Annotated in this window: 59 protein-coding genes (2 of these 59 cut by a window edge); 21 read left to right on the top strand and 38 right to left on the bottom strand. The window is 45.8% G+C overall.

The window, feature by feature from the left end; all coding sequences use genetic code 11:
* The 3 genes in view from neuC to PK654_RS00520 are tightly spaced (at most 15 nt apart) and all read right to left on the bottom strand, a layout consistent with a single transcriptional unit that may run on beyond the window.
* Window positions 1–466, bottom strand: the start of a protein-coding gene (gene neuC, locus PK654_RS00530; RefSeq protein WP_443088716.1) for a UDP-N-acetylglucosamine 2-epimerase. It extends 689 nt beyond the left edge of the window; the window shows 466 of its 1155 coding nt (coding positions 1–466); its start codon is at window positions 464–466; its stop codon lies off the left edge, out of view.
* A 14-nt stretch (window positions 467–480) separates the two neighbouring features.
* Window positions 481–1632 carry a LegC family aminotransferase gene (locus PK654_RS00525; RefSeq protein ID WP_271696999.1) on the bottom strand — a complete coding sequence of 384 codons (1152 nt, stop codon included), beginning with the start codon at window positions 1630–1632 and terminating at the stop codon, window positions 481–483.
* Between the two features lie 15 nt (window positions 1633–1647).
* Window positions 1648–2838, bottom strand: a complete 1191-nt coding sequence (locus PK654_RS00520) for a UDP-N-acetylglucosamine 4,6-dehydratase (protein ID WP_271696996.1) — start codon at window positions 2836–2838, stop codon at window positions 1648–1650.
* Window positions 2839–3155: 317 nt separating this feature from the next.
* Between PK654_RS00520 and PK654_RS00515 the strand changes: the two genes are divergently transcribed.
* The gene (locus PK654_RS00515) at window positions 3156–4259 is read left to right on the top strand and encodes a glycosyltransferase (RefSeq protein ID WP_333909651.1); all 1104 of its coding nucleotides are present in this window, start codon (window positions 3156–3158) and stop codon (window positions 4257–4259) included.
* 59 nt (window positions 4260–4318) lie between these two features.
* Here the strand turns inward: PK654_RS00515 and PK654_RS00510 are convergent, their stop codons facing one another.
* The 3 genes from PK654_RS00510 to PK654_RS00500 are packed head-to-tail and all read right to left on the bottom strand — an operon-like array spanning window position 4319 to window position 7332.
* The gene (locus tag PK654_RS00510) at window positions 4319–6172 is read right to left on the bottom strand and encodes a DUF3413 domain-containing protein (protein ID WP_271696993.1); all 1854 of its coding nucleotides are present in this window, start codon (window positions 6170–6172) and stop codon (window positions 4319–4321) included.
* Window positions 6173–6226: 54 nt separating this feature from the next.
* Window positions 6227–6928 carry a 3-deoxy-D-manno-octulosonic acid kinase gene (locus PK654_RS00505; RefSeq protein ID WP_271696991.1) on the bottom strand — a complete coding sequence of 234 codons (702 nt, stop codon included), beginning with the start codon at window positions 6926–6928 and terminating at the stop codon, window positions 6227–6229.
* A 14-nt stretch (window positions 6929–6942) separates the two neighbouring features.
* Window positions 6943–7332: a diacylglycerol kinase gene (locus PK654_RS00500; RefSeq protein WP_271696990.1), complete on the bottom strand. Its 390-nt coding sequence runs from the start codon at window positions 7330–7332 to the stop codon at window positions 6943–6945.
* A gap of 169 nt (window positions 7333–7501) precedes the next feature.
* Between PK654_RS00500 and PK654_RS00495 the strand changes: the two genes are divergently transcribed.
* Entirely contained in the window at window positions 7502–8566 is a 1065-nt protein-coding gene (locus PK654_RS00495; protein ID WP_271696989.1) for a glycosyltransferase family 9 protein, read from the top strand.
* Complete coding sequence (locus tag PK654_RS00490; protein WP_271696988.1) at window positions 8550–9344, top strand: glycosyltransferase family 2 protein; 795 nt, start codon at window positions 8550–8552, stop codon at window positions 9342–9344. Before PK654_RS00495 ends, PK654_RS00490 begins: the two co-directional genes overlap by 17 nt.
* On the opposite strand, the gene PK654_RS00485 is transcribed toward PK654_RS00490, so the two are convergent.
* A complete protein-coding gene (locus tag PK654_RS00485; RefSeq protein ID WP_271698738.1) occupies window positions 9313–10347 on the bottom strand; it encodes a glycosyltransferase family 9 protein in 1035 nt (344 codons plus the stop codon). The genes PK654_RS00490 and PK654_RS00485 overlap by 32 nt on opposite strands.
* Before the next feature lie 123 nt (window positions 10348–10470).
* Here PK654_RS00485 and coaD point away from each other — a divergent pair, with 123 nt between their 5' ends.
* Entirely contained in the window at window positions 10471–10971 is a 501-nt protein-coding gene (coaD, locus tag PK654_RS00480) for a pantetheine-phosphate adenylyltransferase (RefSeq protein ID WP_271696986.1), read from the top strand.
* Between the two features lie 66 nt (window positions 10972–11037).
* Here coaD and PK654_RS00475 read toward each other — a convergent pair whose 3' ends face one another.
* The 6 genes from PK654_RS00475 to radC form a co-directional block, all read right to left on the bottom strand.
* Window positions 11038–13014, bottom strand: a complete 1977-nt coding sequence (locus PK654_RS00475; RefSeq protein WP_271696985.1) for an LTA synthase family protein — start codon at window positions 13012–13014, stop codon at window positions 11038–11040.
* Window positions 13011–13844 carry a bifunctional DNA-formamidopyrimidine glycosylase/DNA-(apurinic or apyrimidinic site) lyase gene (gene mutM / locus PK654_RS00470; RefSeq protein ID WP_271696984.1) on the bottom strand — a complete coding sequence of 278 codons (834 nt, stop codon included), beginning with the start codon at window positions 13842–13844 and terminating at the stop codon, window positions 13011–13013. Before mutM ends, PK654_RS00475 begins: the two co-directional genes overlap by 4 nt.
* Before the next feature lie 42 nt (window positions 13845–13886).
* A complete protein-coding gene (locus PK654_RS00465; protein ID WP_271696983.1) occupies window positions 13887–14363 on the bottom strand; it encodes a hypothetical protein in 477 nt (158 codons plus the stop codon).
* 157 nt (window positions 14364–14520) lie between these two features.
* Complete coding sequence (rpmG, locus tag PK654_RS00460; RefSeq protein ID WP_084884015.1) at window positions 14521–14688, bottom strand: 50S ribosomal protein L33; 168 nt, start codon at window positions 14686–14688, stop codon at window positions 14521–14523.
* A gap of 13 nt (window positions 14689–14701) precedes the next feature.
* On the bottom strand, window positions 14702–14938 hold the full coding sequence (gene rpmB, locus PK654_RS00455; protein ID WP_021704597.1) for a 50S ribosomal protein L28: 237 nt from the start codon (window positions 14936–14938) through the stop codon (window positions 14702–14704).
* Window positions 14939–15216: 278 nt separating this feature from the next.
* Window positions 15217–15891 (bottom strand): RadC family protein, encoded by a 675-nt coding sequence (gene radC, locus PK654_RS00450; protein WP_271696982.1) that lies wholly within the window; start codon window positions 15889–15891, stop codon window positions 15217–15219.
* 362 nt (window positions 15892–16253) lie between these two features.
* Between radC and coaBC the strand changes: the two genes are divergently transcribed.
* The 3 genes from coaBC (at window position 16254) to lpxL (ending at window position 19185) form a co-directional block, all read left to right on the top strand.
* Window positions 16254–17453, top strand: coding sequence for a bifunctional phosphopantothenoylcysteine decarboxylase/phosphopantothenate--cysteine ligase CoaBC (gene coaBC / locus PK654_RS00445; protein ID WP_271696981.1), 1200 nt, complete (start codon window positions 16254–16256; stop codon window positions 17451–17453).
* A gap of 185 nt (window positions 17454–17638) precedes the next feature.
* On the top strand, window positions 17639–18229 hold the full coding sequence (gene slmA / locus PK654_RS00440; protein WP_271696980.1) for a nucleoid occlusion factor SlmA: 591 nt from the start codon (window positions 17639–17641) through the stop codon (window positions 18227–18229).
* Window positions 18230–18240: 11 nt separating this feature from the next.
* Window positions 18241–19185, top strand: coding sequence for an LpxL/LpxP family Kdo(2)-lipid IV(A) lauroyl/palmitoleoyl acyltransferase (lpxL, locus tag PK654_RS00435; protein WP_271696979.1), 945 nt, complete (start codon window positions 18241–18243; stop codon window positions 19183–19185).
* Window positions 19186–19241: 56 nt separating this feature from the next.
* Here lpxL and pyrE read toward each other — a convergent pair whose 3' ends face one another.
* Both pyrE and rph read right to left on the bottom strand, forming a co-directional pair.
* A complete protein-coding gene (pyrE, locus tag PK654_RS00430) occupies window positions 19242–19883 on the bottom strand; it encodes an orotate phosphoribosyltransferase (RefSeq protein ID WP_271696978.1) in 642 nt (213 codons plus the stop codon).
* Window positions 19884–19970: 87 nt separating this feature from the next.
* Window positions 19971–20687, bottom strand: a complete 717-nt coding sequence (gene rph, locus PK654_RS00425; protein ID WP_271696977.1) for a ribonuclease PH — start codon at window positions 20685–20687, stop codon at window positions 19971–19973.
* A gap of 171 nt (window positions 20688–20858) precedes the next feature.
* On the opposite strand from rph, the gene PK654_RS00420 reads away from it, so the two are divergent.
* The 6 genes from PK654_RS00420 (at window position 20859) to PK654_RS00395 (ending at window position 27544) form a co-directional block, all read left to right on the top strand.
* The gene (locus PK654_RS00420) at window positions 20859–21725 is read left to right on the top strand and encodes a YicC/YloC family endoribonuclease (protein ID WP_271696976.1); all 867 of its coding nucleotides are present in this window, start codon (window positions 20859–20861) and stop codon (window positions 21723–21725) included.
* A gap of 234 nt (window positions 21726–21959) precedes the next feature.
* The gene (gene gmk / locus PK654_RS00415; RefSeq protein WP_271696975.1) at window positions 21960–22583 is read left to right on the top strand and encodes a guanylate kinase; all 624 of its coding nucleotides are present in this window, start codon (window positions 21960–21962) and stop codon (window positions 22581–22583) included.
* Window positions 22584–22642: 59 nt separating this feature from the next.
* Window positions 22643–22915 carry a DNA-directed RNA polymerase subunit omega gene (gene rpoZ, locus PK654_RS00410; protein ID WP_171753509.1) on the top strand — a complete coding sequence of 91 codons (273 nt, stop codon included), beginning with the start codon at window positions 22643–22645 and terminating at the stop codon, window positions 22913–22915.
* A 36-nt stretch (window positions 22916–22951) separates the two neighbouring features.
* A complete protein-coding gene (spoT, locus tag PK654_RS00405) occupies window positions 22952–25072 on the top strand; it encodes a bifunctional GTP diphosphokinase/guanosine-3',5'-bis pyrophosphate 3'-pyrophosphohydrolase (RefSeq protein ID WP_271696973.1) in 2121 nt (706 codons plus the stop codon).
* 99 nt (window positions 25073–25171) lie between these two features.
* Complete coding sequence (trmH, locus tag PK654_RS00400; RefSeq protein WP_271696972.1) at window positions 25172–25858, top strand: tRNA (guanosine(18)-2'-O)-methyltransferase TrmH; 687 nt, start codon at window positions 25172–25174, stop codon at window positions 25856–25858.
* 279 nt (window positions 25859–26137) lie between these two features.
* Window positions 26138–27544: a uracil-xanthine permease family protein gene (locus PK654_RS00395; protein ID WP_271696971.1), complete on the top strand. Its 1407-nt coding sequence runs from the start codon at window positions 26138–26140 to the stop codon at window positions 27542–27544.
* Window positions 27545–27600: 56 nt separating this feature from the next.
* On the opposite strand, the gene PK654_RS00390 is transcribed toward PK654_RS00395, so the two are convergent.
* From PK654_RS00390 to PK654_RS00380, 3 genes are all read right to left on the bottom strand, one after another.
* Window positions 27601–27831, bottom strand: coding sequence for a thioredoxin family protein (locus PK654_RS00390; protein WP_271696970.1), 231 nt, complete (start codon window positions 27829–27831; stop codon window positions 27601–27603).
* Between the two features lie 19 nt (window positions 27832–27850).
* Entirely contained in the window at window positions 27851–28846 is a 996-nt protein-coding gene (locus PK654_RS00385) for a permease (protein WP_333909660.1), read from the bottom strand.
* Window positions 28847–28942: 96 nt separating this feature from the next.
* Window positions 28943–29515 carry a sigma-70 family RNA polymerase sigma factor gene (locus PK654_RS00380; RefSeq protein ID WP_271696968.1) on the bottom strand — a complete coding sequence of 191 codons (573 nt, stop codon included), beginning with the start codon at window positions 29513–29515 and terminating at the stop codon, window positions 28943–28945.
* A gap of 243 nt (window positions 29516–29758) precedes the next feature.
* On the opposite strand from PK654_RS00380, the gene PK654_RS00375 reads away from it, so the two are divergent.
* Window positions 29759–32068, top strand: coding sequence for a Tex family protein (locus tag PK654_RS00375; protein ID WP_271696967.1), 2310 nt, complete (start codon window positions 29759–29761; stop codon window positions 32066–32068).
* Between the two features lie 300 nt (window positions 32069–32368).
* On the opposite strand, the gene PK654_RS00370 is transcribed toward PK654_RS00375, so the two are convergent.
* Both PK654_RS00370 and bioH read right to left on the bottom strand, forming a co-directional pair.
* Complete coding sequence (locus tag PK654_RS00370; protein ID WP_271696966.1) at window positions 32369–32839, bottom strand: ATP-dependent Lon protease; 471 nt, start codon at window positions 32837–32839, stop codon at window positions 32369–32371.
* 72 nt (window positions 32840–32911) lie between these two features.
* Window positions 32912–33685 carry a pimeloyl-ACP methyl ester esterase BioH gene (gene bioH, locus PK654_RS00365; RefSeq protein ID WP_271696965.1) on the bottom strand — a complete coding sequence of 258 codons (774 nt, stop codon included), beginning with the start codon at window positions 33683–33685 and terminating at the stop codon, window positions 32912–32914.
* A gap of 85 nt (window positions 33686–33770) precedes the next feature.
* On the opposite strand from bioH, the gene PK654_RS00360 reads away from it, so the two are divergent.
* Window positions 33771–34484 carry a ComF family protein gene (locus tag PK654_RS00360; RefSeq protein WP_271696964.1) on the top strand — a complete coding sequence of 238 codons (714 nt, stop codon included), beginning with the start codon at window positions 33771–33773 and terminating at the stop codon, window positions 34482–34484.
* A 100-nt stretch (window positions 34485–34584) separates the two neighbouring features.
* The gene (nfuA, locus tag PK654_RS00355) at window positions 34585–35172 is read left to right on the top strand and encodes a Fe-S biogenesis protein NfuA (protein WP_271696963.1); all 588 of its coding nucleotides are present in this window, start codon (window positions 34585–34587) and stop codon (window positions 35170–35172) included.
* Window positions 35173–35233: 61 nt separating this feature from the next.
* On the opposite strand, the gene cysQ is transcribed toward nfuA, so the two are convergent.
* From cysQ to gspC, 14 genes are all read right to left on the bottom strand, one after another.
* Window positions 35234–36064, bottom strand: coding sequence for a 3'(2'),5'-bisphosphate nucleotidase CysQ (gene cysQ / locus PK654_RS00350; RefSeq protein ID WP_271696962.1), 831 nt, complete (start codon window positions 36062–36064; stop codon window positions 35234–35236).
* A 3-nt stretch (window positions 36065–36067) separates the two neighbouring features.
* Window positions 36068–36631 carry an ADP compounds hydrolase NudE gene (gene nudE, locus PK654_RS00345; protein ID WP_271696961.1) on the bottom strand — a complete coding sequence of 188 codons (564 nt, stop codon included), beginning with the start codon at window positions 36629–36631 and terminating at the stop codon, window positions 36068–36070.
* A 182-nt stretch (window positions 36632–36813) separates the two neighbouring features.
* A complete protein-coding gene (locus PK654_RS00340) occupies window positions 36814–37578 on the bottom strand; it encodes a type II secretion system protein N (protein ID WP_271696960.1) in 765 nt (254 codons plus the stop codon).
* A 1-nt stretch (window position 37579) separates the two neighbouring features.
* Entirely contained in the window at window positions 37580–38074 is a 495-nt protein-coding gene (locus tag PK654_RS00335; protein ID WP_271696959.1) for a type II secretion system protein M, read from the bottom strand.
* On the bottom strand, window positions 38071–39288 hold the full coding sequence (gspL, locus tag PK654_RS00330) for a type II secretion system protein GspL (RefSeq protein WP_271696958.1): 1218 nt from the start codon (window positions 39286–39288) through the stop codon (window positions 38071–38073). The genes PK654_RS00335 and gspL overlap by 4 nt, the downstream gene beginning before the upstream one ends.
* Window positions 39281–40282, bottom strand: a complete 1002-nt coding sequence (gene gspK, locus PK654_RS00325; protein WP_271696957.1) for a type II secretion system minor pseudopilin GspK — start codon at window positions 40280–40282, stop codon at window positions 39281–39283. Before gspK ends, gspL begins: the two co-directional genes overlap by 8 nt.
* The gene (gspJ, locus tag PK654_RS00320; protein WP_271696956.1) at window positions 40269–40943 is read right to left on the bottom strand and encodes a type II secretion system minor pseudopilin GspJ; all 675 of its coding nucleotides are present in this window, start codon (window positions 40941–40943) and stop codon (window positions 40269–40271) included. Before gspJ ends, gspK begins: the two co-directional genes overlap by 14 nt.
* Window positions 40930–41289 carry a type II secretion system minor pseudopilin GspI gene (gene gspI, locus PK654_RS00315; RefSeq protein ID WP_271696955.1) on the bottom strand — a complete coding sequence of 120 codons (360 nt, stop codon included), beginning with the start codon at window positions 41287–41289 and terminating at the stop codon, window positions 40930–40932. Before gspI ends, gspJ begins: the two co-directional genes overlap by 14 nt.
* Window positions 41286–41870, bottom strand: a complete 585-nt coding sequence (gene gspH / locus PK654_RS00310; protein ID WP_271696953.1) for a type II secretion system minor pseudopilin GspH — start codon at window positions 41868–41870, stop codon at window positions 41286–41288. Before gspH ends, gspI begins: the two co-directional genes overlap by 4 nt.
* Window positions 41871–41895: 25 nt before the next feature.
* Window positions 41896–42333 carry a type II secretion system major pseudopilin GspG gene (gspG, locus tag PK654_RS00305; protein WP_271696952.1) on the bottom strand — a complete coding sequence of 146 codons (438 nt, stop codon included), beginning with the start codon at window positions 42331–42333 and terminating at the stop codon, window positions 41896–41898.
* 52 nt (window positions 42334–42385) lie between these two features.
* Complete coding sequence (gene gspF / locus PK654_RS00300) at window positions 42386–43606, bottom strand: type II secretion system inner membrane protein GspF (RefSeq protein WP_271696951.1); 1221 nt, start codon at window positions 43604–43606, stop codon at window positions 42386–42388.
* Window positions 43606–45099 carry a type II secretion system ATPase GspE gene (gspE, locus tag PK654_RS00295; RefSeq protein WP_271696950.1) on the bottom strand — a complete coding sequence of 498 codons (1494 nt, stop codon included), beginning with the start codon at window positions 45097–45099 and terminating at the stop codon, window positions 43606–43608. The genes gspF and gspE overlap by 1 nt, the downstream gene beginning before the upstream one ends.
* Complete coding sequence (gene gspD / locus PK654_RS00290; protein WP_271696949.1) at window positions 45099–47120, bottom strand: type II secretion system secretin GspD; 2022 nt, start codon at window positions 47118–47120, stop codon at window positions 45099–45101. The genes gspE and gspD overlap by 1 nt, the downstream gene beginning before the upstream one ends.
* A 39-nt stretch (window positions 47121–47159) precedes the next feature.
* Window positions 47160–48089: a type II secretion system protein GspC gene (gene gspC, locus PK654_RS00285; protein ID WP_271696948.1), complete on the bottom strand. Its 930-nt coding sequence runs from the start codon at window positions 48087–48089 to the stop codon at window positions 47160–47162.
* Window positions 48090–48315: 226 nt separating this feature from the next.
* On the opposite strand from gspC, the gene hslR reads away from it, so the two are divergent.
* From hslR to PK654_RS00265, 4 genes are all read left to right on the top strand, one after another.
* Window positions 48316–48705, top strand: coding sequence for a ribosome-associated heat shock protein Hsp15 (hslR, locus tag PK654_RS00280; protein ID WP_271696947.1), 390 nt, complete (start codon window positions 48316–48318; stop codon window positions 48703–48705).
* 16 nt (window positions 48706–48721) lie between these two features.
* The gene (gene hslO / locus PK654_RS00275; protein WP_271696946.1) at window positions 48722–49597 is read left to right on the top strand and encodes an Hsp33 family molecular chaperone HslO; all 876 of its coding nucleotides are present in this window, start codon (window positions 48722–48724) and stop codon (window positions 49595–49597) included.
* Between the two features lie 335 nt (window positions 49598–49932).
* The gene (gene pckA, locus PK654_RS00270) at window positions 49933–51561 is read left to right on the top strand and encodes a phosphoenolpyruvate carboxykinase (ATP) (RefSeq protein WP_271696945.1); all 1629 of its coding nucleotides are present in this window, start codon (window positions 49933–49935) and stop codon (window positions 51559–51561) included.
* A gap of 108 nt (window positions 51562–51669) precedes the next feature.
* The gene (locus tag PK654_RS00265; RefSeq protein ID WP_271696944.1) at window positions 51670–53556 is read left to right on the top strand and encodes an AsmA family protein; all 1887 of its coding nucleotides are present in this window, start codon (window positions 51670–51672) and stop codon (window positions 53554–53556) included.
* A gap of 32 nt (window positions 53557–53588) precedes the next feature.
* On the opposite strand, the gene PK654_RS00260 is transcribed toward PK654_RS00265, so the two are convergent.
* Genes PK654_RS00260 through PK654_RS00250 form a run of 3 tightly spaced genes read right to left on the bottom strand, consistent with a single transcriptional unit; the run spans window position 53589 to window position 55875 of the window.
* Window positions 53589–54494, bottom strand: coding sequence for a bifunctional GNAT family N-acetyltransferase/hotdog fold thioesterase (locus PK654_RS00260; protein ID WP_271696943.1), 906 nt, complete (start codon window positions 54492–54494; stop codon window positions 53589–53591).
* Window positions 54495–54551: 57 nt separating this feature from the next.
* Window positions 54552–54986 (bottom strand): D-aminoacyl-tRNA deacylase, encoded by a 435-nt coding sequence (gene dtd / locus PK654_RS00255; protein WP_271696942.1) that lies wholly within the window; start codon window positions 54984–54986, stop codon window positions 54552–54554.
* A complete protein-coding gene (locus tag PK654_RS00250; RefSeq protein WP_271696941.1) occupies window positions 54958–55875 on the bottom strand; it encodes a virulence factor BrkB family protein in 918 nt (305 codons plus the stop codon). Before PK654_RS00250 ends, dtd begins: the two co-directional genes overlap by 29 nt.
* A gap of 142 nt (window positions 55876–56017) precedes the next feature.
* On the opposite strand from PK654_RS00250, the gene PK654_RS00245 reads away from it, so the two are divergent.
* On the top strand, window positions 56018–56587 hold the full coding sequence (locus tag PK654_RS00245) for a DUF2959 domain-containing protein (RefSeq protein ID WP_443088732.1): 570 nt from the start codon (window positions 56018–56020) through the stop codon (window positions 56585–56587).
* Between the two features lie 84 nt (window positions 56588–56671).
* Here PK654_RS00245 and typA read toward each other — a convergent pair whose 3' ends face one another.
* Window positions 56672–57671 carry the 3' portion of a translational GTPase TypA gene (typA, locus tag PK654_RS00240; protein WP_271696939.1) on the bottom strand. It continues 830 nt past the right edge of the window, so only the last 1000 of its 1830 coding nucleotides appear in the window; the start codon falls outside the window, past its right edge; its stop codon occupies window positions 56672–56674.

The raw sequence follows: 57671 nt of genomic DNA, 5'->3' as shown, positions 1-57671 counted from the left end.
CTTCTGTCGATGTTCCATGCCAGTAACTCAGTTTTGTAATGGCGTGCCGTATAGCATCATCATACGCACCCTCGGTTATCTCACCGCCATGAAGATGAAATATCGGAATACGCATAATCATTGCGGTTTGAGCTACAGCCAGTGCTTCAAATCTATCACCTAAAATAATAAGCAAGTCAGATTGCAAGCGAGCTAAGGCATCAGCAAAACCAATAACCCCTAACCCCATACTTTTTGCTGTGCCTGTTGAGCTATCAGAAGAAAGTAATATTTCTACCTTCTCATCAATGACAAAACCGTCCTGCTCTATCTGCTTATAAGTTTCACCAAACTCCGGTGAGAGGTGGGTTCCGGACACCAGTAACTGCAAATCAAGTTCAGGATCATCCTGAATATCTTTGATCAACCAATAGAGCAGACCATACTCTGCTCTGGTACCGGTAAAAACAGTAACTTTCTTTCCCATAAACAGACCTTTGCTTACTCTGTAATTTGCACTGGTGAACTTGGAATATTGACCAGCCGGGACTCAATAATCTCTGATTGGGCTAAGTCTCCTCTCAGACACTCTTTAAACATTGGTAAACGATGCATCAATTTCCAGATTGGGCGTGTCATAACTCCTGCATCATTAGTTTGTTCTAGCAAGGCATCCCTACTTTGGCTGTCAGGACATATCACAGCATTCAACCAATAGTTTGATTTGGCATATTCCGGTTCAGTTACAAAATGGAACTCGGAATCAGCGAAGAAAATCTGGTAGCGTAACGCCAGCACTCTTTTTTGCTGCAGATACAAATCTAGTGTTTCCATCTGGGCACAACCTAAAGCGGCATTCAGGTTAGGCATACGATAGTTGAAACCCGCTTCATCATGATAAAACTCAAACGGATGAGGAACCTTGGCCGTTGTGGTGATATGTTTCGCTCTTTTACCCAGCTCTGCGTCACGGCAAAGAACCATACCGCCACCACCGGTGGTAATAATTTTATTGCCATTAAAACTAATAGCGGAAAAATCACCCAGCGTGCCAGTATGTTTTCCCTTATAGAAAGAACCAAGGCTCTCAGCTGCATCTTCTACCAGAGTTATCTGCCACTTTCGACAAACTGCAACTAACTCATCCAACTCAACAGGGTGGCCAAAGGTATGCATTGGCACAACTGCTTTTATTCGCTGCTTAGTCACTTTATGAATACAGCCGTCATTCGTTAACTGAGCATTCTCCTCCAGATAACCATCAACCGCTTTGGGGCAAAGGCCCAGACTCACCGGAGAGATATCAATAAATAACGGTTCAGCCCCCATATGATAAAGGGCATTACAGGTGGCAACAAAAGTAAGAGCTTGTGTAATAACCAGATCTCCCGGCTTAACACCAGCCAGATAGAGTGCAGCATGAAGAGCCGCCGTTCCATTCACTGTTGCAACGGCTTTTTTACTACCGGTAAAGGCTTCTATTCTGTGCTCAAACTCATCAACAAATTTACCTACACTTGAAACAAAAGTACTGTCTATAGTTTCCGTTACATAGGCTTTTTCATTACCGTCAAACTTAGGAGCATGCAGAGGAATAAAGTCCTTCGTTTTATAGATATCACGAACGAACTCATTTAAATGATTAGGGTTCACTAATTACAGCTCCAGTTACATCTTGCTATCAAGATATTTACCCGTCTCTTTGTGTCCAAAGTCCGGTATCATGGTAAAGAATAGCTTAACGATCTGCTCTTTACTCCACTCTCTGTTGTGCTTCATCTCAGAAATAGTCTGCTCAAAAAGTATTAACAGCTCCTGCTGATATAGGGGCTCATTCTTGATAATGCCCAGATTCTCAAACCGGTTCATATCCAGAGTTTCACTTTCAGTAAAAAATTCTTCAAAATCTTTTTCACCGGTTGTATCGCTGGAGGTAAACAGACAAGGCCACTTACCCTGCTCCGGCAATGTATGAGCTAACTGACGAGCCTCATCTTCTGTCTGGCAAAGATAAGGTTCATAACCGCGTTGCTTAAGATATTTCACGGCAATATCAGCAAATGAAATCAGGTGAAGAGCTTCACTCAGTTTAGGAAAGAAGATATCTCTGTTTTCACCAAAGATACAAGACATCAGGCACAGTTCTCCCGATTCCTGAGGGGTTACAAAATAACGCTTAATATCATTCGGAGCGACTATTGGCTGATTTTTTTGCAGACGTTGATTGAATCCGTGCAGCAAAGAACCGTCTGAGAAAGCAACATTTGCAAAACGAGCGGTCGAGATGCTGATCTGTTCACTCTTGCGCATTAAGAACATCTCCATAATACGCTTTGATGCCCCCATCATATTTACAGGGTTTGCAGCCTTATCTGTGGAAACACAGAAGTATTTTTTCACTCCGGCATCAATAGATTGCTGAATGGTTTTATCCGTATTAAACACATTGACATCAATCATACGCATTAAAGTATACGGATCTTTCTCACTACGAACGTGCTTCAGTGCAGATAAGTTCAGCACATAGTCAAACTGACCATCCGCTTTAATAAATGCATCATATTCAACCGAACCAATATCAAGGGCAAAAGTCTGAAAATCACCATCAATATAACCAAATGAGCTACGGATATCTCTCACCAGCTCAACCATGTTGTTTTCACTAATATCAACAACATGAAGCTTTTTAGGGTTTCTTTTGAAGATCTCTTTGGTCACAGCCTGACCGATTGAGCCAGCACCTCCCAGAACAAGGAAGCGGGACTGTGAAACAACATCAGAAAGCTCCTGACGATGACTTGAAATATCTTTATCAAACAAAGCCTGAGTTCGTCCGATTAACGGTAAGTATGCATTCATAATGATATGTTTAATTAAGTGTTTGTTAGATTTTAAACTAAGGTACTCAGAGGTAAAAGCATAACCCAATAAATCTTCTCATTATACGAGCAAATAACTTCCCAGAATTAATTCCCAGATCGCATCTTCTTAACCCAGAGCTTTGACTAGTAATCAACTAAAATTACATTCATAATCAAAATATTGTTAATATAGATGATAGCCCAACTATGCACTTTCTTTTCCATACTCTCTCTCTTACTTCATCAGGAGGAAGTAGAGTCGTTACAAATCTATGTAATTATCTGGTTGAAAAGGGACACGAAGTAACAATCGTAATGGATCGACATAGGATTGCATTTCCATTACATCCATCGGTAAATGTTTTTCATCTAACTTCACTCTCAATTGTAAATGTTACACCTCTTAACTCGGATACATCGCTCTTTCAACAACACGTAAAAAAGAAGCAAACAAAAAAGAAAAAACAGAAACTGAGGGAAAAGTTTAAGTTCATAGAAAGCATCAATGAGTGGAAGAAATACCTACTTAAACTACTTAGCTTTCCTACAAAGTACTTTTTGATGCAAAAATTTTTGCGCAACAATAACGTAGATGTCGTCGTATGCGGAAACATTTACTATTTTCTTGAACACTACTTTTTCTATTCTAAGCAAAATATTCATATCACTGTTCATAATTCACCAAAAGAAGTCTTTGTCAATCGAACCGTCAAGCGTTTGTTGCCTCTTTCATATTACTTTAAAGATAAGAAATGCCTTACAGTATCAAACTCAGCGCTAGACGAGATGAAAGGATTGCTACCTTATATATCTGAAAAATCCCATACCATCTATAACCCATTTGACTTTAAAGAGATTAGAAATAGAGCTCAACAAGGGATTCCTGAACACATTGGTAGTACACCATATATCCTATCAGTTTCTTCTCTAGCTCCGGGCAAGAGAGTTGACCGAACCCTCCAGGCTTTTTCGCAGCTAGAAGATAAATCCGTTCACTTAGTTATTCTGGGTATTGGCCCTGCCAAAGAGCAATTAGTACAACTCGCTACAGAGTTAAATATTATCGACAGAGTTCAATTTGTAGGCTTTATCACAAACCCCATGCCTTATATGGCGAATGCTGAAATGCTGGTGCTTGCATCAGACTCAGAAGGACTACCTACAGTATTAATCGAATCACTTATTTGCGGTACTCCGGTTATCAGTACCAATTGCAAAACCGGACCAAGTGAAATACTAACTGGTGATCTAAAAGAGTTTTTAGTTGAGATTGAAGGTCGATCGGAAGAGCAAATTTATCAGGATATCAGCAATAAAATGGAATACATTTTAAACAACAACGTTGAGATTCCAGATGAAGCCATAGAAAAGTTCCATAAGGATACTATCGTAAAACAGTGGGAAAGCTTAGCGGATTAAAGCTCGATACTTATCAGTGGGTTAAGATTAATATAACCCACTGATAGTATAATGTATGATTACTTATTAAACCGACTCACCTGCTCAAGAGCACCGTTCAGGTGTTTATAATTTATCTCTTCACCTTTTAGCTCACGATTGGTTTTATCCACCAGTTGATATGTTCCGCTCATCTTCACTTCTAATATGGAACGATCAGTCACAACGGCATAACCGCCATAATTTGAGGAGATAATCCAGTCTCGGTTAACCGGTTCCGATAGTAAGTCTTCACCAACTGAGTAGTCATTGATAGGACTGCTGACACCAAGATAATTTTTCATAAATGTCGGAACAATATCCTGATGGCTGGTAATAGTATCCGTTGACCAGCGCATACTTTCCGTATCAATGCCCGGGCCAAAGATAGCGAAAGGAACCTTAATTTGGGCATTGGTGTAATTACTGTTATGTCCCCAGAAGTTAAGCTTATTGTCATTCAGTTCCTGAGCATGATCGCCGGTAATAATCACGACCGTATTCTCCAGATCTCCAGATTGTTTCAGCTTATCCAGCACCCTCTTCATCTGGCTATCCACAAAGTTGGCACTGTTCTTATAACGGTTAAAGAATAACGTTGGATCTGTCTCATTATCCAGTTCCAGATAATTTACCTCTTTCAGGTAAGGTGTATATTTGGCCGGATAGTCATCCGGGAAATCATAACCATGAGGAGCATCGTAGAACAAAAATGAAAATGCCGGCTTAGAGCGATCACGTTTGTCATACCAGTTTAACCAGTCATTGGTCAGGTTAATATCCAGTCCGGAAGGGCGGGCATTACTTGAACCATCCGCCCTTAAATCTGGAACGTTGGCAAATACTGTTTTATCAAACTCAGGAGAACGTAACTGAGCCGCAGTAAATATACCCAGGTCATAGTCTAATTCCTGAAGCCTGTCGATAAACACTGGTGACTTCTGGTTAGCTAAGAATGCATGCCAGTAAGTTCCCGGTATCGCATAAAACAGGCCGAAGATGCCGGTACGGGTCGCATTACCGGTGGACATATGATTATTGAACACAACACCATTCTGTTGCTGAACAACCTGCCATGCATTGGGTGTAATTTCCTCACTAAAGGTATCTGCACGCCATGAATCGACCACCAGCCACATAATATTTAGCGGTTTTTCAACAGGCTCGACTTTTAAAGGAGCAAGTGGATAATTCAGATCACTTTTTCTGTTCACCTTCATTGCCTGCTGGCGCTGAAGTGCTTCTTCATCGATCCAGCCATACTTGCGCATTAACTTGTTTGATGTTGCCGGCTGAAACAGTGGAAGGTAACGCTTAACAACGGTAACCGGCTGATAGGCATGAGCAGATGCCCAAATATGTATTCCATTGGTCACCAGCAGAGCAATAAAGGTCAGGAAAGCAAACTTACGTCCTAACTTAAGCTGAGTAATAGTCGGCTCTTTTTCCAGCCAGCGTACAATTAGCCACTGACCACCTAATAGTACGGCAACTCCGGCAATCACCATCAGCCAGGTTATCAACGGGAAACTGACAATCTGACCGGACATGATCATATTGACCACAACAAAGTTGATATGGAAGCGATACTGGGCAAAAACGATAGTATCAATAAACAAAAGAGCAATACCTAAAGAGGCAATAACACTCTGAGCAATACGGCGCGCTCTGGTCGGTAACAGAAGAAATGGGATAGTAATAAGGCCAACAACCGCCGCAAGCAGAACCATTTGGCTAAATGTGCCGGCAACAATAAAGGCAATCGCTTTAATCTCTGAAGGAAATTCTGGCAAAAATGCGAAGTAGCGGCTGGAAACTGCAATAGCAATCAGGGCATTAATCAGGATAAGCCATCCATGAGCATGCAACTTCTGTTTAAAAGAGAGGGTGTTCAATGTCTACTCCACAAAATTCTTAAAAAGTATAAATACTCTTTTCTGCAATAGTGTTTACAAACGGTAACCGTCAAGAAGCGCTTCAAAATCACTCTCTTGCCAGAATATATTCCGCTTAGATTTTTCTTTATTGAAAGACCGTTTTAATCGGTTAAGGTTCGACTGCTTCCAAAAATTTCCCTGTTGGAAAGAGCATTTATCGAAATCTATCAACCAAACCTTCTGATTGTTATCAATCAGGATGTTATGGATATTCAAGTCAGTGTGATTTACCTGCACATCATGCATTTTTCTAACTTCAGTTCCGATTGCATGATAAAGCTGCTCTGAAACGACTTGTTGCTGCAGAACAGAAACCAGATCCTGCGCGTTTTCTATTTTCTCACTTAACAAATCTGCCTGATAACAGAGATTCTTTTTGATAGTACGGGCTGCAACCGGCCTTGGAACGCTCACTCCAGCTTCAATAAGCTTTTGCAGAAGCAGATACTCCTGATAGCTGCGGCTATTCTTCCAGCCGGAAAACCAATAGTGGTCTTTGACAATTTTGCCAAACAGGCCTCCCCGTCGGTAGTGACGAAGAGCGGCTTGCAATTTGTCCAGTTGAACAAACCATGTTGTTCCCCGTCCCTGTGCTGAGCCGAGCACAAGACCTTTATGCTGCCAATAACCGATATCAAAACTCTTTTCTGGCTGCTCATTTAGCAAGGTCTCATCGTACCAAATACGTTGCTCAGAACCTTTTAATTCTTTCATTTCGCATCCAGCCATTAAAACAGATATCTATCAGACAAAATGACAAACCAGTTAACCCCATTTAACAGTAGCGTCACCATCACCGCCGCAGAACCAATATCTTTCGCTCTGCCACTTAGCTCATGATGTTCCGTTCCGACCCGGTCAACAATAGCTTCGATGGCTGAATTGATCAGCTCGACTACCAGCAGCAACACTAAACCACTAAGCATCACCAGTTTACTTAGCAGAGAGACATCAACCAAAACAATTACCGGCAAGGCGATAAGTAATAATACCAACTCCTGACGAATAGCTGCTTCATGTTTCCAGGCAGCCTTTAGCCCCTGGATAGAATAGCCTGTGGCTTTTATAATCCGTGTAATTCCTGTGTTTCCCGGTTTTCCACTATTTTCTGATGGCATTATCTAGCTCAATTATTGGAGTTAATTAACAAGGAGCTATTTTACATTGATACACTTCATACTCAAATCGGTGTAATTAATTGACCCAATCAATAAGAGCAAGCTTAGTATCTTGCAGTCAATACGGGATAACTGCATAATCTTCTGGCTATTTTAACCGGATCTGCTCATGCCACTATTTTCAACAGCCCCTAAATCAGTTTGCTTTCTACGCCTTTCTGCTATCGGCGATGTTTGCCATGCTGTTGCTGCCGTTCAGGCTCTACAGAAGCACTGGCCGGAAACCAAAGTGACCTGGATTATAGGAAAAGTTGAGGCCCAACTACTAGACGGCTTAGAAGGTGTGGAACTGGTTGTATTTGACAAGAAAGCTGGCTGGCAAGGTATTAAGTCAGTCTGGAAAGCACTAAAAGGTAGAAAGTTTGATGCGCTGATTCATATGCAGTTAGCACTAAGAGCCAGTATCGTCACTTTAGGTATAAAAGCCCGATATAAGATAGGCTTTAACCGCAAAAGGGCCAAAGAAGGTCAATGGTTGTTTACCAACCGGAAAATACCAGATACACAGTCTGAACATGTTTTGGATAGCTTTTTCTCGTTTATCGAGTATCTGGGTGTTCCAAGAACAAAGCCTAGCTGGAAGCTTCCGATTTCTTCTGCTGATCTTGCGTTGGCGCAGTCAGTTATCAGTAATAAGCCGACTCTTATTATTAGCCCAGCCGCCAGTAAAGATGAGCGCAACTGGCTGACAGAACTCTATGCTGAATTTTCTGACTGGGCTCAGGAGCAAGGTTATCAGGTGGTATTGTGCGGTTCACCAGCCCAAAGAGAAGTTAAACTTGCAGAAGATATTCAGGCAATAATGAAACACTCTGTAATCAATATGGTTGGCAAAACCAGCCTGAAACAGCTGACAGCCTTAATAGGCGCTGCCGACATTATTTTGGCTCCTGACTCAGGCCCTGCACATATAGCAACCACTCAAGGTACGCCGGTTATTGGCCTATATGGTCACAGCAACCCGAAACGCACCGGTCCTTATAATAGTCAACGTTATGTTGTTAGTGTCTACGAACAATTTGCAGAACTGCAGTATAACAAACCAGTAAATGAGCTTTCATGGAGTTCCCGGGTAAAGGGCTCTGAGGTAATGAGTGCAATATCTCTTGAAAGCGTTCAATCCAAGTTCAACTCCATCGCAGATATCAAGGATTCCCATGCAAGAAACCTCTAACTCAAAGAAAACTCTCGCGGTTGCGCTTATCGTTAAAAACGAAGCTGATAACCTCGCATCTTGCCTTGAAAGCGTGTCTGGTTGGGTTGATGAAATCGTCATTCTTGATTCAGGTAGCACAGACAATACCGAAAGTGTTGCTAGAAAATACACAGACAAATTTTATGTAAACTCAGATTGGCCCGGCTTTGGCCAACAAAGAAGAATTGCGCAGCAGTACGTTGATTCTGATTATGTTCTCTGGCTTGACGCAGATGAACGCATTACCCCTGAGCTGAAACAGAGCATTCAAAGCGCAGTTAACCAAAATGAAGCAAATACGGTATACAAAATAAACCGACTCAGTTGGGTGTTTGGTCGCTACATCAAACATTGTGGCTGGTACCCGGATCGAGTAGTGCGCTTATACCCAACAAAACTTACCCAGTACAATGACGCCCTTGTACATGAAAAGGTTGAAGTTAATGATTCGATGAAAGTTGAAAACCTAAACGGCGATGCGATTCATTATACCTATAATGATCTTCACCACTATCTGATGAAATCTGCCGGGTATGCAAAGGCATGGGCTGATCAACGGGAAAGCAGAGGTAAAAAAAGCAGCATTTCAACCGGGCTTATTCATGCTCTGAGCTGCTTTGTCAAGATGTATATAGTCAAAGCCGGATTCCTGGATGGAAAGCAGGGCCTTCTGCTTTCCATCCTTTCTGCACATTCAACATTTATTAAATATGCAGATCTTTGGATCAGGACAGATACTGAGAAGCCCAGGGATTAAGCTCTGCTAACACAGACTCTATATTGATACTGGTCATATCGCTTTGCTCTTGTTTATTTTTCCCGCCAACCGGAGTAAAAGCGATATGCCTTTCAGTTGAATTTATAGGCTGCCAACGTAAAGGGGTTGATGAACGCTTTGCAGGAAAGAAGCCTACCGTTGCAACATTTAAAGCAGCAGAAATATGCAGCGGCCCTGTTGAACCAGCAATAAATAGGTCTGCACACGCAAGCGAACGTGAGAAATCGATAAGCCCATCATTCTCATCATAAACACAACATTTGCGATTCCCTTCCTTAATCAAAGAAGCTAACTTATGAGCTGTCTCTTCTTCACCCGGCCCGGCAGTTAACACCACTTCAAACTTTCCGTCCAAACCTAACACAAGATCCCGATACTGCTGCACACTTAGAGAGTTAGATGAACCTCCTGTACCGGAATGTATAAACAGCCATGGCAGTGAAAGGTCAAGCTCAAGGGTTTCTGACAGCTTTGTTTTCTGTGCTGATAAAGCTTCATCTTCAAAGCTCATATAGGGAACAGAAGGCTCCACCACTGGCACTTTATGTTTAGTTAAGAAAGCCCGGATTAGGTCAAGGTTATACTCAAATTCTGGTTTCTGAGATAAAGAGCGCCTTTGTTTAATTCTGCAGTTATAGAAAACCTGAGCTAATTTCGTTGCCGGAGCCAACCTGAATGGAATCTTAGCTCGCCAGACCAGCAGCGCATTATAAGTAGTTGAAAAAAGGTTGATTGCAGCATCAAACTTTGCTGCTTTTATCTTATTCAGCAAATCATTGTATTCAGATTTACCTGCCTTCTCTGTCGGATCAATAATAACCTCGTCAATCCAAGGGCACTGATTCGCTAATTCAGCAGTATACTTCGGAACTAAGGCGGTAATATGGCTTTCAGGCAAAGATTGCTTCAACATGGCAAAGCTAGGCCATGCCAACATAAAGTCACCTATTTTATCGTTTCGAACAACCAGTATCTTCTGCATAATCATCATCAACTATCACTATTTGAGGCAACATGATACCTGTATCACCAATGAAAATTAAATAGTTAATTTTCAACCCTTTTGCTAGCATGGAAGGGAGACAACAATAGTAAGATTTCATCAATGACAAATAAACATACTTCCAGAGTCATATACCCGGGAACATTTGATCCTATTACCAACGGGCATCTAGATTTAATTCTCAGATCAGCAAAGATGTTTGATCATGTCACAATAGGCGTGGCCGCGAGCCCCAGTAAAAAAACCATGTTTACTCTGGATGAACGCGTTTCTCTTATCGAAGAAGTCATCAAACCTTACGACAATATTTCTGTTATCGGCTTTTCCGGATTACTCGTTGATTTTGCCAAACAGGAAAATGCCAATTTGCTGATACGTGGTCTCAGGACAACCGTCGACTTTGAGTATGAATTTGGCTTAACCAACATGTACAGAAAGCTACTTCCAAGCTTGGAAAGCGTATTTTTAACACCTTCTGAGGAATACGCCTTCCTGTCATCTACTATTGTCAGGGAAGTTGCCATTCATGGCGGTGAGATCAATCAGTTTGTTCCTGCAAACGTAGCATCAGCATTAAAGAAAAAAGCAGGTCAAACAGATTAATAGCTCTGCTTAACCAACCAGAACTACACAGCTGTTCGGTAAGGTAAAACAGCTGTGAGCACTCTCTTACTTAGCAACCTGCCAGCGAAGATAGTAATCGAGTAGTATTCTAAATTCTTTTCCTTGTTCAGGATTCATATTTTCAACTGGTTCAACCTCATTATGAAGACCATCATCTGCCCAAGGGTATAGTTTATCTGGCTGATATACAGAATAACCTCCTTCAATAGTGATGTTTCTAAGTAGTTGGAATCCAAAGTTATCAATCTCGCCAGGAGAAAGTAGGTTTTCGCCTCCTAGCGAGATATATCCGACATCAGAGAGGCTAAAGGCATAGAGTGTAGGAAAAACATCTTTGTGAGAACCAATACGATTACTATCGTACTTAAACTGCACTTTTTCTTGTATATCTTGAGGCACATACAAATAAAAAGGAACTCCTACGCTAATAGCAAATTCATTGATTCTGTCTGCAGAAAGATATCGCATACGATGATCACCAGTACCGGCAATCAGGGTTTTATCGGCCAAAGATGAATTTTTAATATTTTGAATAAACTGACCAAAAGTATCATTAGCATATTGATAAGCTCCTAATAGCGCCTTTCCGTGCTCCTGAAGCGGGCCAAGTAGTTCATTCATTCGTTCACTGACTTTGGTCGGCTTAGCAATATAGCTATCCGGCGCTTTAAAAGGAGAGTGGTTGGTAACCGTAAGAATATAGATCATCAGCGGCTTATTACTATTTTTCAGCAACCTCTCTGCATACTTGAAGGCAAACTCATCCGGCACCCCCCATGTATCCGCAAATTCACTGGCTTCAGGAAACTCCCTTAAAAGGGTGTTTTCATCCACAATACGATCAAAGCCCTGTACTGGCAGATAGTTTGCCAGATTGCGCCACATAGCATTACCCGGCGTAATATATACCACCTCATAACCAGCTTTTTTATATGGCAATACAGCAGAGCTAGGTAAAGGCACTCTTTGAATGCTTGAGTGGCTAATTGTAGGATTAGCACTATGAAATAGCATCATAACCATACTATCGATAGTTGCGGTCGAGCCAGATACAAAGCGTTTAAATAAAAAATCCTCTTCAAAAGGCTTTCTTAGTGCGCCCAGCAAATCATTTGACTCTGGGTTATCTTCAATCAGCACGTTAGTACCAAAGCCTTCCATAAGAGTCATTACTACATGAGGCTTATTCTGCTCCAGATAAGCGTTTCTAGCGGTTTTGTACTCAGGTGTTGGCTGCCCCAGCACTTTGTTCATCTGAGCAGTCAGTGCCTCCAGAGTAACCGGTTCAAACTTAGCCTGATCTTTATAGTCACCCCTTGCCCAATCCAGAGCCATAAAAGCATTAGGGGTAGCTTTGTTCAAAACATCATAATCGGATACATTAGCATGATAACGCTTAAGGGGCAGGGTAGATAAACCTCCGCGGGCTAATGTGGCATAAGCCAGTATCGCCAGAAAAACGATTACACTCATCACTGACCAGTGAATCGATTTAAATTGAACCACTTTGCCACGGGTCACTACTTTTCTCAGTGCCATCACAGAAACAGATGTAACCAGCAAAGTCACTAAAAACGATATAACAATAGGGTAATCCTGCCACGCATTCACCAATACGGCTTCTGTATCGTCATCCACCAAACCAAACACGAATACATCAAAGTAATTACCAAAAGTCACATAGTAATAATAGTTACCTATGCTAAAGGCAGTCAGCAAAAAGAAAATCAAAGCTGCATAATAGGGGATGGCTTTGTTCAGTGCTCTGAATATGCCCGGAAAAGCAGAAAAAAAGATGCCAATTAAGTAGAGTGGTGCAAAAGCGATAGTAATCACTTTTAAGTCGAATCTCAGGCCGACAAACAGTGCCCTGAACAAATCAGGCTCTCGACCGGAAAGCATTGAAATATCAACTTGTTGAGCTAAAAATACTGAGCGGCTTACGGTAAGAATAATGGTTGAAATAGCAACCATCACAAGGACTAAAAAAGTAGTCCTGAAAAAATTATTTTGAAAATTCATACTTTCTCGGTTTCATTGTAATCTGGCTGGCAATTACTACAAAAATAGCTATTTCTCTGGCCTATTTTTAACTGCTCTATTTTATCACCACAACTTGGGCAAGCCTCGCCGGGCTTTCCATAAACCTGCAGCTCCTGAGCAAAATAACCCGGTTTTCCGTCCACCTGATTAAAGTCTTTAAGCGTAGTTCCACCCTGCTTGATCGCATTTGCCAAAACGTTCTTAATGGATTCAACCAAGTCACTCCATTGATTTGGCGTCAACTTTCCTGCGGGATAAAGAGGATGAATTTTAGCGAAAAACAGCGACTCACTGGCGTAAATATTTCCGACCCCGACCACAACTTTGTTATCCATAATAAATTGTTTGACGGCGACTCGTTTTCCCTGAGCCTTCTCAAGCATATACTCTGCACTGAAAATACCATCCAGAGGCTCCGGGCCAAGGTTCAATAATAGCTCATGCTGAAAGTCATTTTCCTGCCAAAGCCAGGCACCAAACCTTCTTGGGTCGTTATACCTCAATAACTTACCGTTAGACAAAAGAAGATCTACGTGATCATGCTTTTCAGCAGGCGTGTTTTTGTCCAAAACCCTCAGTGAGCCGGACATACCCAAATGAATAATAATGGTGCCAAGGTTAACCCTGAGTAAAAGGTATTTTGCCCTTCGCTCAACAGCAATCACCGTTTGCCCCTGAAGCTGCTCAAGTTGATCCGGAATTCGCCACCTCAACTGAGGTTGACGAATACTAATGCCGTCTATTCTCTGCTGTATCACATGGGGCGTAATGCCCATTTTGCTGACTTCAACTTCTGGTAACTCTGGCATCACACTCTTCCGGAAAGCCTCTCCGGTCTCCTTTATTCACTATTACTTTGATTGCAGGGGAAACAGGTATTCTGAATCTACTGAGATGGCGATCCAATTCTGCTGCCAGTTTTTCATTAACCAATATTTAGGTGTCTGGTAATAGGTTACCCGCTGGGGCTCCTCAATATCTAAATACCAGATCTCAATACTATTCGCCTTGGACAACTGAGATTTAAGCTGCTCAAAGGTTTCCTCATCAATTTCTGTTCCGACTAAACCTTGCCAGCGTTGTACCAACTCAAGAGGAGAGATAGAAATGGCTTTGGTTGCCTGCCAGTCACTCTCCTCACGAACTAAAGACCATTTGGAAAAGTGAATCTGTTCAATATCTGCTGAAGGGTTAAGCAGGTAAGGATAACCAACCTGTTCAGGCTCAAGGAAATTTTCCTTAATAATTGTTGGTAAGTTCAGAACCACCATAAAAGCGATGATTCCCAACATAAGAACATTGTTCCATCCACGACGGGAGAGCTTCATTCCATTCCCTTAACAATTCAGTTAAATCACTATTGATGACAATAAAAGGTAAAGCTGTTATTTAATCTAGGTTTAAGTATAACGGGACAGATTCAGGAAAGAAATGCATAAAAAAACCCAGCTATAAAGCTGGGTTTTTATTGAAACTAGTAATCAATTACTTGATTTTTGCTTCTTTGTACATAACGTGCTTACGAACAACTGGATCAAATTTCTTGATCTCAAATTTGCCTGGCATGTTACGCTTGTTTTTATCAGTAGTGTAGAAGTGACCAGTACCTGCTGAAGAAACAAGTTTGATTTTCTCACGAATGCCTTTAGCCATCGTTCAATTCCTCTTAAACGTTCTCGCCACGAGCACGGATATCAGCAAGAACAGCATCGATGCCTTTCTTGTCGATGATACGCATACCCTTAGCAGTTAGACGTAGTTTAACAAAGCGCTTTTCGCTCTCTACCCAGAAACGATGAGTTTGTAGGTTCGGCAGAAAACGACGCTTAGTAGCATTTCGTGCGTGTGAACGGTTGTTACCCGTTACTGGACGCTTACCAGTTACTTGGCATACTCGGGACATGTAATGTCTTCTCCAAATCGTTTCAGCTCGATATCAACCTTGGTGGCCGAACCTCTCTATCTAAAAGATAAGAATCGAGGTTAAAACCATATGGAAAATCCATACAAGGCTATCAAAGGTCGCGCATTATACTAACTTGACGTACATTGCTCAAGACCCGAACAGATCCTTTTTGCAGGATTTAGTGATCTTTTTTTAAACAGAGCTGAGTTTGTGTTCAAAAATAGTGCGCGGATCATAGCAGATTTAATGGTGAGGGCAACCAGAAAATGCAGTGATTATAAGAGTCCGAGCTCAGCGAACGAGGTGACCTCACCTTCACCGACGATAAAGTGGTCAAGAACTTTAATTTCAACCAGTGAGAGCGCATCCAAAAGTATTCTGGTAATCCTGATATCCGACTGACTTGGTTGCGCATTTCCCGAAGGGTGATTGTGAGCAAAAATAACAGCTGCCGCATTGTAAGTGAGTGCCTGCTTAACCACTTCACGGGGGTAAATACTTGCTGAATTGATTGTCCCCTCAAACAGAAGCTCATCGCAAATCACCTGATGCTGACTATTTAAATACAGTACCAGAAATACCTCCCGCTCTTTTTCCCTCAGCAAGCTAACCAGATAGTTTCTTGTTTGCTTAGAGCTGGTTAACGTATCCTCTTTCTTTAATATCTCAGCCAGATAGCGTTGGGTCATTTCGAGAAAGGCTTGCATCTGAACAAATTTTGCTTCGCCCAGTCCCTTGTAGCGGCAAAAAGCTTCTTTATCGCAACTAAGTAACTTTCTTAGAGAGCCAAACTCAGCAAGCAGATAATCAGCCAGTTCAATGGCATTCATACCGTGGGTACCAGTCCGTAAGAAAATGGCCAGTAATTCAGCATCCGAAAGTGCCTGAGCCCCCCTGCTAAGTAGTTTTTCTCTGGGCTGAGACTCCTTTGGTAAGTATTTTATGTTCATTTTTCCTCCTTCATATCAGTCAATAGAAGAGAGAATCTGTCTGATAAGCAAATCAGCACGGGATATTTAAGAGTAGGTTAACGACATCGACAGTAGCGATGTAACGGAATTTCACTATTTTGCAAAATACCTCGTTTTCTGAATAACTTGTATGCAGGTTACTTTGAAGGTGCATGCCATTCCTGCCGCTAATGTCCTTGAACGGAACACCTTGATGCGGCTCTGAATACTGCATATTGAAGTCACTTAAGTGATAATCCGATGAAATAAAATAGAAAGTACACCTTTCACTATCCTATATTCAAAATCGATTCTGGCTTATTTTATGGTATGGTTTGCCCAGAATTTCAGGAGAAACAGACATGCAATCATTAGCCGGAAAAAAAATCCTTTTGGGTATCAGTGGCGGAATCGCTGCCTATAAATGTGCTGAGCTGACAAGGCGTCTTATTGAGCGCGGAGCACAAGTGCAGGTAGTGATGACCAAAGCAGCCAAAGAGTTTATCACCCCATTAACCATGCAGGCGGTTTCCGGTCGTCCGGTTTCTGATAGCTTGCTTGATCCGGCAGCCGAAGCCTCTATGGGGCATATTGAGCTGGCTAAGTGGGCTGATCTGGTATTGATTGCTCCGGCTACGGCTGATCTTATTGCACGGATGGCTGCCGGAATGGGCAATGATTTAGTCTCTACTGCTGTTCTGGCAACAGAAGCACCTGTGGCCGTTGCACCGGCAATGAACCAGCAGATGTACGCCAATGTTGCTACGCAAGAGAATATCGCTACTCTGCAACGCAGAGGTTTCAGTATCTGGGGACCTGCTGCAGGTGAACAGGCCTGTGGCGATATCGGTATGGGCCGGATGCTGGAGCCGATGCAACTGGTAGAAAAGTGTGAGGCTTTTTTCCAGCCGAAAATACTGCAAGGTAAAAAAGTCCTGATCACCGCAGGGCCGACCCGAGAGGCCATTGACCCTGTGCGCTTTATCTCTAATCACAGCTCAGGAAAAATGGGCTACTCATTAGCTCAAGTTGCACAACAACTTGGCGCCGAAGTGACTCTTGTCAGCGGCCCTGTTGCTCTTTCTTCTCCGGAGAATACCACTCGTATTAATGTCGAAAGTGCAGAAGAGATGCATAAGCAGGTAATGAACAAAGCTGCTGAGAGTGACATTTTTATCGCCTGTGCTGCTGTCGCAGATTACCGCCCCTGCTCTGTTGCCGATCAGAAAATCAAGAAAACAGATGATAGCGACTCTATGACTATCTCTATGGTGAAGAATCCGGATATTGTTGCCAGCGTTGCTAAGCTGGAGCAAGGGCGGCCATTTACCGTAGGTTTTGCCGCTGAGACACAAGATGTTGAAAAGTATGCCCGAAATAAGCTGGTGAAAAAGAATCTTGATTTGATCTGTGCCAATGATGTCTCTGTTGAGGGGCAAGGCTTTAATAGCAGCAACAATGCCATGACACTGTTCTGGCCGGAAGGAGAACTCAACCTGCCATTAAACAGCAAGGATAAAATTGCCGGCGAAATTCTGGCTCAGATAGCCAGACTGGCATAAGTTTGCTCCTGAAAGCTTTCATGTAAATACACTTAGTTAGCAAGCACCAACTTCTGCTGAATTGGTGCTTTTTGTTAACTTAGTCCAACCTTAGCTCTTCGATCTTCTGCTTCACTCCGTTAGAATGTTCCCTTAATCTTAGCCCCGATATAGCCAAATCAGGCTGGACATAAGGAATAAAAAACATGACCGGAACCCGTAAATCCAACCGCCGCGAAGAGATCCTTCAGGCTCTTGCTCATATGCTGGAGTCCACCGAAGGGGCTTCCCGAATTACCACGGCGAAGCTGGCAAAACAGGTTGGCGTTTCTGAAGCCGCTTTATATCGCCACTTTCCAAGTAAAGCGCGTATGTTTGAAGGCCTGATTGAATTTATTGAAGATGCATTAATGTCTCGCATCAACCGTATTCTGGATGAAGAGAAGGATACCCTGCAAAGAATTCGCCTTGTACTTCAACTTATTCTTGCCTTTGCAGAGATGAATCCGGGTCTGACACGTATCCTTTCCGGCCATGCCCTTATGTTTGAAAATGAAAGGCTGCGCACCCGCATCAATCAGTTATTTGAGCGCATTGAAACCCAGCTTCGCCAAATCCTGCGAGAGCGTAAACTTAGAGAAGGTAAATCCTTCCCGGTAGACGAAGGTATTCTTGCCGCGCAACTACTTGGTCAGGTTGAAGGCAGCCTGAACCGCTTTGTACGCTCCGACTTTAAATATCAGCCAACAGAAAACTTTGAAGAGTACTGGGCTCTGCTTAGTGCCCAGATTCAATAGGTCAGGCATTGATGAAACAGTACGATAATCCGGTATTTTCGCTGTCCCTGCTACACCCTAAATTCTGGGGAGTATGGTTTGGTTTTGGACTTTTAGCTCTGTTAGTTAATCTGCTCCCTTACCGTTTATTGCTTTTTGTTGGCCAGAGGCTTGGACTTTTGGGGATGAAGTACGGTAAGAAACGGCAACACATTACCCGACGAAATCTGGAGCTGGCTTTTCCTGACATGGAACAGCAGAAGATTGACTCCATTGTGACAGAAAACTTTAAAAATACCGGTGCAGCATTAATTGAAACCGGTATTGCCTGGTTCTGGCCGGAATGGCGCTTTAAGCGCCTGTTAAATGTAGCGGATATGGAACAGCTTCATCGCTATAACCGGGAGAAGAAGGGAGTGTTACTCTGCTGTGTTCACGCCTTGAACTTAGAGATAACGGCCCGCGCTTTTACCACTGTAGGTCTGGCTGGTTACGGTGTTTATCGCCCTCATAATAATCCGGCTTATAACTTGATTCAGCATTGGGGAAGAACCCATGGCGGAAACAAATTGATCGACCGTAAAGATGTGAAAGAGATGATTCGAGTGTTACGAAGGGGAGAAAGGCTCTTCTATCTGCCGGATCACGATTATGGCCGTCGTAAATCTGTTTTTGTGCCATTTTTTGCTGTTGAAAATGCCTGTACAACCACAGGTACCAGTATTCTGGCGTATACCAGTAAATGTGCCATCGTACCTGGTTCCGGTTTCAGAAACGGTGCGGGTAAGTATGACATTCAGGTCGAAGCCTCACTTCATAATGAGTACCCGAAAAAAGATGAAGTCGCGGCCGCTGCATTTATGAATAAGCAGGTAGAGAAAACCATTCTGAAAGCGCCGGAACAGTGGATGTGGCTACACAAGCGTTATAAAACTATGGAAGATATCAATATTCCTAAAGATACCCGCTATAAATAACCTTTACATTAAACGGGGCAGGCCTGCTAAAAAGCCTGCCCCATTTTTATTGAGCGCTATACACCAAACTCCTGCCGGTAAGCCTTCACCTTTTCCAGATGCTCAGAGGTTTCGCCATGCTCTTCAAGGTAGGAGATAAGATCTGACAAGCTGACAATTGAAACAATTTTGCAGCTAAAATCCCGTTCTACTTCCTGAATAGCAGACAATTCTCCTTTTCCTTTCTCCTGTCGGTCAATGGCTACCAGAACACCGGCCAACTCAGCACCGTTTGCTTTGATGATTTCCATTGATTCCCGGATGGCCGTCCCGGCGGTAATCACATCATCCACCAACATAATCCGGCCATCCAAAGGTGAGCCTACTAGGTTTCCACCTTCACCGTGATCTTTCGCTTCTTTACGGTTAAAGCAGTATGGTGTATCCACATCATAACCATCAGCAAGCGCTACTGCCGTTGTAGTAGCAATAGGGATACCTTTATAAGCCGGCCCGAACAGTACATCATAGGAGATCCCGGAATCCATCAGTGCAGCAGCATAAAAACGTCCCAGACGAGCAAGGTCCTTCCCTGTGTTAAATAACCCAGCGTTAAAGAAATAAGGACTGATTCGCCCTGACTTCAAAGTAAACTCTCCAAACTTAAGCACGCCTTTCTGCAAAGCAAACTCAATAAACTCCCGCTGGTATGTCTTCATTTCTGATTCCCTTTTCTATACATCATATTCGCACCTGCCGGGTTTCCGGCAGACAAAAAAATAGCCCCTGAAAAGGAGCTATTTAAATCATTCTGCTAATGTCGATTTCTGAATCTCAACAATATCGGCAATGCCTTGTTTGGCCAGAGCAAGTAACTCCAGTAACTCTTCATGACTGAACGGTTCGCCTTCGGCAGTTCCCTGAATCTCAATCATCTTGCCCTCTTCCGTCATTACCACATTCATATCTGTATCTGCGGCAGAGTCTTCAACATACTCAAGGTCACAAAGCGCTTCTTCATCAACAATCCCTACTGAAACCGCAGCGACTTGGCCTTTCATCGGGTTTCTTTTCAGTTTGCCGTTCTCAACCAGATGGTTGAAGGCATCAGCCATAGCAACACTGGCACCGGAAATAGAAGCAGTACGGGTACCGCCATCGGCCTGAATCACATCACAGTCAACAGTTACCATAATTTCACCCATGGCTTCCAGATCAACCACTGCACGCAAGCTACGGGCAATCAGACGTTGGATTTCCATAGTACGGCCGCCCTGTTTACCACTGGCTGCTTCACGTCGGTTTCTTGAATGAGTCGCTCTTGGCAACATGCCATACTCTGCCGTCACCCAGCCTTTACCCTGACCTTTCAGCCAGCGAGGAACATTCTCTTCAACTGTCGCGTTACAAAGTACTTTTGTATTACCAAATTCAACCAGCACAGAACCCTCTGCATAGGCCGTAAAGTTACGGGTCATTTTAATCGGACGAACCTGTTCAGGAGTTCTGTTATTCGGACGCATAGGTTTGCTACCTGTATGTAATGGATTTCAATTGCTGCGGATTATATAAGAAATAACGTCCTGTTCCTAGAGGCGACAACCGTCACCACAGAAGCGGTAACGCATAGGCATCAAGTGTGCTACCATTGGCCGCATAAATACTCACCCGAAAGTGATTTAAAAGGTAATTCAATGATCTACAGTATGACGGCCTATGCCCGAAAAGAAGTAAAAGGTGACTGGGGAAGCGCAGTCTGGGAAATCCGCTCTGTAAACCAGCGCTATTTAGAGACTTATTTTCGTCTGCCGGAGCAGTTTCGTAGCTTAGAACCCATACTCAGAGAACGCTTTCGTAAGCGCCTTGCCCGCGGAAAGGTTGAATGTCACCTTAGATTTGAAGCAAACCCTGCTGCAAAAGGTGAGCTAACTATCAATGAGTCACTGGCCCAACAGGTTATTAATGCCGCCAATCAAATTAGCTCAATGACTGGCGAATCCAACCGCATTAATCCTTTTCAGGTAATGCAATGGCCGGGTGTAATGGAGACTCCCGAACAAGATATGGACTCCATCAACAAAGATCTGCTGACTGCCTTTGATGACACTATTAAAGAGTTTATCGAAGCCCGCGGCCGCGAAGGCTCAAATATGCGTGAACTGATTGAGCAGCGTCTGGAGGCAATCACTGCTGAAGCGGCAAAAGTTCGTACTCGTATGCCAGAAATTCTGGAGTGGCAACGTGAGCGTCTGGTCAGCAAGTTTGAAGAAGCCAAAATTGAGCTGGAAGCTAACCGGGTTGAGCAGGAACTTATACTACTGGCACAGAAAGTAGATGTGGCAGAAGAGCTGGACCGCCTTGATTCCCATGTTAAGGAAACCAAAAACATTCTGAAGAAAGGAGGCTCTGTTGGCCGCCGTCTGGACTTTATGATGCAGGAGTTTAACCGCGAATCAAATACTCTGGCTTCCAAGTCAATCAGCACAGATATCACAGCATCTGGTGTGGAACTTAAGGTTCTTATTGAACAGATGAGAGAGCAGATTCAGAATATTGAGTAGTTATTTTCTTAATCTGATTCGCTTTAACATACTGAAAGGCAAACCTGATATTAATTAGAAGATCTGTTGTATTGAGAAAGATCTTCTATATATGCTATCCTTCGCCTCCATTTTTCCGGCCTTTGATCTTTTTGTTCAAGGGTCAATACTATCTTTAAGTTATATTGATCTTTTGGATCAATAGAGTTCGCACATCTGCGACATCATTGTTTAAATAAAGTGGAATCTAATAAGATGGCACAAGGTACTCTGTATATCGTATCTGCTCCGAGCGGTGCGGGTAAATCTAGCCTTATCAATGCATTGCTGGAAAAAAATCCGACTTATGCAATGAAAGTATCTGTTTCTCACACGACCCGCGGAATGCGACCGGGTGAAGAAGATGGTGTACATTACCACTTTATTGAAAAAACAGAGTTTGAAGCCCTAATTGAAAAAGGCCAATTTCTGGAATATGCCGAAGTATTCGGTAATTACTACGGTACTTCCCGGGTATGGATTGAACAGACACTGGAAAAAGGCATCGATGTGTTCCTAGATATCGACTGGCAGGGTGCCCGTCAGATTCGCCAACAGATGCCGGCAGCAAAAAGTATCTTTATCCTTCCTCCTTCAAACGGTGAGCTGGAGCGTCGCCTGACTACCCGTGGTCAGGATAGCGCAGAAGTCGTTGCCAAAAGAATGAGCGAAGCAAAATCTGAAATCTCTCATTACAATGAGTATGACTATGTCATTGTTAATGACGATTTTGATGCGGCACTGGTGGATTTTAAAGCCATTATCCGTGCGGAACGCTTAAAGCAGGATAAACAAACCACTAAATATAGTGGTATGCTTACAGCACTATTGGCAGATTAAGCTTTTAGGCTGTATAATTTCTCGTCATCATAAATTTTAGTTAATTAATTGGAGTCCTCATGGCACGCGTAACTGTTCAAGATGCAGTTGAAAAAGTCGGCAACCGTTTCGACCTTGTTCTTATTGCGGCTCGCCGCGCTCGTCAAATGCAAACTGGCGGCAAAGATTCACTGGTGCCTGAAGAGAACGATAAGCCTACGGTTATCGCACTTCGTGAAATCGAAGAAGGCTTAATCACTAAAGAAGTTCTCGATGCTCGTGAACGTCAGGAACAACAAGAGCAGGAAGCCGCTGAGCTTGCCGCTGTAAGCAGCATCGCTCACAGCCGTTAATCTGCAATACATCAAGCCAACTTCCGAGACTATAATTTGTATCTATTCGATAGCCTCAAAGATGTTGCCCAAGAATACCTAACAGAGCCTCAAATTGAGGCTCTGCGTCAATCTTATGTGGTAGCAAAAGATGCCCATGAAGGGCAGACCCGTTCAAGTGGTGAACCTTATATCATCCACCCTGTTGCTGTTGCCCGTATCCTTGCTGAAATGCGTCTGGATCACGAGACTTTAATGGCGGCCCTGCTCCATGACGTTATTGAAGATACAGAAACGTCAAAGCAGGATCTTGCCGATCAGTTTGGAGATACGGTTGCTGAGCTTGTGGACGGGGTTTCCAAGCTGGATAAGCTTAAATTCCGCGACCGTAAAGAAGCACAGGCCGAAAACTTTCGTAAGATGGTTCTGGCCATGGTGCAGGATATCCGCGTTATCCTTATTAAGCTCTCTGACCGCACGCACAATATGCGCACCCTTGGTGCCTTGCGTCCGGACAAGCGCAGACGTATTGCGCGGGAAACGCTGGAGATATACGCACCGCTGGCACACCGCTTAGGTATTCATAACATCAAGGTTGAGCTTGAAGAGCTTGGATTTGAAGCCCTCTACCCTAACCGGTACCGGGTGCTTAAAGAGGTTGTCCGTACCGCCCGTGGTAACCGTAATGAGATGATTCAGCGAATCCACTCAGAAATCGAAGGGCGTCTTGAAGAAGTCGGGCTGACTGCCAGCGTGATTGGCAGGGAGAAAAACCTCTACTCTATCTACAATAAGATGCGCACTAAAGAGCAGCGTTTCCATACCATTATGGATATCTATGCCTTCCGCGTTATTGTAGATACCCCTGATACCTGCTACCGGGTACTGGGTCAGGTTCACAACCTGTATAAGCCTCGTCCGGGCAGAATGAAAGATTATATCGCGGTACCGAAAGCCAACGGATATCAGTCGCTGCATACCTCAATGGTTGGCCCTCACGGCGTTCCTGTTGAGGTTCAGATCCGCACCGAAGATATGGATCAGATGGCTGACAAAGGTGTTGCTGCACACTGGTCCTATAAAGCCGGTGGCGATACCAAGGGCACTACAGCTCAGGTTAAAGCCCAGCGCTGGATGCAGAGCCTGCTGGAACTTCAGCAAAGTGCCGGTAACTCGTTTGAGTTTATCGAGAACGTTAAGTCTGATCTGTTCCCCGATGAAATCTTTGTCTTCACCCCTAAAGGTCGCATCGTTGAACTGCCTGCCGGCGCGACAGCGGTTGATTTTGCCTATGCTGTGCATACGGATGTCGGTAATACCTGTGTCGGTGCCCGCGTTGATCGTCAACCATATCCGCTTAGCAAGGCGCTGAAAAATGGTCAGGCTATCGAGATTATCAGTGCACCGGGAGCCCGTCCGAATGCAGCATGGCTTAACTATGTAGTTACCTCCCGTGCCCGTACCAAGATCCGTCAGGTTCTGAAAACCATGCGCAGGGAAGAGTCTGTGGCTCTGGGACGCAGGTTACTGAACCATGCTCTGGGCAGGCACTCTATCGACAGTATATATCCTGAAAATATAGAGAATGTACTGGCCGAGCTTAAGGTTGAAAGTATTGATGACCTTCTGGCAGCCATCGGCCTTGGCGAACTAATGAGTATCGTTATTGCCCGCCGTCTGCTGGGTGATACTGACGAGCTGACAGAAACCAGTTCACTACCTTCATCTTCCAGCAAAAAGCTCTCTATCAAAGGGGCAGACGGTATTCTGCTTACCTATGCTAAATGTTGTCACCCGATTCCGGGCGACCATATCATTGCCCACGTTTCACCGGGTCGTGGATTGGTTGTTCACCGGGAGACCTGCCCTAATATTCGTGGTTATCAGAAAGAACCTGATAAATATATGAATGTTGAATGGGCCGATGAGCACGAGCAAGAGTTTATCTCTGAGCTGCAGATCGATATGCAGAACCATCAGGGTGCTCTGGCAGAACTGACCAACGTGGTATCACGTACCGGTTCAAATATTCACGGTATCTCGACCGAAGAGAAAGATGGCCGTCTCTATACCATTACTCTGGCACTGACCGCGAAAGATCGTGTTCACCTTGCCAGCATAATGAAGAAGATTCGTGTTATGCCTCACGCGCTAAAAGTGCGTCGCAGAAGGCAGTAAACAGCATGATTTAACCGGATGAAGAAGTCGATAGTATCGGCTTCTTCTTTTTTAAAGCGCATTATTTAAAAAACGAAATCTTAACAACGAAAGAAAGTTATGAACCCAGAACGCTACAGCAGAATTCAGACCGTACTTAAAGCCCGTCAGCCGGATCTTACTCTTTGTCTGGAACAGGTTCATAAGCCCAACAATGTTTCTGCAGTAATACGCACCGCAGATGCAGCCGGTGTACATAAGGTTCATGCTGTATGGCCGGACGAAAAAATGCGTACCCTTAGCCATACCTCGGCAGGCGCCAGAAACTGGGTTGAAGTAGAGACGCACGACAGCATTGATAGTGCTGTAACGGCACTAAGACAGCAAGATATGCAGGTACTGGCGACAAACTTGTCAGATAACGCCGTCGATTTTCGTGACATTGACTACACCAAGCCAACCGCCATTATCCTTGGCGGAGAAAAGCACGGAATTTCAAGTCACGCCCTTACGCTGGCGGATCAGGATATTATTATCCCTATGGTCGGCATGGTGCAGTCCCTTAACGTCTCCGTAGCCAGCGCACTCATTCTGTTTGAAGCGCAAAGGCAGCGACAACTGGCCGGAATGTACGACAGAGAAACCTCTGCCCTGCCGGAAGAAGTAATTCATAAAACCCTGTTTGAGCGTGGTCATCCGGTTCTGGCAAAGGTAGCCAAACGTAAAAAGCTTCCCTATCCGCCGCTGGACAGTGAAGGACAAATAATTGCAGACCAAGCCTGGTGGGCAGAGATGCAGCGTCGCTAATCATTTTCCCTTAACTTATTCATTATTTTTTACTTACCCATACGCAATCGTTTGCTTTTCTGGAAATAGTCGATATAATCCCGCACCATTCAATATTGCATCAGCAGAATATTGAAAATAAGCCCAAACCTGAGCCGATTCTGATTAACAGCAATCACAGAACGGATTTTCAGGGACTGTTGTATCTAATTGAATTAACAGCCCTGATTACCCATCGAGCTCAACTTAGCCATCCCATTCAGCGATCGCTAAGTAAAACTAAAATTAGGAAAATTAAAAATGACGACGAGCAACGCTTCGCGTAAGTCCGAACTGGTCTATCAACTAAATGATAGACCTCCTTTGCCACAAACCATTTTTGCAGCGTTCCAGCACCTGTTGGCCATGTTTGTAGCAGTCATCACCCCTTCTCTGATCATTTGCCAGGCACTTGATGTCCCGGCAGAACAGACCAATACCATAATCAGTATGTCTCTGTTTGCATCGGGTATCTCCTCTTTTATACAGATAAGAACCTTTGGCCCGGTAGGCTCAGGGTTGCTATCGATTCAGGGAACCAGTTTTAACTTTCTCGGCCCGATTATTGGTGCAGGGCTTTCCCTTAAACAGGGTGGCGCGGATATCTCAACCATGATGGCGGCGATTTTCGGCACCATACTGCTCGCTTCAACAGCAGAAATGTTGCTTTCCAGAGTGCTGGAGTATGCACGCAAGATTATTTCACCTCTGGTTTCCGGCATAGTGGTGACTTTGATTGGTTTAACCTTGATTCAGGTAGGGCTGGTCTCTATCGGTGGTGGTTATTCAGCACTGGGGGACGGAACCTTTGGTAGTCTGGATAAACTGGCTCTGGCCGGTATTGTTCTTAGCCTGATTATTATTCTTAACCGTGCCGCTAACCCTTATATCCGTGTTGCTTCTATCGTTATCGCTATGACAGTAGGCTATATAGCTGCTTATCTTATGGGCATGATTGATAACTCTTCAGCAACGGAAACCGCTCTGTTTGCGGTACCGGTGCCAATGCAATTCGGACTTAGCTTTGACTGGTCGTTCTTTATTCCTTTAGTACTGGTATTTCTGATCACTGCTATTGAAGCAATCGGAGACATCACCGCGACTTCAGAAGTGTCGGGAGAGCCGGTGAAAGGGCCGGTATATATTAAGCGCATCAAAGGCGGTGTATTGGCTGACGGCTTAAACTCAGCTATCGCTGCACTGTTTAACAGCTTCCCTAACTCTACCTTCAGCCAGAACAACGGTGTGATTCTGCTGACTGGTGTTGCCAGCCGTTACGTGGGTTATTTTATTGCCGGTATGTTAGTTCTGCTCGGCCTGTTTCCAGGTGTTGCAGCTTTTGTTCAGTTAATCCCTGAGCCAGTGCTGGGCGGAGCGACCATTGTTATGTTTGGTACCATTGCTGCGGCTGGTATCCGCATTATCTCAAGGGAAGAGCTGGACAGAAGAGCCATCCTGATTATGGCACTCTCCTTCTCAATGGGTCTGGGTATTGCCCAGAAGCCGGAGATTCTTCAGTTTATGCCTGAGTTTATCAAAAGCATCTTCTCATCAGGTATCTCTGCAGGCGGCATCACTGCGATTGTGCTGAATATTATTCTGCCACGAGCAGAAAAACAGCAAGAGCAGCCGTCAGCAGACGAAGTCCTTGCCGAAGTAAGCAAATAATTCTTATCAGGGTCAGAAGCCAATGCCTCTGACCCTTATTTCTAAGCTCTTCTACTTTAGAACCAGCTCTGAACCTCAGCTTCTTGCGGCACACTGCCTTTATGGACTACCTGCTCATCAATCACCACAGCGGGTGTTTTCATTACTTTGTAGGCCATGATATCCCTGATATCTTCTACTTTAACCAGCTCAATACTGACACCCTTCTCTCCGATTACTTTTTCAATTAAGGCCGCTGTCACCTGACAGTTTTTACATCCGGAACCTAGTACTTTTACTACTTTCATTTTTACTCCTTATTTCTGCCTAATTAATTGGCAGGTAATTAAATATCCAGCCAACCACAGTAAATGCCGTCAACAACAATACGAAAAGCACACTCAGAAGCTTCCACTTCATCACCTGCTTTAACAAAATAAACTCAGGAAAACTGGCCGCCACCGTACTCATACAAAAGGCCAGAGTCGTTCCCACCGGCAAACCATTCACCAGCAGACTTTCCATAACCGGAATGACACCTGTCGCATTCGAGTAAAGGGGAATACCCAGCAATACTGCCGCAGGAACTGACCACCATTGCCGGTCACCAAGATGAGCCTCAATCCAGCCGTCAGGGACAAAGCCATGCAAGGCTGCCCCCAACCCGACACCAATAAATACCCACTTCCAGACACGAGAAAAAATCTCACGGGTTTCGCTGCTGGCAAAAGTTTGACGCTCTCTGAGGGACAGAGTTTTCTGGCTACTGGTTTCAGCCTCCCCCTGCTGTTGAGCTTCAATGCCCTGCTGTAAAGCCTCAGCGGCAAAAGAGTGCAGCCATCGCTCGGCCTTAATGACATCGAGGAAAAAACCACCCAGCATCCCCACCAGCATGCCGACAGAGATATAGAGCAGGGTAAACTGCCAGCCCAGTAAACTGACCAGCAGCAATACGGCCACTTCATTGATCAGCGGAGAAGTAATCAGAAACGCCATGGTGACCCCCAGCGGAATACCGGCAGAGGTAAAACCGAGAAATACAGGGATACTTGAGCAGGAACAGAAGGGAGTGACGGAGCCAAACATGGAACCGAGAAAATAGCCGAAAAAGCGATGCTTTCCGGCCAGATAGTCCCTGACACGCTCAACATCCAGCGAGGCACGGATCAGGGCGATAAAGTAGATCATCACCAGTAACAGAACAAAAATCTTGCTGGTGTCTTCAACAAAAAAGTGCAGGGCATCGCCCAGCTTAGTGTCAGGAGAGAGATTAAGAAGATCGAAAACCAGCCATGAGGCGAGATCGGTAAACAGCTGAAACATCATTATCCTTTTGTAATTTAGGTCTTATACCTTCCAGACGGATGAGCAGACAAAAGGATGCAGATTTTTTTAAAAAAGTTTCAGAGCCAGACGATATTATTCCTGTGGCTGATCTCGGGGAACAAAGCAGCACACCTGCTTGCTTTCATCAAAGCGCACTTTGCAGGAGGTTTTCAGCTGTTCCCGTAGTTTTTCTCTGGCACGACGGATACGGGATTTAACCGCCGGCAGACTTAAACCATGCTGAATAGCGAATGCTTGTTGGTTCATTCCCTGAAGATCACAGGCTGTGATAATTTCCCTGTCAGGCTGGGGAAGTTCTGAAAGCACTCTGGGCAGGCAACTGATGGCAATCAGATCAAACACATCCAGTTGCACTTCTTCCGCTTCAACATCGGCCTCTATGGGCTGGAAGCTCTGCTGACGGGCAGAATCAATCATAAGGTTATGAGCAACCCTGAACATCCACGCCTTGCTGTTCTGAACATCACAAAACGCAGATCCCTGCCCCATCACCCGGATAAAGACTTCTTGTAATATGTCGTGCGACAGCTCTTTATCCCGCGTCTGTTTATACAGCCACTGTGCCAGTTGCTGCTCATTGGCACTCCATGCCCGCATAGCACAAGGCAAAGCGTCGCCGTCACTGTGTGGATTTTGTTCCTTCATACCACTCCTGTCACTTAACCAGCCGAATCATGCTTATGATTAGGCACAAAAACCAAAACTCTGATTTAGTCTAGCCATTACAGGCCGTTCTGATTGTGAATCAAAGCAAATCAGAGCAAAAATAAGCTGGTATTTCAGATATCAGCCCCCATTTATAGAGCAAACCAGAAACAACCTCAAATTTCACGATACAAAAACCGTACCGGTTTGAAATCAGAAATTTAACTGCAAAGAGAAACACGGATGAGTCAGGCTATCAGCTTACAAATCGCTCAGGAACTGAATGTTCGCCCTGAGCAGGTCAACGCCACCATTAATCTGATTGATGAAGGCAGCACCATCCCTTTTATTGCCCGCTACCGTAAAGAGGTAACCGGCGGGCTGGATGATACCCAGTTACGAACCTTAGATAACAGACTGACCTATCTCAGAGAGATGGATGAGCGCCGTCAGGCTATTCTTAAATCCATTTCAGAACAGGGAAAACTAAGCGATTCTCTGCAAAAAGAGATTATGGCAGCCGACAGTAAAACTCGTCTGGAAGACCTTTATCTGCCGTTTAAGCCAAAGCGTCGTACCAAAGGTCAGATCGCTATCGAAGCAGGGTTAGAGCCTCTGGCTGATACTCTATGGAATCAGCCTGAAACTGATCTGGAATCGGAAGCCGCTAAGTTCCTGAATCCGGAACAGAAAATCAGTGACACTAAGGCCGCACTGGATGGTGCCCGCTTTATCCTGATGGAAAGAATCGCCGAAGACGCCAACCTGATAGAAAAGCTGCGTAACTACCTCACTAAGCATGCCGAAATCACCTCGAAGGTGGTTGAAGGAAAACAGCAGGCTGGTGAGAAATTTAAAGACTACTTTGAGCACAGTGAGAAAATAAGCCGCACACCTTCACACCGTGCACTTGCCATGCTCAGGGGACGAAACGAAGGCTTTTTGCAGTTGTCGCTAGTAGCCGATCCTGAACAAGATGAAACCGTCAAAGGCTCCTATTGTGAAGAACTGATTGCCCGCCATTACGGTATCCACCTGTCAGACTCTCCGGCCGACAAATGGCGCAAGCAGGTAATAAGCTGGGCATGGCGTATCAAGGTTTCTATGCATATGGAAACCGAGCTGATGGGAGCAATGAAAGAGCGCGCCGAAATCGATGCTATAGACGTTTTTGCCACTAACCTGAAAGACTTGCTAATGGCGGCACCAGCCGGACCAAGAGCGACTCTTGGCCTGGATCCGGGGCTAAGAACCGGATCCAAAATCGCCGTGGTCGATTCAACAGGCAAGGTTCTGGCAACAGATACCATTTACCCAAATCCGCCACAAAATCAGTTCGATAAGTCGGCTCATGTTCTTCAGCAGCTTATCCGTAAACACAATGTCGATCTTATTGCTATTGGCAATGGTACTGCCTCACGGGAAACCGACGCCTTTGTTGCTCAGACGCTAAAACAATCCAACCTTTCGGTGCAGAAGATTATTGTCAGCGAAGCAGGCGCCTCTGTTTACTCAGCATCAGAGTTAGCCGCGAAAGAGTTTCCGGAGATGGATGTCTCACTCAGGGGAGCAGTCTCTATTGCAAGGCGACTACAAGACCCGCTGGCGGAGCTGGTGAAAATAGATCCTAAATCCATCGGTGTCGGCCAGTATCAGCACGACGTCAGCCAGACCATGCTGGCTAAGCGTCTTGATGCCGTTGTTGAAGATTGTGTAAACGCCGTTGGGGTTGATGTAAACACTGCTTCTGCAGCCCTGCTGACAAGGGTTGCCGGCCTGTCTGCTACTATGGCGCAGAACATTGTCAGCTACCGTGATGAGAACGGTCGCTTTATTAACCGTACCGCACTTAAAAAAGTTGCCCGCTTAGGCCCGAAAGCCTTTGAACAGAGTGCCGGCTTCCTGCGTATTATGGATGGAAAAAATCCTCTTGATGCATCCTCGGTACACCCTGAAGCCTATCCTGTGGTTAAAGCTATTGCAGAGAAAAATCAGAAAAGCATTCCGGCTCTTATCGGTAACAGCGCTTTCCTGAATACCCTAAGTGCACGAGACTACACCAGTGAAGCTTTTGGTGTTCCGACTGTCACCGATATTATCCGTGAACTGGATAAGCCGGGACGCGATCCGCGGCCGGAGTTTAAAACCGCCTCTTTTGCCGACGGGGTAAACAGCGTCAGCGATTTAGAACCGGGAATGTTGCTGGAAGGCGTGGTTTCAAACGTGGCAAACTTTGGTGCCTTTGTTGATATTGGTGTTCATCAGGATGGTCTGGTACATATCTCCGCCCTGACGGATCGCTTTGTGTCCGATCCACGGGACGTGGTAAAGGCAGGCGATATCGTCAAAGTGAAAGTGATGGAAGTTGATGTTCAGCGTAAGCGGATTAGTCTATCCATGCGACTGAACGATGAACCGGGACAAAACAACCCATCAAGAAAGCCGTCCACAAATAATCAACGGCCGAGAAGCAGTCAGCAAAGAAAAGAAGCACCGGCTAATAGCGCTATGGGTGGTGCGTTTGCAGCTGCATTCGCAAAGAACAAGAAATAAATAACCTGAGCTCGGGATAAGAAAGTCTAAATACTTAATAAAATCAGCAAGTAACTAAACATTAGACTCAGTGCTGTCATTTTAGATGAATAACAAGGCAAAATCACAAGTCAATAGCTGGTCTATTGCGTTGATTTTAAAGCAGTTAGGCGCTAAAAGGACTGTGCTGAGTGGCTTAGATTATCCCGAGCTCAGGTTAGGTCGCAAAAGGAAAAAGAGGTTGCGGGAGCACTGGTCTCTGCACGGTAAGTGCCGGAAACCAGCTACCCGCTAGCTCATAGTCTGACAATGTTTCCACTCTCAGAGCACCGCGATCACCTCTGAAGGTGTGTTTGGTGCGACGGCGTGACCATAGTGAAATTTAATCACTGTTCGTCGACGCGCCATTTTCCCCTGAACAATGGCTGCCTCAATAAGGCGTCGTGGTAACCGGAAACGGATTGTGTACCCCATACCCTGTTTTTCAGAGTAAGTTTGTAACGCGATAAGCTCAAATAACCGGCTTAAGGTATCTTTTGGCCCCTCGTTTTCCGCCGACGATGCACTCGCCTCATTGTCCAGTTCATAGTCAGGGTGGTCAGATGGCTCCCATGCAGGTCGTTTACGACGCTTGTCGTCCGGAGTAATCCTGCGCTCTGCATTAGACTTTGCCAGTTCAACCGGCGGCGTAACAGGTTCCCTGACCTTGTTATCTCTCGCCGCTTGTTCAGTCTGAACATTGACCGAAGGAGCAATCAGTGGCACGTTCACATTGGTCGGCGACACAATCATGAATTACCTCCTTCTACTTCAACCGCCTCAAAAATTGATTCGGTTAGATTAATTATCGGCCAAACTGCTCAATTATTTACCACTAAATTTAATTAATTGTAAACAGAAAGCTTCAGGCTCAGTCATAAATGGTGCATGGGAGGAGTCTGAAAAGACAAAATGTTGTGACAGCGGAGCCAGCTCCTGCAGATCTGTCGCGACCTTGACCGGAACCAATCCGTCTAAACGACCATACAGGCGCAGCAGAGGCATGGAGAGCTGCTGTAGTTTATCCCTCAGGTCAACATCCGCCAGCAATTGCAGGCCAAGCAGAAGAGAGTTCTGATTAGGCAGAGGCCGCGATAACACCGCTTTCTTCAGGGCTTTTACATCATGACGGGCAGTAGGGCTACCCATAGCCTGCAGCGCCATAAAACGCTCAATAGTGAGCTGAAAGTCTTCCATTAGCTGCTGAGTAAACATACTCAGGACATCAGGCTTAATGCCTCGCCATGGTCTTTGTGCAGAAAACTTTGGTGAACTGGCCACCGTCACCAGTTTAGAAACCCGCTCAGGATGATTAAGGCCGATATGTGTGGCGACAATACCACCCAGTGACCAGCCAACCCAGATGGCTTTTTGCGGTGCAGATTCCAGCACCATAGCCGCAATCTCATCCAGATCTTCAGCATGAACGTCTGCACTGTGGCCGTAACCGGGAAGATCAACCACATGAACCCTGAAGTGCTGTGAGAGCTTCTCGACGGTCTGTTGCCAGACGGCACCATTCATACCCCAGCCGTGGACTAAGACAAGATCTTCGCCGCTACCTTCCTGCTGCCAGTACAGGGATGTGGAATCAGACATGGAAACTCCTACTTTATTCATAAAATAACCATCAGGATAAGCGCTAGTTTAACTCTGTTTCAGCATAAAACGAGCCTAATGTCAGATGTTAATCAGACCAATCCGGAATAAGATACACCGCTATTTTACATCGAACTGCCATTTATGTGGTCTCACCATCTCTCAGCCAATAGGAGAGACTATCTGGTGCCGTCACTGTATCAAAAGCTTCAGCTCCTCTCCCCGCTGTCAGCGTTGCGGTTTACCAATGAGCAGTCCGGCTGAGCAGTGTGGATATTGCCTGAAAAAACCGCCGTTATGGCAGCGGCTTTACTGTATCGGAGACTACGCAGAACCTCTTTCCGGCTATGTTCATCAGCTAAAATATCAGGGAAAATTTTATTTCGCCTACGACCTCAGTTACCTGCTGGCACAGCAGATTTCACAACCTGCGCCGTTAATCTGTACCGTCCCGCTGCACTGGAGGCGCTATATAGCAAGGGGCTATAATCAGAGCAGAGTGATCGCTGACTACCTTAACCGGCACTTACCCGACAAAACCGTGGTTAACAACCACATATTCAAAAGACTGCGGGCAACACCACCTCAGCAGGGGCTGGATAAGCAACAGAGACTCAAAAACTTAGCCGGTGCCTTTGTTCTCAGACAGGTACCGCAACACAGTCACGTAGCTATTGTGGACGATGTAGTCACAACAGGCAGTACAGTACGACATTTATGTAAATTGCTGCTTGAAGTTGGCGTGGAAAGAATTGATATTTATTGCTTATGCCGGACTCCGGAACCGTCACAAGCATAAATAACCTTAACTCAGGTTATAAAACAAAATCTATTGGCATCCTGATGGTACCGGAGTAGAATAATGTGAAATAACCTACCAAATAAGTCAGGTATTAGTCGTGTCAAATATTGTTTCAATTACTGAAAATGCTCAATCTCATTTTGCAAAACTGCTTGAGCAGCAGCCGGAAGGCACCAATATCCGTGTATTTGTTGTAAATCCGGGCACCCCTAACGCAGAGTGCGGTGTCTCTTACTGTCCGCCGGAAGCGGTAGAAGCTGCAGATACCGAAATGTCCTATGAAGGATTCTCTGCTTTTGTTGATGAGCTTAGCCTGCCGTTCCTTGAAGATGCCGAAATCGACTTTGTAACGGATAAGATGGGTTCTCAGCTTACTCTTAAAGCTCCGAACGCGAAAATGCGTAAAGTATCTGATGATGCTTCCCTGATGGAACGCGTAGAGTACGCTATCCAGACTCAGGTAAACCCACAGTTAGCCGGTCACGGTGGTCATGTCAGCCTGATCGAAATCACTGAAGACGGTATCGCACTGGTACAGTTTGGTGGTGGTTGTAACGGTTGTTCAATGGTAGATGTCACTCTGAAGGAAGGCATTGAAAAAGAACTGCTTCAGCAGTTTGAAGGTGAACTGACAGCGGTAAGAGATTCAACTGAACACGCACGTGGTGATCACTCTTACTATTAAGAGCTGATAAAAAGATAGATTAAGGGCCTGAAACGAGTAATCCGATTCAGGCCCTTTTTATTTATACCTTCTCTTTTAGTATTTCAGCCCACGGCAGAGCTTCATCACCGAGAACAATAAAGTTGGGATTTTCCAGCGTCTCTCTCTGGTTATAGGTGAGCGCATTTAGCTTGGTACTTAGGATACGTCCACCAGCTTCCTGAACAATACATTGGGTTGCTGCCGTATCCCACTCGCCTGTAGGGCCTAAACGCAGATAGCAATCCACAGCGCCTTCCGCGACAAGGCAAGCTTTCAACGCTGCCGAGCCGAGAGGAATTAAATCGTAGTTCCACGCCGAAGACATCTTACTGGTGATGCTATTGATATTCTGACGCCTGCTGATAGCGATAGAAAGGGAGCTTGTGCCTTGCTCATGGGTGAGGGTCTTGATCCGGACACTCTCTCCCATCTCAGGAATCTTCCATGCTCCTTTTCCGTCATAAGCGTAATAAGTCACACCGGATACCGGCGCATAGACAACACCCATAACTGGCTTGTTGTTTTCAATAAGGGCAATAATGGTTGCGAAGTCACCACTGCGGGCAATAAATTCTTGCGTGCCATCCAGCGGGTCCACCAGCCAGTAGCGGTTCCACTGCGAACGTTTTTCCAGTGCGATATCTGCCGCTTCTTCTGACAGTACCGGTATTTCCGGTGTCAGCTCACTCAGCTTTTCAAAAATAAATTTATGCGCAGCCAGATCAGCGCTGGTTACCGGAGTCTCATCGCTTTTGGTGAAGGCTTCATACTGATTATTCTGATAGATATCCAGAATTAACTGTCCGGCAGAGCGGGCAATTTCGATAACGGCTGGTAACTGATGAGAAAGATCTTTGCTTAGCGTCGTCATTACTTACCCCTGACTCTCAGTGCCAGCCAGATAACGCTGCGCCAGCATAAGTGCGGCAATGCTTCTCGCTTCGCTGAAGTCCATATGGGTTAATAGCTCATCAGCCTGATTTAGTGGCCAGCGAACCACTTCCAGCGGTTCAGGCTCATCACCTTCCAGTGATTCAGGATAAAGATCCTTAACAAGAAACAGCGTCATCTTGGCGGAGAAGTAAGAGGGGGCCAGTATTACCTCTTTTAGTGGAACAAACTCTTTAGCACCGAGCCCAATCTCTTCTTTCAGCTCACGGTTAGCCGCTTCAGCCGGTGTTTCACCAAGGTCAACCAGACCTTTGGGGAAGCCAAGCTCATACTCTTCCGTACCGGCAGCGTATTCGCGTACAAGTAACAGGTCCCCCTCTTGGGTAACAGGTACCATCATCACCGCCTGACGGCCGCTGCGCTTCATTCTTTCGTAGGTACGTTTAACACCGTTGGAAAACTCAAGATCGAGAGACTCAATAGAAAACAGTCTGGACTTGGCCACCATTTCAACAGATAAAATTTTGGGCATGATCTTCTTTGCCATCTCTCATTCCTTTTATTCTGACAAGACTTTCATTGTTATTGTAAAAGTAGCTAAAGCCTGTTGTGAGCTTAACAGGCTCTGTTTTTATATGTTTGATTATATACCTAGGGGCTGTTGATCTTTCAAGTATAACTTTAGTTCAGCCCCGTCACGGCGAAAGGAAGTTAGCAATATCAGTCTGGTTAATATCTCAGGCCACCAGAGAAAAGGAATGGATACCTTCCCTGAGAATCAGGATTTCCAAGCCATTTTAGTTGTGAAGTCATTGCCTGAGGAAACTCACTGTTTGGCTTAAACCAGGCATCCACCTTATATTGTCTGCGCGAATCAAGGCTGGCAGTAAAAGCCCCGCTAAGTTGTGGATGTTCATGAGCCGAAGAAGCAGATAATACGCTGTCTTTACAGGAAATATCCGCAATAATGGTTCCCGGGCTTAAAGTACCAAGTGGTGATTGAACTTCACTTGCATTCCATACCAGACTACCTGTGGCTGATTCACACCATGGCTGTGCAAAACGGTACTCGCTAACTGATAGTTCAAGCTGACCCGTCGCAGTAACCGGAACAGGAATTTGTACCTGACTCTGAACAGAACTTGCCGGTAATGATGCAAATACATTTTCGGCATACAGGCCGGAAAAATCTGCCCCGACAATACCTTTACCACTTAGATTCAAATCGCTGTCACGGCCAAAACGGACAGCAAACTGCGCTTTGCCGCTAAACAAGCTTGCCGGCTGAAAATCCCAGTTAAGCTGACCAAAGTTTCTGTTATTCCATTTAACGGTTTTTGCACTACCCTGCCAAAGCGTGCCATTCAGCCCACTTAGCTGTAACCCTCTTACCTCAGGCATATATTTAACGGCAAAAGAGAGTGGAAGATGCACAACAAGGCTGGTGCAAAACACCAGAATGACCAGCAGAGAAAAAAATATGATTCTCTTCATATTAGCTGCCCCGCTTAAGTTGCAGGCGCTTAATCTCAACCACACCTTTACTGTCAGCCTTTGAAATATCCATAAACTCAACCCGGATGCCTTGATCCTGATTTAAAAAGTTAAGCCACGAAACAAACTGGTTAAAGGCAACAGGCTTGATCCAGACCTGAAGCATATCGTCTCTCGGCTGCATACGGATCAGCTCAATATTAAAACGACTCACAGAACCGGACACGACCTGATTCATAGGGCGTTCTGACACTGAACGACCGCTACTGCCCCGCAGTTCTATAATCTCATCGGCTTTATTGCTTACCCAGCTGAGCAGCTGTTTTTCGCTGTTAATCTTTGTCTGAGCTTTCTCTGCTCTATCTGCGACTGGCTGAATAACTCCCCAAAAAACCGCAGCGACTAACAGCAGCAAGCCCCCAACGGAGAGTAAACGCTGCTCACGAAGCAACAAACCGTTCCACCAAGAAGAGAGTGAACTCATTAATCCGTTCATTGCTTTCTCCTTAGTACATAACTACCTGATACTTTGCTCTCTTTCTTATTAAGAGGCCCCTGAGTAACAACGTATTGCTGCTCCAGTCTGGAACGAATCACCTCAAAGGTCTGGAAATCAGCCATTAACATCTCAATTCTCGCCTCAGCACGGTTAGCATCAAATCGAATACTCTGTATCTCAACCGCTGGCTGGTTAGCCAGAATCTGAGGCAAGTCTGCCAGCCAATCCAGTACCGTATCTCCACTGCTGTTACCCGACAAACGATTTGCTTCATCATTCATTTGACGCTTCAGATAGCTGACGGTAGGAATCTTACGTTTATCAGGAAAAACCGAACGGAAAATACGCTCACTCTCTGCACGGTACGCTTTTGCTTCAGCTTCCAGTTGATTGACTTTCAAAAGTTGCTGAACCGATAAAACCGTAACAAACAGACAGGCCGCAATAGCAACCTTGCGCCAGATTCGGATATGTTTCAACATAGACGACTGAGGCTTAAACTCACCCGTCAAAAGGTTCACTGGCGAAGCAATCGCCCCCTTAGTCAGCAAAGCCATCACCAGTTCTGGTTCAGCTGCATTCCACTGCTGCTCTGCATCAAACGGGTAATCTGGTGCCGGTGTATATCCTGTGATTGGCAGTTTGCTCTGTTCCTGTTTGCACCAGTCAGATTCAAACAGAGTATTCAGCCACTGTGTATCGGCCGCCATGCCCTGATAAAGGTCTTTTCTGAACAGCCAACTCTTACCAATTTGCAGAGCACTGATCTGCTGTTCAATAAGCGGCATCGCCAATACGTCCGGCAATACCCGCTTCAGTTCAATCCCTGCATCCCGGAATCGCTTAAGCCATCCGGCCAGATACTTTTCATCCACAGCAGCGACCGAAGCTCTGCCTGCTCCCCGGTTCAGAATAGTGTAATGCAGTTCCTCAACATCCTGTGCGATCTCTTCTTCCAGCAGGTAAGGAATCATGCTATCCAGTTGTCTTAATGCACCGGCTGGGATTTCACACTCAGACAGAAGCACATCACGGCTGTCCAGCAACGCAATGGTCGTTCTCTGCCTTGCATAGGGTAGTAACTGATCCAACTCATTCCGGTGGCTCAGCTCCCCGCTGGCGATCACTTCATTCTGACTTACAGACCAAACCAGCCACGGAATGGGCGCGTCGGTCTGTCTGCTCAGCCTAACGGTCAGAAACTCACTCACTAATTCCTCCAAAGCGCCGGCGTACTACCGCCACCTTTTTTCTGTCTTCAGAGTAGAGCAGGCTTCTTATCCTGACTCTAGACTCATTTACAATTACCTGAGCATCAAGCTCAAAGAAGCGGCTATCTGTCGCCAGATACCCCTTGGCTTTATCTTTCAGTTCTTCTTCCAGAGCCGCTATTTCTGATTCTGCAAGAAAATCATCCACACTGCCCCAGCCATCAAAGGGGCGATTTTTAATTAAAGATGTTGCCGATGAAAGGCTCAGATTAGGCGCAAACAGCGCGGCTAAAATCACAGCACCTTTCTCATCAACCGTATTTACATTCAGACGCCAGTCATCACTGGGAACAGCGCAAATCACAGGTGCCAGTGCATTCATTACCTTCTGATCCACCTTATTTACTGCCCTGAGCTCGGTTACATCAGCCAACATACCGTTAGGAGCCATATAGGCCGGTGAAACCGATTCATAGTGGCTGTCTTCCACCCCGGAGGCAGAAATGGTATTGCTGTCAGCATCAACAAATTCGCGCACAGAATCAGCAATCACTTCCGCCTGATAACTATCAACCTGTGACTCCTCCAGTATCAACTGAAATACGTTTACCAGAAAAGGTTTCGTACTGGTATCCTGAACCTGTGTCAGATTCGCCAGCGAGTTGACATTAAAACAGGACTGCATATCGCGGATAAAACCGACAGCCTCTCCGTAATCGAGCGGAAACACCTGTTCTTTCAGCGCCCACGGCTGGCTCATATTCACCGTATCGCCGTCGTTAAAACTCTCTTTAATGGCATATTCAGCAAGGGCTTCAACACCTATGCTATACCAGTATGCCTGCTGGTGACTCAAACGGTTCTCTGCCCGCTTAAAATTAACAAACAGCCGTTCTGACATGGTTGCCGCTAAGGAAACCATCACCGCGATAATCAGCATAATAACAATCAGAGCCACACCCTGCTGACGGGCGGGAGAGTTAGCTTGCTTCATCGCTGCTACCCTCCCCGTTATCTTTCTGCAACTTCTCACCGGCCGTCAGATATACCCGCTCTATCTTGCCGTAATCTTGCAACTCGATAGAAAAAGCGACCGCTTCCGGTAGCGCCAGTGGCTGATCCCAGCGCTCTAGCCAGTTGCCGGCTGAGTAAAAGCGCATCTCTATATTCGTCACGCCATCAAGCAGGGGCGTTACTATGCCTTGCTGCCCTACAGGGGTATCCGGATAGCGCCACCATACTCTTTCCAGTCGATCGGCAACCACCCGGTAACCCACCTTTGAAACTTCTCCGCGGGGGAACATCTGCTGTGGATTCAGCCATCCCAGCCGGACAAATAGCACGGCGTTGTTGTCAGACTCTAACAGCCCCTGACCCCACTCGATTATCTTTTCAGACGGTTCATCGCCATTGGTCCTGAACTGTCTGAGTGCCATCTGGCGAAAATCGTTGTCGATAATCACCATAGCTCGCTGGATATCCTTTAACCGGCCTGTTTTCTCAATCGACTGAGCATTACTACGCTGCACCTGATTCAGTACCTGATAGGCAGAAACACTGAGCGTAGCAAAGATGGCAATGGCCACCAGCACCTCTATCAGGGTAAACCCCTTGCTGCTTTTGCTGTTATGTGGTCTGAACTTATTTCGCCACATAGCTTCTTACCGTCAGCAGAGAGTCTTTTTGTTCCTTATCCGAATACACAGTGACATCAAACGCACCAATCGCACCAACCGCGGTTTTCACCGGTGCAACTTTCCAGTACCAGGTACGGCCAGCCATCTGCTCAGAGCCGCTATAACTACTGGCAGGAGCGCCTTTCAGCATCACTTGCGCCATCTGGTTATCAACAACCATAGAAGCAAAAGTTTTCTCCTCCAGAAAAGCAATGGTATTGGTATGCTGAGTGGTAGAGCGAATCACACTAATAGCCGCCGTAGCAAAAATGGCCAGTGCAACCAGCACTTCCAGCAAAGTCATACCCCGGTTTAGCTGCTTCATGGCCGTTCCCCGTCAGCTAAACTCAGCGGACTATTCAGCTGAATTTCGCCGTTCTCTTTTACCAATACCTGCCAGCGGGTCTCTTGTTCGGATTTAACATAAAAGTCGAGAGCGAAAGGCGTAACCTCACCACTCGACAGAACAAACACCTGAGGAGGATCACCCTTTTTGTTCTCTTCCTCTTCAGCAAACATCTCATCATCAAACAGAGAGCCCGGTTCAAATAACCTGTCGTCATCAGCCCACGCACCGCTACCCGGCTCAAAGCGGATTTCCAGACCCTCGTCCAGCTCAACCAGCTGATAGTTTTTACTATCCAGTCTCTGCCAGCCCTCTTTTGTCAGCACCACAAAGGTATACTGATTGCGGTTCTCTTTGATGGTAATACCAAAATCTTTGCCATTTAAAATGGCATCTTCATTCAGCAACTGAAGCTTGTAAAAGAAACGCTGGGCATGCTGTTTAACCACATCCTGCTTATTGGCCGGAAGGGTCATTATTACCGCAACAGCACTCATGGAAAGCAGCACCATCACCAGCATTATCTCAATCAGCGTAAAGCCGGCGTTTCTCTTATTCATATTTTGTAGCCGAAGCTAAACCGGATTAACGGAAGTCCTGCAGGTTCCAGTTACCGATATCTGTACTGGCTTCTTCACCGCCTTCTTCACCATCAGCACCAAAAGTAAAGATGTCGATAGTGCCGTTATCGCCCGGACTCAGGTACTGATACTCTCTGCCCCACGGATCGTTTGGCAGACGTTTAATATAACCACCACTACGGTAGTTTCTCGGTTCAGGGCTGCCTGAAGGCTTAGCGACCAAAGCGTCCAGCCCCTGATCTGTAGTCGGGTAAACGCTGTTATCCAGCTTATACATATCCAGCGCCTGTTCCAGAGCCGAAATATCAGAGATCGCTTTCTGCTGATCCGCTTTCTCTTTATTGCCCAGCAGGTTTGGCACTACAAAGCTGGCCAGAATACCCAGAATTACAACGACAACCATTACCTCTAACAGGGTAAAACCGGCTTGTTTTCTTCTCATTTCACTCTCCAACAAGAATCTTTATTACTACTTCAAATCATCTATATCAGGTTTAACCTGATACAAGGTTATTCATTTCCAATATCGGCATCAGTGTCGCCATAACAATAAACAGCACCACTCCCGCCATTACAGCAATCAATGCCGGAGTAAACAGCCCAAGGGCAATATTTACTGTGGCTTCAAAGTCTTTATCCTGATTATCCGCGGCACGGGTCAACATCTGTTCCAGCTCACCACTCTGCTCACCACTGGCGATCATATGCAGCATCATTGGCGGAAACAGTCTGGTCTGCTCAAGGGATTTTCTCAGGCTTCCCCCTTCACGCACCTTCTCTGCCGCCTGCAAAACCTCTTGTTTAACAAACTGGTTTGTCATCACATCTACCGCTACCTTCATGCCATCCAGCAGCGGAATAGCACTGGAGGTACAAATTGACAAGGTTCTGGCAAAACGGGAAGTATTCAGGCCACGGGCAATTTTGCCCAGCATCGGCAGGTAAAGCACCTTTCTGTCCCATGACAGACGGGTATTTTTGTTCTTTAGCGCCACTTTAGTCAGCATATAGAGCGAAATCAGCCCCAGCAGAATATACAGCCCCCAGTTCTGCACAAACTCACTGGATGCCAGCAAAATCTGAGTTGAAGCTGGAAGCTCCTGCCCCATCTGTACAAACTGATCAACAATTTTTGGCACCACACTGGCAAGCAGAAAGGCGACAATACCGATAGCAAAAACTGTCAGTACAATAGGGTAGATCATCGCCTGTAACAGCTTAGAACGCATCTGCTGGCGATTCTCAGCATAATCCGCAAGGCGGTTTAACACGCTGTCCAGATGACCGGATTTTTCGCCGGCCGCCACCATGGAGCGATACAGCTCATCAAAAATATGTGGATAATCAGCCAGACTATCAGCCAGTGTGTAACCTTCCACCACCCTTGAACGCACAGCCACCAGCATGGTGCGGATACGGGGCTTTTCTGTCTGATCAGCAACGGCTCTCAGGCACTCTTCCAGCGGCATGCTGGCCTGAACCAGAGTAGATAACTGACGAGTGATCAGGGCAAGGTCTTTGCTGCTGATACCACGTTTAAAGCCCGATGAAGCCTTGCTGGAGGGATCTCTTTTACCCTTGGTTTCCACCACTTCAACAGGGACTAACCCCTGCTCTTTCAGACGCTGGCGAACCTGACGGGCATTATCCCCTTCAAGTACCCCTTTTTTCTGTCTGCCTTTACTGTTTAAGGCTTTATATTCAAACGCCGCCATTACACTTCCTTGGTCACCCGCATCACTTCTTCAAGTGTGGTCAGTCCCTGAAGTACCTTGCTCAGTCCGTCATCACGGATACTCGGCGTCTTGGCACGAATCGCTTTTTCTACTGCCTGCTCACCGACTTCTGAATGAATCAGCTCCTGAACATCATCATCCACCATCAGCAGTTCATGAATACCGGTACGCCCGCGGTAACCTTTGTAGTTACAGGCTTCACAGCCCATCGCTTTATAAAGCATCAGTTGTTCTGACTCACCGATATTAAACAGCTTCTTCTGTTCCTTATCGGCCTGATAGGCCTGTTTACAATCCGGACACAGGGTTCTTACCAGACGCTGGGCAAGTACTCCAAGCAGGGAAGAGGAGATCAGGAATGGCTCAATGCCCATATCCCGCAGACGGGTAATCGCACCTACTGCCGTATTGGTATGCAGGGTCGACATCACAAGGTGACCGGTAAGAGAAGCCTGAACTGCAATCTGTGCCGTTTCGAGGTCACGGATTTCACCTACCATCACCACATCAGGGTCCTGACGAAGAATAGCACGCAAGCCACGGGCAAAGGTCATATCGACTTTCGGGTTTACCTGTGTCTGACCGATACCGTCAATATCAAATTCAATCGGATCTTCAACGGTAAGAATGTTTCTCTCACTGCTATTCAGCTCCTGCAGACCGGCGTAAAGGGTTGTCGACTTACCGGAACCAGTCGGGCCGGTAACCAGAATAATGCCGTGGGGACGACTGATTAGCTTCTGGAAAGAATCGTGATTACTCTTCGTCATTCCAAGGCTATGCAGGTCGAGGCGTGTAGCGTGCTTATCCAGCAGACGCATTACCACGCGCTCGCCGTGGGAGGAAGGCATGGTGGAAACACGCACGTCCACTGCCCGTCCGCCGATTCTCAACGAAATACGGCCATCCTGTGGTACACGCTTCTCAGCAATATCCAGTTTCGCCATCACCTTTACACGGGAAACCAGCAGCGGTGCCAGTTTACGGCTTGGTGCCAGCACCTCACGCAGTACACCATCCACCCTGAAACGGATCGACAGCGACTGCTCAAAGGTCTCAATATGGATATCCGAGGCGCTCTCTTTGATCGCTTCTCCCAGCATGGCGTTAATCAGTTTGATAATCGGAGCGTCATCTTCTGCTTCCAGCAGATCTTCATTTTGCGGCAGCTCTTCCGCCAGCGAGAAGAAATCGTCGTTATCGGCACCAATATCTTCCATCAACTGACGCGCTTCAGAAGAGTCACGTTGGTACACCTGAGTCAGCTTCTCTTCAAACTCTTCCGCACTGGTCACAACCGGGTTAAAGGCCGCGTCGGTGACCCTTTGTACCTCAGCCAGTATCTCCATTGATAAAGGTTCAACATAGAAGAGCAAAGAGGCTTCGCCCTGCTGCTGATGCTCAAGAACAACCTGGTGCCTTTTGGCAAAACTAAACGGCAGCCTTGGCAGATATGACACCATTGCGGACATTACTTCGCTCCCAACTGATCGATAAACACCTGAAACTCAGCAGGGTACAATTTTTCAGAACCTAGCTTATCCACCACCGGAATCGCACTGTCAGGCAACAGCTTCAAGCCTTCTTCCGCCTTAAACAGCTGCTCAGCGCGGATATAGTTGTATTTACGCTGAGTAATACCATCAGCGGTCACACCGTCGCGGATAATGGTTGGCTTAATAAACACCATCAGGTTACGTTTTTCTGTCTGAGTATTGGTCGACTTAAACAGGTGGCCAAGTACCGGAATATCACCCAGCAAAGGCACTTTAGATTCATTCTCCATAGCGCGTTCATCAGTCAGTCCACCCAGAACCAACATCTGACCATCCTGAACCATAACCGAAGTATTTAGCTGACGCTTGGCAAAGCGCACATCTACTGCACCGCTTGCCCCCAGAACGTTTGACACTTCCTGCTCAATATTCAACTGTACCGAGTCACCTTCATTAATCTGTGGTACCACCTTCAGCTTAATACCCACTTCTTTACGTTCTACGGTCTGGAATGGGTTGCTGTTACTGGAACTGGCCGTTGAACCGGTAATCACAGGAACTTCTTCACCAACAATAAAGGAAGCTTCGCCGTTATCCATCACCGTAATACTCGGAGAAGAGAGAATATTAGAGTTGGAGTCACTTGAAACGGCACTGATTAACGCAGTCCAGTCACCCATAATGACACTCATGGCAGCGCCATTTACACCACTTAGAGCACTGGCAAGTTTTGTAAAGTCACCTTTTGTGGTAGTCGTTTCGTAATACTTAATGGCGCCAGTATTACTGTCACGAATTGGTTTTTGCTCAACGGTATCTTTCGCTTCCTCAAGGCCAACCATCACCTGCCCGATTGGCGCTCCGGTATTGCTATACTGAATCACTGCACCGTTATCCAGATTGCCCCACTGCACACCAAGGTTAATACCGTCACCTTCTGACATTTCCACGATCAGGGCTTCAATCAGAACCTGAGCACGACGGATATCCAGCTGAGCAATCACATCCTGCAGCGCCTGCATAACATCCGGCGGCGCGGTCAGAACCAGAGCATTGGTATCCGCGTGGGCGGAGATCTTAACTGCGTCTTTACTACTGCTATTGTTCTGGCCAGTCTGTTTTGCCGCCTGAATATTGGCAGAAACCCCTTCCAGTACCTCAACCATCTCTTTGGCCTGAGCATACTTAAGGTAAACCACCTGATTATTACCCTTAGTGGCCATTTCAACATCAAGTTGCTGAATCAGCTTACGCAGACGCTTTCTGACCGTAGGGTCACCGGAAATCAATACCGAGTTGGTTCTGTCATCGGCCACCAGTTTAGGCTGCAGAAAAGCCGGCACATTCTTAGCATTAGTTGTTTTATTCAATGCTTCAACAATACGCACCATCTCTGAAGCAGAGGCACTCTTCAGCTCTACAATCTCAATCTCTTTATCACCAGCGCGATCTACCCGCTCAATGATTTCAGCAAGGCGGTTTACTACTGCTGCACGGCCGGTAATCAGAATAATATTGGCAGGGTCGTAATGAACCACATTACCGGCACCGGCATTATCATTTAACTGTCGAAGCAGGGGAGAAAGCTCACGTACCGATACGTTACGAACCGCAACCACACGGGTAACTACGGTGTCACCCTGCACATTGGTTTCATCACCGATAACAGGAATCGCAGATGTTTTAGCGTCCTTGGCTTTTATCACCTTAAGTACACCGTTTTCCATCTCAACTACAGCGAAGCCGTAAACTTCCAGTACATTAAGGAAAAACTGGTAATACTGCTCTTCGTTTAACACATCATAGCTACGTACATCGATTTTGCCGCGGACAGAAGGGTCTACAATAACGGTCTTTTCAAGGTTCCGACCGACAATATTGATAAACTCCTGAATATCTGTTCCTTTAAAGCTAGCGCTGAACTCATTCGCCATTACAGGGGCACACATCAGGCTTCCTGCCAGCATTAATGCGCTTTTGCTTAACCACCTTTTCACTAGAAACTCCTAAGCTCTCTGACAACCTCTGCTGTCAGTTTAAAATTCTATATATATGTCGTAATTCTGGCCGTCACGCTCAACCGTAAGGTTAAGCTCTGTCAGGTCATTAATGGACTGCCAGATTTTGCCCATCGAAGCCGGATCCGTCAGATCTTCACCATTCAGGCCAATAGCAATATCACCCTCTTTCAGACCGACAGAATCAAACAGCTTTCTTTGACTGCCCGGTCGCACCCGATAACCCATCAGTTGACCGTCTTTTTTTACCTGAGAAAGCTGGATATAGTTCAGAATACTGCGCGGATCCTCCAGTATCTGATTGCGGATGCTGCTTAAATCATCGCCTGCCGGCGTAGGGTTATTGCCAACGCCTCTTCGCTGAGGCTGCTGAGTTTCAGTACCCGATGAAATTTTTGAATACTTAACCCCTTCCAGCATCAGGGTTTCATCTCGTCCTGAGTTATCAATAATGACGCGATCAACAAACACTGCCTTAAGCTTAGCCTGTGTACCTTCAATCTGCTCACCGATACCGTAAGTAGCCTGTTTACCTTTGTTAGAGATGACCGCCAGACTGGCCGCTTCATTGCTGCTGGTAACGGCACCAACCAGAATCAGGTTCAGACGGGTCTGCGGCGCATTCTGAACCACAGGTTTAACCACCTGTTTTACTCTATTATTTTCGGAATACTTGCCAAAAAGATTGGCATTGAGAATCTCGTTAATGGGGTTGGCTCTAGTAGCAAGCGGCTGACTGACAATTACCGGTTTGGCAGACCAACGAGATACTGAAGTATCACTCTGCTCTGCTAATTGCCACACTAATTGACCAGTAATCCATGCGGTACAAACAACCAACAGCGCAGCGATAAAAAAACTGATCTTAGACTGGAAGCTGATAAACGCCGAGGGTAAATGCGTCAAAAAGCCCGTCAGTTTTGCATCACGGCCTAAATTTAATTGCATCGGAATCCTCTTAACTCGTCTATAGCTAAATAAATAATAGCGGGAAAGAGTAGCATACCTTAGCTGCATCCTATGCAAGGCAGAGGCTAGAATTACCGCACAACCCTTGAAAAAATTGAGACATATCACCATTTCTACACAAAATGGAGTCCGGAAAGGGTACTAACAAATATAGACCTATTACATTCCGGACTGTTCAACTTATTTTTTTGCATGAGTAACTCAATTGAAAACTGATAACCAAGCTGTGCGGCTGGATAAATGGCTATGGGCTGCAAGGTTTTATAAAACCCGCTCAATTGCCAGAAATATGGTTGACGGTGGTAAAGTTCATTACAATGGTCAGCGCTCAAAACCAAGCAAGCTGGTTGAGCTGGGTGCTGTCATTACTCTGCGTCAGGGACACGATGATAAGACCGTCGTTATAGAGAAGATTTCTGACCAGCGTCGCGGAGCGCCGGAAGCTCAACTACTTTATAAAGAGACAGACGAGAGCATCGCAAAACGCGAAGAGAACCATCAGAAGCGTAAACTGAATGCTTTCCACAGCCCGAGCCCGGATCGACGACCGGATAAAAAACAGCGTCGCGATATTATTAAATTTAAACATCAATAAGCTGGAGTTTCCTGAAATGGCAAACAATGTTTTAAACCGCTACCTATTTGAAGATCTTTCTGTTCGTGGCGAACTGGTGCAACTGGATGATGCATACCAACAAATTATTTCCAGCAAGGAGTACCCGGCAGCTGTGCAAAATTTGCTGGGTGAGCTACTGGTTGCAACCACACTTCTGACTGCGACCCTGAAATTTGAGGGTTCAATCACACTTCAGCTACAGGGAGACGGCCCAGTTTCTCTGGCAGTGATTAACGGCAACAACAATCAACAGGTTCGCGGTGTTGCCCGCTGGGAAGGTGACATCGCTGATGACGCAAGTTTGCATCAACTGATGGGTAAAGGTCATCTGGTTATGACCATCACTCCGGACAAGGGCGAACGCTATCAGGGAGTGGTCGGGCTGGAAGGAGACAACCTTGCAGAATGTCTTGAGAGCTACTTTATCCGCTCAGAGCAGTTGAAAACACGCCTGTGGTTCCGCCTTGGCGAACATGACGGCAAACCTCACGCGGCAGGTATGTTGCTTCAGGTTGTTCCTGACGGAAAAGGGTCAGAAGAAGACTTCGAACATCTTGAGCAGCTGACCAATACCATCAAAAATGAAGAGCTTTTCTCTTTAGAAGCCAATGAGCTGCTATATCGCCTATATAATCAGGAAAAAGTGCAGCTGTTCAATGCGCAACCTGTTGAATTCTTCTGCGGTTGTTCAAGGGAAAGAAGTGCCTCAGCTATCGTTAGCATTGCAAAAGAAGAGGTTTACGACATTTTAACAACCGAAGGCTCAATTTCTTTACATTGTGATTACTGTGGCACGAGTTACTCGTTCGACGAAGCACAGGTCAATGAGCTTTATGCACAAAGTGAAAATGGCAACAAAACCATTCACTAACACGCATATATGAAAACATAAGTTTTGTTTTTTAGATCAAGCCGGCAAAAGTCGGCTTTTTTATTTCATAAATTCATATAAATCACCAAGTTAATTGAGTATTCACACACTTTTGACTTTCTCCCCTGTACTTTATTTTGATCTAACGCAAAGCTTTGCGTCATCCCAAAAATGAGCACACAAAAAGTGTGACGAATGAGCATAATCGATGGCTTTTCCATCAATATTTTTTGACTTGTCTCCCTGTTTTCTGGCTTTCACGTTGCTAGCATGGTTAACAGACCAAAAGAAAATATTTTACAAATTCCCTACAATTTATCCAATAAGGAGCACCTATGACCGTTATGGAACATACTAAGGCTGCACAAGTAGATCTGACTAAATACGGGCTGAATGACGTAAAAGAGATTGTTCGCAATCCAAGTTACGAAATGTTGTTCGAAGAGGAGACTCGATCCGATTTAGAAGGGTATGAAAGAGGCGTAGTAACAGAGCTGGGTTCTGTTGCCGTTGATACCGGTATCTTTACCGGTCGTTCACCAAAAGATAAGTTCATCGTCAAAGATGCAACAACAGAAGAAAACATGTGGTGGACTTCTGAGCAAGTTAAAAATGATAACAAGCCAATCTCCACAGAAGTGTGGAATGAGCTGAAAGCACTGACGACTAAACAGCTTTCCGGCAAACGTCTGTTTGTTCTGGATTGCTACTGTGGTGCCAATGAAGACACTCGTCTTTCTATCCGCTTCGTTACTGAAGTTGCATGGCAGTGCCACTTCGTGAAGAACATGTTTATCCGTCCTAGCGAAGAAGAGCTGGCAACCTTTGAGCCTGACTTCGTGGTAATGAATGCAGCGAAAACCGTTAACCCTGACTGGGAGAGACAAGGCCTTAACTCTGAAAACTACACGGTATTTAACCTGACAGAAAAAATGCAGTTAATCGGTGGTACATGGTACGGCGGTGAAATGAAAAAAGGTATGTTCGCTATGATGAACTACTTCTTACCGCTTAAAGGGATCGCTTCAATGCACTGTTCTGCCAACGTAGGCGAAAAGGGCGATACCGCTATCTTCTTCGGCCTGTCTGGCACAGGTAAAACAACCCTTTCAACAGACCCTAAACGTCAGTTGATTGGTGATGATGAGCACGGCTGGGATGATGACGGTATCTTCAACTATGAAGGCGGCTGTTATGCTAAGACCATCAACCTGTCTAAAGAAGCTGAGCCGGATATCTATAATGCTATCCGTCGTGACGCTCTGTTGGAAAACGTAACCGTTCGTAATGATGGCTCTATCGACTTTGATGATGGTTCTAAGACGGAAAACACTCGTGTTTCTTACCCTATTTACCACATCGATAACATTGTTAAGCCGGTTTCTAAAGCTGGTCATGCCAACAAGGTAATCTTCCTGACTGCCGATGCATTTGGTGTGCTGCCACCAGTAGCTAAGCTGACAGCTGAGCAGACTAAGTACCACTTCCTGTCTGGCTTTACCGCTAAGCTGGCTGGTACAGAGCGTGGCATTACTGAACCAACGCCAACTTTCTCAGCGTGTTTCGGTGCGGCATTCCTGACTCTGCACCCGACTAAGTATGCTGAAGTTCTGGTTAAACGTATGGAAGCGGCCGGTGCAGAAGCTTATCTGGTTAACACTGGCTGGAATGGTTCTGGTAAACGTATCTCGATTCAGGATACCCGTGGCATTATTGATGCGATTCTGGATGGCTCAATTGAGCATGCTGAAACTAAGCAGATTCCGGTATTTAACCTTGAAGTACCTATGGCTCTTCCGGGTGTTGATCCGGCGATTCTTGACCCACGCGATACGTATACCGATCCGCTACAGTGGGAAAGCAAAGCTGAAGATCTGGCACAGCGCTTTATTAAGAACTTTGAGAAGTACACTGATAATGCTGACGGTGCGGCACTGGTTTCAGCGGGCCCTCAGCTAGACTAAATTAACTCAAAACTATGACTAAGCCCCTCAATCGAGGGGCTTTTTATTTGAATTTAATCACTTTTTGCGTCAGTCTCGTATATAACGGTTTAAACGAGTTCATCTGCAATGAAAAAAGCTCTGGTTCTACTATTCTCAGCAATCTTTCTGATAATTCTGGTTTCAACAGCCGGACTATACTGGGTAATGCAGTCCCAGCATGCCAGTAAAGTAGTCAATTATCTGCTGCAGAACTACTCACAAACCCCTATTAGCGTTGAGCAGGCTAAATACAGCTATCCCAATCAGCTCACCCTGAACAATCTCGAGATCCAACAAAATCAACAGCAACCCCTTAGTGTCGCTCAGTTAGATATCTGGCTGGATGTTCCTTCTCTGCTGTCAGATAAAATCGCCATCAACAGCCTGTTGATAAACGGGCTTTCCCTACAGCAAGGCTTGCCGGATATAGCGCTGTCAGAGCGTGTAAATATCCGTCAGATAGCCCTGACCAATCTTGATTATTCGGACAACCAGTTTATTGCCCGAGATATCAATATACAGATTGAACAGCCTGAGTTTACCGAGCAGAATCTTTTGCCGTTCGGAAACATCCAGTTCTCGGCAACACAGGTTTACTGGCAGGGAGAGGCCTTTAACAACCTACTTGTCGATGCTGACTTTAAGGCCAGCGAAAGTACCATCTATGGCGCATCATTTAACTGGCGTGGCGGTAAGGTATCAGGGCAGGCCGAGCAATATGAGGATGGCTGGTCTCTGGTTAATGTCACTATTGATCAGCTACGCCTGAACAAACAGAAATGGCGCGAGATCAGTGATCTGGACTGGCAGGGAATTCTGGGGCATATCTCCTCAGTCAATAGCTTAGATATGCTCGACAGCACTATTGAGCTTCCTCAATGGCAACTGGTTAATGCTAACCTGTCGGTTGAGAATATTACTCTGCCGTTTGAAAAGTGGCAGCAGTCAAACGGCTATATCTCCGTGAGTGCGGAGAGTATCGGTTTTGATGAGCAACTGCTGTTAGAGCCGGTATTTGAGCTCTACTTCGAACCAGAAAAAATCACCCTTGAAGAGGGCACAACTGAATTTCAAAAAGGGCTGTTTCAGGCCAGCGGTGAATATCAACCTGACTCCCTTAAGCTGTCCCGCCTGTATATTTCTGGTCTGAAATGGATTAACGAAGAGCAATCACTGCTGACAGAGCTACAATCCCGACTTGCTAAGCTCGATACCCTATCTATTCAGGATCTTAAAATCCAGCACTCACAGTTTATACAGCTGGCACAAGAGCCTAACTGGCAAGTCTCCGGACTAAATGTAGAAGGCAGTAAGTTATCATTGCGTCAAAATGGCAAAGCGGCACTATGGAACGGCAAGCTGGGCATTACCGCCAATAACGCCAGCTATGATGACCTCTATTCAAGCCACCCGGTTATCAATATGAACAGCCGCAACGGACTGTGGGAACTGAGTGACGTTTTTATTCCTCTGGAAGAGGGGCTAATCGAAGCCAATGGCGTTTACCAGCTGGATAAAATCAGCAGGCCATGGCATCTGGAGGCCTCGGCCTATGGTCTACCATCCAGCCTGTTTGCACCCTGGCTGGATCTGCCGTTTCAGTTTGAAGCCAGCAGTGACTTTCAACTGCAGGCATCCGGCCTTGCAGCGGATAAGCTGAGCTTTAACCATAGCCTGACCGGCAGTTTAAAAGGCTCACTCCGGGATGCTGTTCTGATCACCGCCAGCAGCGAGTCAAATATTGTGGCGCAACCCGTTGAAATATCGGACTTTAATCTGACATCCAATCGCGGAAGAATCTCATTTCCGGATGTCCGTCTAAGTGGCAAAGGCATGCAGGGAACACTATCAGGACAGTACGATCTACTGACTCAGGATAAAAATAAGCTGCTGCTGCAACTTAAAGATAAGTGTAAATCCGACAATTTCAACCTATTGAATAATAAGGTTGAATCCAAAAATAGCTGTCAATAACTGAGTTTGAACAAAAAACAACCAGTTATTAGCTATAAGTCACTAGCGGGCAGAAGAACATAAGTACCGGTAAACTGTACTGCAGCAACATCACCACTATGGATAGTCACCTGAACGATCACTCTGGCCTTGCGGCCGCTCTTTAGCCGATCCAGATCACCGCTGATACCGTCCAGAGAAGTAGAAGCCATCGGCGTTTCTTCCACCGGATGCCGGTAGCGGATTTTACTATCCGCTAATACGATATCGGCTCTCAGGTTGCGTTCGCGCATCAACAGCCATGTCATCCCCCAGCCGGTTAATGTCGCCAGAGTAAAAGCTGACCCGGCAAACATTGAATTGCGCGGATTCAGGTTCGGGTTAAGCTGGGCTGAGCACTCAAACTGGTAGCCTGTATACTGGTTTATCTTGATGCCCATCTTGTCGCTGATTGGGATCTGCTGCTCCCAACGCTCCTGCAATTCGGCACACCACTGAGGCTTTCTGAGAATATTATCCAGCGGATCCAGCTGCTTCACCATCTGCTGATGGCGGTTTTTACCTACCTGTTCGCTCAGCTCACCTTTACTTTCAAACTCGTTCTTCTCGTAAAAGGCAATGGCTTCCTGACGGGCATTACAGACAAGTCGTTTAACGCCTTCCTGTCTGGCAAATGACTCTAAAGCGACAAGGATCAAGGAACCCAGCCCTTTACCACGCCGGTTAGGCTTTACTGCCATATAGCGGATCTGAGCTTCGTTATCAGGGGTGATATAGAGGCGACCGATTGCCATAGGGCGTCCACGCCCGTCAACAATCATGCGGTGATGACTCATTTCATCATACTCATCCCGCTCAGACCCTTCCGGTAGCTGCAGAGGTTCCCGCAGCATCTGCCAGCGGAAGTTATAATATTTCGCTATCTGGTTTTCGGTTCTGGGCGTGATCAGTTTAAACATAAAAATCCTTTTTTAGTTGAGCCTTAAATTATAATACACGCAGGGTTTGTTATCCGGTTACACCTGCAGCCAGAAGGTGACCGGACCGTCATTAACCAATGAAACCTTCATATCTGCAGCAAAGCGCCCTCTCTCTGTCGGCAACACCTGCTCACACATGTCAGAAAAGTAATTGTACAAACGCTCTGCATCTTCAGGATGAGCACCACGGGAAAACCCGGCACGGGTTCCTTTTTTGGTATCCGCAGGCAGAGTAAACTGAGAGACAACCAGTACGCTACCACCCACCTGCTTAACGTTCAGGTTCATCTTATCTTCATCGTCACCAAATACCCGGTAGGTAGTAACCCTTTCCATCAGGCGTTTGGCTTTCGCCTCATCATCGCCTTTCTCAACCCCAAGCAGAACCAGCAAACCTTTGCCAATTTCACCAACTATCTCACCATCTACTTTTACTGAAGATTCACTCACTCTCTGAATCAGGGCTATCACTGTGGTTTCCTTTTTCTGATGTTTCTGTTTTACGGGCTAAAGAGTGTACCACCTCTTCGTCACTACACCAGTGTTGCCTCTCTCCCATTGCCGCCGTCACCTCTGCGCCAATCAAAACAATCAGCCAACAGAGGTATACCCAGACAAACAGAATAGGAATCGCTGCCAGAGCACCGTAAATTAACTGATAGGAAGGAAAAGCTGTGATATAGGCGGCAAAGGCTTTTTTACTTAACTCAAACAGCAGAGCCGCGATTAATGCCCCCAAAGCAGCATTAACCGGTCGAACCTTAAGGTTAGGCACCAGCATATACAGCCCCATAAAGGCGAAGAAAGAGAGTATCAGCGGAAGCCAGCGCAACATCAGGTTATAGACACTAGAGAGAGCAGCACTATCCAGCAGAGTCAGAGAGGTAATGTAAGAGGTCACGGCAATGCTGGCACCAACCAAAATAGGCCCAAGGGTCAGCACCATCCAGTACATAGAGAATGAGAACACCGCCCGGCGTTTTTTCTTTACCCGCCAGATATAGTTCAGGTTCTTATCGATATTAGAGATCAACATCAGTGCCGCCACAAACAGAAACACACCACCTACCGCTGTCATCTTGCCGGTATTGGCTACAAACTCGGTCAGTGCATGTTTAACGGCTTCACCGGCTGCCGGAACAAAGTTGGTAATAACAAAGTTCTGGATCACTTCACCGGAATTAGAGAACACCGAAAAAGAAGAGAGAACAGACAGCAGCACCGTCAGCATAGGTACGATTGACAGCAAGGTAATATAGGCAAGATAACCGGCGTTTACGTTTATTCTGTCATGGGACATGCGCGTCATAAGATAACGCAAAAAAAACAACCCCTGTCTGGTAATAAGCTCAATTCTCAACTTGTTTCTCCTATCTAACTAAGCCATTCTATGGTCATACAACTTCATAGGAAAAGCAAAGGAAAGCACTATGCGTTACTTTATCGCCGGGATAATGTCTCTGTTTATTCTGACCGGGTGTCAGTCAGCCTACTACTCTGCCATGGAAAAAGTGGGTTACCATAAACGGGATATTATGGTGGACCGTGTCGAAGAAGCCAGAAACGCCCAACAAGATGCTCAGCAGGAGTTTACCAGTGCCCTTGAAGCCTTATCCGCACTAACCAACTTTGATGGTGGCGAGCTGGAAAGCGTCTATAAAGATATCAACAGTAAATACGAGAGCAGTGAATCTGCCGCACAGGATGTCAGGGATAATATCTCCGCCATTGAAGATGTCTCCGATGCCCTGTTTGATGAGTGGCAGCAAGAGCTGGATCTCTATACCAGCAAGAGCCTGCGCCGCGCCAGTGAGCAGAAAATGAAAGAGACCAAGTCCTCTTACAGCAAAATGCTCAGGGCAATGAAGATGGCAGAGCAGAAGATGACACCGGTTCTGAATACCTTAAGAGATAACACTCTGTATCTGAAACATAACCTGAATGCCAGTGCCATAGGTTCACTAAAAGGCGAGTTTTCTAATCTGGAGCGTGATATCCAATACGCCATCAGGCAGATGAACTCTGCCATCGCCGAGTCAGATGCCTTCCTGAAGAAACTGGCTCAGAAATAGAACATTTTTCTTACTCACAGAAACGACAAAGGCGGGAGTTTAACTCCCGCCTTTTCTATAGTTGCTCTAATTACTGTTTAGTAATTACTTCGCTTCACGCGCAGCACGCTTACGGTCATTTTCCGTCAGGTGCTTCTTACGGATACGGATGCTTTCCGGTGTTACTTCTACCAGTTCATCATCATCGATAAACTCAAGCGCCTGCTCCAGCGTGTATTTGATAGCAGGAGTCAGAACCTGTGCATCATCAGTACCAGAAGCACGTACGTTAGTCAGCTGCTTACCTTTCAGACAGTTTACTGTCAGGTCATTTGAACGGTTATGAATACCGATAATCTGACCTTCATATACCTCATCTGCGTGCTCAGCAAACAGACGACCACGTTCCTGAAGGTTGAACAGGGCATAAGTCAGTGCTTTACCGGTTGCATTAGAAATCAGTACACCATTATTACGCTGACCAATTTCACCACCTTTGTGAGGACCGTAGTGATCAAATGTATGGTAAAGCAGGCCAGAACCTGAAGTCAGAGTCATAAACTCAGTCTGGAAACCGATAAGACCACGGGATGGCATCATAAAGTCCATACGTACACGGCCTTTACCGTCAGGAGACATATCCGTCAGTTCACCTTTACGCAAACCAATGTTTTCCATGATACCGCCCTGATGCTCTTCAACCACATCGATAGTTACGGTTTCATACGGTTCCATCAGTTGGCCATCTTCTTCCTTCAGGATTACTTCCGGACGAGATACAGCCAGCTCAAAGCCTTCACGACGCATGTTTTCAATCAAGATAGATAGGTGCAGCTCACCACGACCGGATACGCGGAACTTGTCCGGATCATCTGTTTGCTCTACACGCAGGGCAACGTTGTGTACCAGCTCTTTTTCCAGACGCTCAAGAATATTACGTGAAGTAACAAACTTACCTTCTTTACCGGCAAACGGAGAGGTGTTTACCTGGAATGTCATGGTTACTGTCGGCTCATCAACAGACAGAGGAGTCATGGCTTCTACATTGTTCTGGTCACAAATAGTATCTGAGATCTTCAGCTCACCCAGACCAGTAATGGCAACG

Source organism: Vibrio sp. SCSIO 43137, assembly GCF_028201475.1.
Lineage (GTDB): Bacteria > Pseudomonadota > Gammaproteobacteria > Enterobacterales > Vibrionaceae > Vibrio.
Note: the sequence above shows the minus strand (reverse complement) of the source record. Positions and strands in the feature narration are given on the sequence as shown.

Bases quoted from the DNA above. Each gene is read 5' to 3' on its own strand.
- PK654_RS00520 (WP_271696996.1), bottom strand. From the start codon at position 2,838: ATGAATGCATACTTACCGTTAATCGGACGAACTCAGGCTTTGTTTGAT.
- PK654_RS00515 (WP_333909651.1), top strand. From the start codon at position 3,156: ATGGATCGACATAGGATTGCATTTCCATTACATCCATCGGTAAATGTT.
- PK654_RS00505 (WP_271696991.1), bottom strand. From the start codon at position 6,928: ATGAAAGAATTAAAAGGTTCTGAGCAACGTATTTGGTACGATGAGACC.
- PK654_RS00500 (WP_271696990.1), bottom strand. From the start codon at position 7,332: ATGCCATCAGAAAATAGTGGAAAACCGGGAAACACAGGAATTACACGG.
- PK654_RS00495 (WP_271696989.1), top strand. From the start codon at position 7,502: ATGCCACTATTTTCAACAGCCCCTAAATCAGTTTGCTTTCTACGCCTT.
- PK654_RS00490 (WP_271696988.1), top strand. From the start codon at position 8,550: ATGCAAGAAACCTCTAACTCAAAGAAAACTCTCGCGGTTGCGCTTATC.
- PK654_RS00485 (WP_271698738.1), bottom strand. From the start codon at position 10,347: ATGCAGAAGATACTGGTTGTTCGAAACGATAAAATAGGTGACTTTATG.
- coaD (WP_271696986.1), top strand. From the start codon at position 10,471: ATGACAAATAAACATACTTCCAGAGTCATATACCCGGGAACATTTGAT.
- PK654_RS00475 (WP_271696985.1), bottom strand. From the start codon at position 13,014: ATGAATTTTCAAAATAATTTTTTCAGGACTACTTTTTTAGTCCTTGTG.
- mutM (WP_271696984.1), bottom strand. From the start codon at position 13,844: ATGCCAGAGTTACCAGAAGTTGAAGTCAGCAAAATGGGCATTACGCCC.
- PK654_RS00465 (WP_271696983.1), bottom strand. From the start codon at position 14,363: ATGAAGCTCTCCCGTCGTGGATGGAACAATGTTCTTATGTTGGGAATC.
- rpmG (WP_084884015.1), bottom strand. From the start codon at position 14,688: ATGGCTAAAGGCATTCGTGAGAAAATCAAACTTGTTTCTTCAGCAGGT.
- rpmB (WP_021704597.1), bottom strand. From the start codon at position 14,938: ATGTCCCGAGTATGCCAAGTAACTGGTAAGCGTCCAGTAACGGGTAAC.
- radC (WP_271696982.1), bottom strand. From the start codon at position 15,891: ATGAACATAAAATACTTACCAAAGGAGTCTCAGCCCAGAGAAAAACTA.
- coaBC (WP_271696981.1), top strand. From the start codon at position 16,254: ATGCAATCATTAGCCGGAAAAAAAATCCTTTTGGGTATCAGTGGCGGA.
- slmA (WP_271696980.1), top strand. From the start codon at position 17,639: ATGACCGGAACCCGTAAATCCAACCGCCGCGAAGAGATCCTTCAGGCT.
- lpxL (WP_271696979.1), top strand. From the start codon at position 18,241: ATGAAACAGTACGATAATCCGGTATTTTCGCTGTCCCTGCTACACCCT.
- pyrE (WP_271696978.1), bottom strand. From the start codon at position 19,883: ATGAAGACATACCAGCGGGAGTTTATTGAGTTTGCTTTGCAGAAAGGC.
- rph (WP_271696977.1), bottom strand. From the start codon at position 20,687: ATGCGTCCGAATAACAGAACTCCTGAACAGGTTCGTCCGATTAAAATG.
- PK654_RS00420 (WP_271696976.1), top strand. From the start codon at position 20,859: ATGATCTACAGTATGACGGCCTATGCCCGAAAAGAAGTAAAAGGTGAC.
- gmk (WP_271696975.1), top strand. From the start codon at position 21,960: ATGGCACAAGGTACTCTGTATATCGTATCTGCTCCGAGCGGTGCGGGT.
- rpoZ (WP_171753509.1), top strand. From the start codon at position 22,643: ATGGCACGCGTAACTGTTCAAGATGCAGTTGAAAAAGTCGGCAACCGT.
- trmH (WP_271696972.1), top strand. From the start codon at position 25,172: ATGAACCCAGAACGCTACAGCAGAATTCAGACCGTACTTAAAGCCCGT.
- PK654_RS00395 (WP_271696971.1), top strand. From the start codon at position 26,138: ATGACGACGAGCAACGCTTCGCGTAAGTCCGAACTGGTCTATCAACTA.
- PK654_RS00390 (WP_271696970.1), bottom strand. From the start codon at position 27,831: ATGAAAGTAGTAAAAGTACTAGGTTCCGGATGTAAAAACTGTCAGGTG.
- PK654_RS00385 (WP_333909660.1), bottom strand. From the start codon at position 28,846: ATGTTTCAGCTGTTTACCGATCTCGCCTCATGGCTGGTTTTCGATCTT.
- PK654_RS00380 (WP_271696968.1), bottom strand. From the start codon at position 29,515: ATGAAGGAACAAAATCCACACAGTGACGGCGACGCTTTGCCTTGTGCT.
- PK654_RS00375 (WP_271696967.1), top strand. From the start codon at position 29,759: ATGAGTCAGGCTATCAGCTTACAAATCGCTCAGGAACTGAATGTTCGC.
- PK654_RS00370 (WP_271696966.1), bottom strand. From the start codon at position 32,839: ATGATTGTGTCGCCGACCAATGTGAACGTGCCACTGATTGCTCCTTCG.
- bioH (WP_271696965.1), bottom strand. From the start codon at position 33,685: ATGTCTGATTCCACATCCCTGTACTGGCAGCAGGAAGGTAGCGGCGAA.
- PK654_RS00360 (WP_271696964.1), top strand. From the start codon at position 33,771: ATGTTAATCAGACCAATCCGGAATAAGATACACCGCTATTTTACATCG.
- cysQ (WP_271696962.1), bottom strand. From the start codon at position 36,064: ATGACGACGCTAAGCAAAGATCTTTCTCATCAGTTACCAGCCGTTATC.
- nudE (WP_271696961.1), bottom strand. From the start codon at position 36,631: ATGGCAAAGAAGATCATGCCCAAAATTTTATCTGTTGAAATGGTGGCC.
- PK654_RS00340 (WP_271696960.1), bottom strand. From the start codon at position 37,578: ATGAAGAGAATCATATTTTTTTCTCTGCTGGTCATTCTGGTGTTTTGC.
- PK654_RS00335 (WP_271696959.1), bottom strand. From the start codon at position 38,074: ATGAACGGATTAATGAGTTCACTCTCTTCTTGGTGGAACGGTTTGTTG.
- gspK (WP_271696957.1), bottom strand. From the start codon at position 40,282: ATGAAGCAAGCTAACTCTCCCGCCCGTCAGCAGGGTGTGGCTCTGATT.
- gspJ (WP_271696956.1), bottom strand. From the start codon at position 40,943: ATGTGGCGAAATAAGTTCAGACCACATAACAGCAAAAGCAGCAAGGGG.
- gspI (WP_271696955.1), bottom strand. From the start codon at position 41,289: ATGAAGCAGCTAAACCGGGGTATGACTTTGCTGGAAGTGCTGGTTGCA.
- gspH (WP_271696953.1), bottom strand. From the start codon at position 41,870: ATGAATAAGAGAAACGCCGGCTTTACGCTGATTGAGATAATGCTGGTG.
- gspG (WP_271696952.1), bottom strand. From the start codon at position 42,333: ATGAGAAGAAAACAAGCCGGTTTTACCCTGTTAGAGGTAATGGTTGTC.
- gspF (WP_271696951.1), bottom strand. From the start codon at position 43,606: ATGGCGGCGTTTGAATATAAAGCCTTAAACAGTAAAGGCAGACAGAAA.
- gspE (WP_271696950.1), bottom strand. From the start codon at position 45,099: ATGTCCGCAATGGTGTCATATCTGCCAAGGCTGCCGTTTAGTTTTGCC.
- gspC (WP_271696948.1), bottom strand. From the start codon at position 48,089: ATGCAATTAAATTTAGGCCGTGATGCAAAACTGACGGGCTTTTTGACG.
- hslO (WP_271696946.1), top strand. From the start codon at position 48,722: ATGGCAAACAATGTTTTAAACCGCTACCTATTTGAAGATCTTTCTGTT.
- pckA (WP_271696945.1), top strand. From the start codon at position 49,933: ATGACCGTTATGGAACATACTAAGGCTGCACAAGTAGATCTGACTAAA.
- PK654_RS00265 (WP_271696944.1), top strand. From the start codon at position 51,670: ATGAAAAAAGCTCTGGTTCTACTATTCTCAGCAATCTTTCTGATAATT.
- PK654_RS00260 (WP_271696943.1), bottom strand. From the start codon at position 54,494: ATGTTTAAACTGATCACGCCCAGAACCGAAAACCAGATAGCGAAATAT.
- PK654_RS00245 (WP_443088732.1), top strand. From the start codon at position 56,018: ATGGAAAAAGTGGGTTACCATAAACGGGATATTATGGTGGACCGTGTC.